Source organism: Sulfitobacter albidus (assembly GCF_018200035.1).
In the GTDB taxonomy this organism is placed as follows: domain Bacteria; phylum Pseudomonadota; class Alphaproteobacteria; order Rhodobacterales; family Rhodobacteraceae; genus Sulfitobacter; species Sulfitobacter albidus.
Genome location: NZ_CP073581.1, coordinates 2,275,186 through 2,329,211, shown reverse-complemented (window position 1 = coordinate 2,329,211; position 54,026 = coordinate 2,275,186). Strand labels below are relative to the sequence as shown.

At 64.5% G+C, this 54,026-nt stretch carries 60 protein-coding genes and 3 pseudogenes (2 of these 63 only partly in view); 31 read left to right on the top strand and 32 right to left on the bottom strand.

The window, feature by feature from the left end:
- Positions 1–645 carry the 5' portion of a DUF2125 domain-containing protein gene (locus KDD17_RS11315; protein WP_212703754.1) on the bottom strand. It extends 306 nt beyond the left edge of the window, so the window shows 645 of its 951 coding nt (coding positions 1–645); the start codon lies at positions 643–645; its stop codon lies off the left edge, out of view.
- A 65-nt stretch (positions 646–710) separates the two neighbouring features.
- On the opposite strand from KDD17_RS11315, the gene KDD17_RS11310 reads away from it, so the two are divergent.
- The 3 genes from KDD17_RS11310 to KDD17_RS11300 all read left to right on the top strand — a co-directional run bounded on the left by KDD17_RS11310 (position 711) and on the right by KDD17_RS11300 (position 4,694).
- Positions 711–1,241, top strand: a complete 531-nt coding sequence (locus KDD17_RS11310) for a gamma-glutamylcyclotransferase (RefSeq protein ID WP_212703753.1) — start codon at positions 711–713, stop codon at positions 1,239–1,241.
- A gap of 67 nt (positions 1,242–1,308) precedes the next feature.
- A complete protein-coding gene (locus KDD17_RS11305; protein WP_212703752.1) occupies positions 1,309–2,520 on the top strand; it encodes a biopolymer transporter ExbB in 1,212 nt (403 codons plus the stop codon).
- 2 nt (positions 2,521–2,522) lie between these two features.
- Positions 2,523–4,694 carry a peptidoglycan -binding protein gene (locus KDD17_RS11300; RefSeq protein WP_212703751.1) on the top strand — a complete coding sequence of 724 codons (2,172 nt, stop codon included), beginning with the start codon at positions 2,523–2,525 and terminating at the stop codon, positions 4,692–4,694.
- Here KDD17_RS11300 and KDD17_RS11295 read toward each other — a convergent pair whose 3' ends face one another.
- The 3 genes from KDD17_RS11295 to gloB all read right to left on the bottom strand — a co-directional run bounded on the left by KDD17_RS11295 (position 4,695) and on the right by gloB (position 9,024).
- On the bottom strand, positions 4,695–5,663 hold the full coding sequence (locus KDD17_RS11295) for a M23 family metallopeptidase (RefSeq protein WP_212703750.1): 969 nt from the start codon (positions 5,661–5,663) through the stop codon (positions 4,695–4,697).
- Between the two features lie 19 nt (positions 5,664–5,682).
- Positions 5,683–8,004 (bottom strand): ATP-dependent Clp protease ATP-binding subunit ClpA, encoded by a 2,322-nt coding sequence (gene clpA, locus KDD17_RS11290; protein WP_212703749.1) that lies wholly within the window; start codon positions 8,002–8,004, stop codon positions 5,683–5,685.
- 228 nt (positions 8,005–8,232) lie between these two features.
- Positions 8,233–9,024 carry a hydroxyacylglutathione hydrolase gene (gene gloB, locus KDD17_RS11285; RefSeq protein WP_212703748.1) on the bottom strand — a complete coding sequence of 264 codons (792 nt, stop codon included), beginning with the start codon at positions 9,022–9,024 and terminating at the stop codon, positions 8,233–8,235.
- Positions 9,025–9,083: 59 nt separating this feature from the next.
- Here gloB and KDD17_RS18875 point away from each other — a divergent pair.
- Positions 9,084–9,817 (top strand): annotated as a pseudogene (locus KDD17_RS18875) (methyltransferase domain-containing protein).
- Positions 9,818–9,824: 7 nt separating this feature from the next.
- On the opposite strand, the gene KDD17_RS11280 reads toward KDD17_RS18875, so the two are convergent.
- Positions 9,825–10,754, bottom strand: a complete 930-nt coding sequence (locus tag KDD17_RS11280; RefSeq protein WP_212703747.1) for a calcium-binding protein — start codon at positions 10,752–10,754, stop codon at positions 9,825–9,827.
- Positions 10,755–11,177: 423 nt separating this feature from the next.
- Between KDD17_RS11280 and KDD17_RS11275 the strand changes: the two genes are divergently transcribed.
- The 5 genes from KDD17_RS11275 to KDD17_RS11255 are packed head-to-tail and all read left to right on the top strand — an operon-like array spanning position 11,178 to position 16,066.
- Positions 11,178–11,738, top strand: coding sequence for a F0F1 ATP synthase subunit delta (locus KDD17_RS11275; RefSeq protein ID WP_212706221.1), 561 nt, complete (start codon positions 11,178–11,180; stop codon positions 11,736–11,738).
- Positions 11,739–13,277, top strand: a complete 1,539-nt coding sequence (gene atpA, locus KDD17_RS11270; protein WP_212703746.1) for a F0F1 ATP synthase subunit alpha — start codon at positions 11,739–11,741, stop codon at positions 13,275–13,277.
- Between the two features lie 14 nt (positions 13,278–13,291).
- Positions 13,292–14,170 carry a F0F1 ATP synthase subunit gamma gene (locus KDD17_RS11265; RefSeq protein WP_212703745.1) on the top strand — a complete coding sequence of 293 codons (879 nt, stop codon included), beginning with the start codon at positions 13,292–13,294 and terminating at the stop codon, positions 14,168–14,170.
- Between the two features lie 19 nt (positions 14,171–14,189).
- Positions 14,190–15,614 (top strand): F0F1 ATP synthase subunit beta, encoded by a 1,425-nt coding sequence (atpD, locus tag KDD17_RS11260; protein WP_212703744.1) that lies wholly within the window; start codon positions 14,190–14,192, stop codon positions 15,612–15,614.
- A gap of 14 nt (positions 15,615–15,628) precedes the next feature.
- Positions 15,629–16,066: a F0F1 ATP synthase subunit epsilon gene (locus KDD17_RS11255; RefSeq protein WP_212703743.1), complete on the top strand. Its 438-nt coding sequence runs from the start codon at positions 15,629–15,631 to the stop codon at positions 16,064–16,066.
- A 230-nt stretch (positions 16,067–16,296) separates the two neighbouring features.
- Here KDD17_RS11255 and KDD17_RS11250 read toward each other — a convergent pair whose 3' ends face one another.
- Positions 16,297–17,160: a tellurite resistance TerB family protein gene (locus KDD17_RS11250; protein WP_212703742.1), complete on the bottom strand. Its 864-nt coding sequence runs from the start codon at positions 17,158–17,160 to the stop codon at positions 16,297–16,299.
- 1 nt (position 17,161) lies between these two features.
- Positions 17,162–17,641 (bottom strand): hypothetical protein, encoded by a 480-nt coding sequence (locus KDD17_RS11245; RefSeq protein WP_212703741.1) that lies wholly within the window; start codon positions 17,639–17,641, stop codon positions 17,162–17,164.
- Between the two features lie 298 nt (positions 17,642–17,939).
- On the opposite strand from KDD17_RS11245, the gene KDD17_RS11240 reads away from it, so the two are divergent.
- Positions 17,940–18,290, top strand: a complete 351-nt coding sequence (locus tag KDD17_RS11240) for an H-type lectin domain-containing protein (RefSeq protein WP_212703740.1) — start codon at positions 17,940–17,942, stop codon at positions 18,288–18,290.
- Between the two features lie 103 nt (positions 18,291–18,393).
- On the opposite strand, the gene KDD17_RS11235 is transcribed toward KDD17_RS11240, so the two are convergent.
- Positions 18,394–19,413: a ribose-phosphate pyrophosphokinase gene (locus KDD17_RS11235; protein ID WP_212703739.1), complete on the bottom strand. Its 1,020-nt coding sequence runs from the start codon at positions 19,411–19,413 to the stop codon at positions 18,394–18,396.
- Between the two features lie 107 nt (positions 19,414–19,520).
- Here KDD17_RS11235 and KDD17_RS11230 point away from each other — a divergent pair, with 107 nt between their 5' ends.
- Both KDD17_RS11230 and KDD17_RS11225 read left to right on the top strand, forming a co-directional pair.
- Positions 19,521–20,117: a 2-hydroxychromene-2-carboxylate isomerase gene (locus KDD17_RS11230; protein ID WP_212703738.1), complete on the top strand. Its 597-nt coding sequence runs from the start codon at positions 19,521–19,523 to the stop codon at positions 20,115–20,117.
- Positions 20,114–20,902 carry an alpha/beta fold hydrolase gene (locus KDD17_RS11225; protein ID WP_212703737.1) on the top strand — a complete coding sequence of 263 codons (789 nt, stop codon included), beginning with the start codon at positions 20,114–20,116 and terminating at the stop codon, positions 20,900–20,902. Before KDD17_RS11230 ends, KDD17_RS11225 begins: the two co-directional genes overlap by 4 nt.
- An 84-nt stretch (positions 20,903–20,986) precedes the next feature.
- On the opposite strand, the gene KDD17_RS11220 is transcribed toward KDD17_RS11225, so the two are convergent.
- The 8 genes from KDD17_RS11220 to KDD17_RS19150 all read right to left on the bottom strand — a co-directional run bounded on the left by KDD17_RS11220 (position 20,987) and on the right by KDD17_RS19150 (position 26,447).
- Complete coding sequence (locus tag KDD17_RS11220) at positions 20,987–22,021, bottom strand: threonine aldolase family protein (RefSeq protein ID WP_212703736.1); 1,035 nt, start codon at positions 22,019–22,021, stop codon at positions 20,987–20,989.
- Entirely contained in the window at positions 22,022–22,495 is a 474-nt protein-coding gene (locus KDD17_RS11215; protein ID WP_212703735.1) for a YcgN family cysteine cluster protein, read from the bottom strand.
- On the bottom strand, positions 22,492–23,424 hold the full coding sequence (locus KDD17_RS11210; RefSeq protein WP_212703734.1) for a bifunctional riboflavin kinase/FAD synthetase: 933 nt from the start codon (positions 23,422–23,424) through the stop codon (positions 22,492–22,494). Before KDD17_RS11210 ends, KDD17_RS11215 begins: the two co-directional genes overlap by 4 nt.
- A 38-nt stretch (positions 23,425–23,462) precedes the next feature.
- Positions 23,463–23,906 (bottom strand): MaoC family dehydratase, encoded by a 444-nt coding sequence (locus KDD17_RS11205; RefSeq protein WP_212703733.1) that lies wholly within the window; start codon positions 23,904–23,906, stop codon positions 23,463–23,465.
- A 90-nt stretch (positions 23,907–23,996) separates the two neighbouring features.
- Positions 23,997–24,869, bottom strand: coding sequence for a TIGR01459 family HAD-type hydrolase (locus tag KDD17_RS11200; RefSeq protein ID WP_212703732.1), 873 nt, complete (start codon positions 24,867–24,869; stop codon positions 23,997–23,999).
- Between the two features lie 166 nt (positions 24,870–25,035).
- Positions 25,036–25,956 (bottom strand): manganese-dependent inorganic pyrophosphatase, encoded by a 921-nt coding sequence (locus KDD17_RS11195; protein WP_212703731.1) that lies wholly within the window; start codon positions 25,954–25,956, stop codon positions 25,036–25,038.
- Positions 25,957–26,094: 138 nt separating this feature from the next.
- Complete coding sequence (locus tag KDD17_RS19155; RefSeq protein ID WP_348541453.1) at positions 26,095–26,310, bottom strand: MmcQ/YjbR family DNA-binding protein; 216 nt, start codon at positions 26,308–26,310, stop codon at positions 26,095–26,097.
- Positions 26,307–26,447, bottom strand: a complete 141-nt coding sequence (locus KDD17_RS19150; RefSeq protein WP_348541452.1) for an MmcQ/YjbR family DNA-binding protein — start codon at positions 26,445–26,447, stop codon at positions 26,307–26,309. The genes KDD17_RS19155 and KDD17_RS19150 overlap by 4 nt, the downstream gene beginning before the upstream one ends.
- 54 nt (positions 26,448–26,501) lie before the next feature.
- On the opposite strand from KDD17_RS19150, the pseudogene KDD17_RS11185 reads away from it, so the two are divergent.
- A pseudogene (locus tag KDD17_RS11185) lies at positions 26,502–27,178 on the top strand (DUF2161 domain-containing phosphodiesterase).
- Here KDD17_RS11185 and KDD17_RS11180 read toward each other — a convergent pair.
- Entirely contained in the window at positions 27,175–28,155 is a 981-nt protein-coding gene (locus KDD17_RS11180; RefSeq protein ID WP_212703730.1) for a TraB/GumN family protein, read from the bottom strand. The pseudogene KDD17_RS11185 and the gene KDD17_RS11180 sit on opposite strands and share 4 nt — an antisense overlap.
- A 208-nt stretch (positions 28,156–28,363) precedes the next feature.
- On the opposite strand from KDD17_RS11180, the gene groES reads away from it, so the two are divergent.
- The 5 genes from groES to KDD17_RS11155 all read left to right on the top strand — a co-directional run bounded on the left by groES (position 28,364) and on the right by KDD17_RS11155 (position 33,260).
- Entirely contained in the window at positions 28,364–28,651 is a 288-nt protein-coding gene (groES, locus tag KDD17_RS11175) for a co-chaperone GroES (RefSeq protein WP_212703729.1), read from the top strand.
- A 90-nt stretch (positions 28,652–28,741) separates the two neighbouring features.
- The gene (groL, locus tag KDD17_RS11170) at positions 28,742–30,379 is read left to right on the top strand and encodes a chaperonin GroEL (protein ID WP_212703728.1); all 1,638 of its coding nucleotides are present in this window, start codon (positions 28,742–28,744) and stop codon (positions 30,377–30,379) included.
- A gap of 460 nt (positions 30,380–30,839) precedes the next feature.
- Complete coding sequence (locus KDD17_RS11165; protein WP_212703727.1) at positions 30,840–31,586, top strand: sensor histidine kinase; 747 nt, start codon at positions 30,840–30,842, stop codon at positions 31,584–31,586.
- 126 nt (positions 31,587–31,712) lie between these two features.
- Entirely contained in the window at positions 31,713–32,384 is a 672-nt protein-coding gene (locus KDD17_RS11160) for a response regulator (RefSeq protein ID WP_212703726.1), read from the top strand.
- A gap of 45 nt (positions 32,385–32,429) precedes the next feature.
- Positions 32,430–33,260, top strand: coding sequence for a DMT family transporter (locus tag KDD17_RS11155; RefSeq protein ID WP_212703725.1), 831 nt, complete (start codon positions 32,430–32,432; stop codon positions 33,258–33,260).
- Here KDD17_RS11155 and KDD17_RS11150 read toward each other — a convergent pair.
- Positions 33,257–33,715: an NUDIX domain-containing protein gene (locus KDD17_RS11150; RefSeq protein ID WP_212703724.1), complete on the bottom strand. Its 459-nt coding sequence runs from the start codon at positions 33,713–33,715 to the stop codon at positions 33,257–33,259. The genes KDD17_RS11155 and KDD17_RS11150 overlap by 4 nt on opposite strands.
- Positions 33,716–33,827: 112 nt before the next feature.
- Here KDD17_RS11150 and KDD17_RS11145 point away from each other — a divergent pair, with 112 nt between their 5' ends.
- Both KDD17_RS11145 and KDD17_RS11140 read left to right on the top strand, forming a co-directional pair.
- Positions 33,828–34,565 carry an alpha/beta fold hydrolase gene (locus tag KDD17_RS11145; protein ID WP_254796964.1) on the top strand — a complete coding sequence of 246 codons (738 nt, stop codon included), beginning with the start codon at positions 33,828–33,830 and terminating at the stop codon, positions 34,563–34,565.
- Positions 34,562–35,704 carry an alpha-D-ribose 1-methylphosphonate 5-triphosphate diphosphatase gene (locus KDD17_RS11140; protein ID WP_212703722.1) on the top strand — a complete coding sequence of 381 codons (1,143 nt, stop codon included), beginning with the start codon at positions 34,562–34,564 and terminating at the stop codon, positions 35,702–35,704. Before KDD17_RS11145 ends, KDD17_RS11140 begins: the two co-directional genes overlap by 4 nt.
- Positions 35,705–35,785: 81 nt before the next feature.
- Here KDD17_RS11140 and KDD17_RS11135 read toward each other — a convergent pair whose 3' ends face one another.
- The 3 genes from KDD17_RS11135 to KDD17_RS11125 form a co-directional block, all read right to left on the bottom strand.
- Positions 35,786–36,853 carry a 5-(carboxyamino)imidazole ribonucleotide synthase gene (locus KDD17_RS11135; protein WP_212703721.1) on the bottom strand — a complete coding sequence of 356 codons (1,068 nt, stop codon included), beginning with the start codon at positions 36,851–36,853 and terminating at the stop codon, positions 35,786–35,788.
- Positions 36,846–37,334 carry a 5-(carboxyamino)imidazole ribonucleotide mutase gene (gene purE, locus KDD17_RS11130; RefSeq protein ID WP_212703720.1) on the bottom strand — a complete coding sequence of 163 codons (489 nt, stop codon included), beginning with the start codon at positions 37,332–37,334 and terminating at the stop codon, positions 36,846–36,848. The genes KDD17_RS11135 and purE overlap by 8 nt, the downstream gene beginning before the upstream one ends.
- Before the next feature lie 142 nt (positions 37,335–37,476).
- Positions 37,477–37,701 carry a YdcH family protein gene (locus KDD17_RS11125; RefSeq protein ID WP_212703719.1) on the bottom strand — a complete coding sequence of 75 codons (225 nt, stop codon included), beginning with the start codon at positions 37,699–37,701 and terminating at the stop codon, positions 37,477–37,479.
- 162 nt (positions 37,702–37,863) lie between these two features.
- On the opposite strand from KDD17_RS11125, the gene KDD17_RS11120 reads away from it, so the two are divergent.
- The 3 genes from KDD17_RS11120 (at position 37,864) to KDD17_RS11110 (ending at position 39,449) form a co-directional block, all read left to right on the top strand.
- Entirely contained in the window at positions 37,864–38,277 is a 414-nt protein-coding gene (locus tag KDD17_RS11120) for an Hsp20 family protein (protein ID WP_212703718.1), read from the top strand.
- A gap of 3 nt (positions 38,278–38,280) precedes the next feature.
- Entirely contained in the window at positions 38,281–38,502 is a 222-nt protein-coding gene (locus tag KDD17_RS11115; protein WP_212703717.1) for a DUF1150 family protein, read from the top strand.
- A gap of 80 nt (positions 38,503–38,582) precedes the next feature.
- Positions 38,583–39,449, top strand: a complete 867-nt coding sequence (locus KDD17_RS11110) for a PhzF family phenazine biosynthesis protein (RefSeq protein WP_212703716.1) — start codon at positions 38,583–38,585, stop codon at positions 39,447–39,449.
- A 216-nt stretch (positions 39,450–39,665) separates the two neighbouring features.
- On the opposite strand, the gene KDD17_RS11105 is transcribed toward KDD17_RS11110, so the two are convergent.
- From KDD17_RS11105 to trxB, 4 genes are all read right to left on the bottom strand, one after another.
- Positions 39,666–41,726, bottom strand: coding sequence for a bifunctional sulfate adenylyltransferase/adenylylsulfate kinase (locus KDD17_RS11105; protein WP_212703715.1), 2,061 nt, complete (start codon positions 41,724–41,726; stop codon positions 39,666–39,668).
- Between the two features lie 137 nt (positions 41,727–41,863).
- A complete protein-coding gene (locus KDD17_RS11100) occupies positions 41,864–42,409 on the bottom strand; it encodes a YdeI/OmpD-associated family protein (RefSeq protein WP_212703714.1) in 546 nt (181 codons plus the stop codon).
- Positions 42,410–42,439: 30 nt separating this feature from the next.
- Positions 42,440–42,703, bottom strand: coding sequence for a hypothetical protein (locus tag KDD17_RS11095; protein WP_348541451.1), 264 nt, complete (start codon positions 42,701–42,703; stop codon positions 42,440–42,442).
- Positions 42,704–42,738: 35 nt separating this feature from the next.
- A complete protein-coding gene (gene trxB, locus KDD17_RS11090) occupies positions 42,739–43,749 on the bottom strand; it encodes a thioredoxin-disulfide reductase (RefSeq protein ID WP_212703713.1) in 1,011 nt (336 codons plus the stop codon).
- A 253-nt stretch (positions 43,750–44,002) separates the two neighbouring features.
- On the opposite strand from trxB, the gene KDD17_RS11085 reads away from it, so the two are divergent.
- Positions 44,003–44,503: an Lrp/AsnC family transcriptional regulator gene (locus KDD17_RS11085; protein WP_212703712.1), complete on the top strand. Its 501-nt coding sequence runs from the start codon at positions 44,003–44,005 to the stop codon at positions 44,501–44,503.
- Positions 44,504–44,581: 78 nt separating this feature from the next.
- Here the strand turns inward: KDD17_RS11085 and KDD17_RS11080 are convergent, their stop codons facing one another.
- The 5 genes and pseudogenes from KDD17_RS11080 to lgt form a co-directional block, all read right to left on the bottom strand.
- Positions 44,582–45,340, bottom strand: a complete 759-nt coding sequence (locus KDD17_RS11080) for a Hint domain-containing protein (RefSeq protein WP_254796781.1) — start codon at positions 45,338–45,340, stop codon at positions 44,582–44,584.
- A gap of 288 nt (positions 45,341–45,628) precedes the next feature.
- A complete protein-coding gene (locus tag KDD17_RS11075) occupies positions 45,629–45,775 on the bottom strand; it encodes a hypothetical protein (RefSeq protein WP_212703711.1) in 147 nt (48 codons plus the stop codon).
- Positions 45,776–46,034: 259 nt separating this feature from the next.
- A complete protein-coding gene (pgeF, locus tag KDD17_RS11070; RefSeq protein WP_212703710.1) occupies positions 46,035–46,805 on the bottom strand; it encodes a peptidoglycan editing factor PgeF in 771 nt (256 codons plus the stop codon).
- A complete protein-coding gene (locus KDD17_RS11065; RefSeq protein ID WP_254796780.1) occupies positions 46,802–47,866 on the bottom strand; it encodes a class I SAM-dependent methyltransferase in 1,065 nt (354 codons plus the stop codon). Before KDD17_RS11065 ends, pgeF begins: the two co-directional genes overlap by 4 nt.
- Positions 47,863–48,743 (bottom strand): annotated as a pseudogene (gene lgt / locus KDD17_RS11060) (prolipoprotein diacylglyceryl transferase). The gene KDD17_RS11065 and the pseudogene lgt overlap by 4 nt, the downstream one beginning before the upstream one ends.
- 92 nt (positions 48,744–48,835) lie before the next feature.
- Here lgt and KDD17_RS11055 point away from each other — a divergent pair.
- From KDD17_RS11055 to KDD17_RS11035, 5 genes are all read left to right on the top strand, one after another.
- Positions 48,836–49,075, top strand: coding sequence for an accessory factor UbiK family protein (locus KDD17_RS11055; protein WP_212703709.1), 240 nt, complete (start codon positions 48,836–48,838; stop codon positions 49,073–49,075).
- 275 nt (positions 49,076–49,350) lie between these two features.
- On the top strand, positions 49,351–49,851 hold the full coding sequence (locus KDD17_RS11050; RefSeq protein WP_212703708.1) for a type III secretion system chaperone family protein: 501 nt from the start codon (positions 49,351–49,353) through the stop codon (positions 49,849–49,851).
- 28 nt (positions 49,852–49,879) lie between these two features.
- Entirely contained in the window at positions 49,880–50,695 is an 816-nt protein-coding gene (proC, locus tag KDD17_RS11045; RefSeq protein WP_212703707.1) for a pyrroline-5-carboxylate reductase, read from the top strand.
- On the top strand, positions 50,688–51,026 hold the full coding sequence (locus tag KDD17_RS11040; RefSeq protein WP_212703706.1) for a tRNA-binding protein: 339 nt from the start codon (positions 50,688–50,690) through the stop codon (positions 51,024–51,026). Before proC ends, KDD17_RS11040 begins: the two co-directional genes overlap by 8 nt.
- Positions 51,023–51,973, top strand: a complete 951-nt coding sequence (locus tag KDD17_RS11035) for a 2-hydroxyacid dehydrogenase (RefSeq protein WP_212703705.1) — start codon at positions 51,023–51,025, stop codon at positions 51,971–51,973. Before KDD17_RS11040 ends, KDD17_RS11035 begins: the two co-directional genes overlap by 4 nt.
- Here KDD17_RS11035 and KDD17_RS11030 read toward each other — a convergent pair.
- A complete protein-coding gene (locus KDD17_RS11030; RefSeq protein WP_212703704.1) occupies positions 51,970–52,548 on the bottom strand; it encodes a thymidine kinase in 579 nt (192 codons plus the stop codon). The two genes, KDD17_RS11035 and KDD17_RS11030, sit on opposite strands and share 4 nt — an antisense overlap.
- A 136-nt stretch (positions 52,549–52,684) precedes the next feature.
- Between KDD17_RS11030 and KDD17_RS11025 the strand changes: the two genes are divergently transcribed.
- On the top strand, positions 52,685–53,143 hold the full coding sequence (locus KDD17_RS11025) for a hypothetical protein (protein ID WP_212703703.1): 459 nt from the start codon (positions 52,685–52,687) through the stop codon (positions 53,141–53,143).
- The gene (gene arsH, locus KDD17_RS11020; protein WP_284438378.1) at positions 53,136–53,852 is read left to right on the top strand and encodes an arsenical resistance protein ArsH; all 717 of its coding nucleotides are present in this window, start codon (positions 53,136–53,138) and stop codon (positions 53,850–53,852) included. Before KDD17_RS11025 ends, arsH begins: the two co-directional genes overlap by 8 nt.
- On the opposite strand, the gene KDD17_RS11015 is transcribed toward arsH, so the two are convergent.
- A protein-coding gene (locus tag KDD17_RS11015) for a beta-ketoacyl-ACP synthase III (RefSeq protein WP_212703702.1) crosses the window boundary here: on the bottom strand, positions 53,849–54,026 show its end. 947 nt of this gene lie beyond the right edge of the window; 178 of the gene's 1,125 nt are visible here — the last part of the coding sequence; its start codon lies beyond the right edge, outside the window; it ends in the stop codon at positions 53,849–53,851. The genes arsH and KDD17_RS11015 overlap by 4 nt on opposite strands.

Genomic DNA, 54,026 nt, shown 5'->3' with positions numbered 1-54,026 from the left:
GATACGCACCGGCTGCGATGGCACCGCCAGCGCGCCGCGATCGAGCGCGCGGTCAAACGTCACCTCGCCATTGGCGTCAAACCGCTCGAAGGTCTGCGCAAACCCGTCGGGCAATCGCAGCGCCTGCCGCAGGATGCTCCCCGGGGTCAGCTTTTCCGCACGCAGCGCAAAGCCATAGCGCGTCTCGCCCAGCTGCACCACATCGCCCGTCACGCGCTGCGCCTGCGCCAGCCGCCCCTCCACCAGATCAAGCGTAACCGCGTCCAGAACCCCCTCGGCCCGCTCCAGAGTGAGCGCGGCGCCAAGCGCCACGTCGGTGCGCGCGCGCGCCAGATCAAAGCTGACCGTCAGCGGCCCCTGCGGCAGCGGCACCGTGACCGGCGAGGTGATCCGCGCGCGCACCGATTGTGGCTGCCACGCGGGCGCGCCCACGCGCACCACCGGGATCGCTGTGCCATCCTCCAGCGTCACATCCCGCGCCACCGCAGCCAGCCGCAGCGGAAAGCCCTCGCGCGCGATCTCGCCCGCGTCCCCGCGCGCCGCGATGCCCGTGCTCAGTCCGCGCAGCACCATGCCGCTGCCCAGATACCACCACCCGGCCCACAGGCCCGCCAGCACCACAATCACGCCGATCAGCTTGCGCATCCCATATCCCTTTCCAATCTGCCTCAGATGCGCTTTACCGCCCGCATGAACAAAGGACCAGTCACATGAGCATGTGGGTATTCGGCTACGGCAGCCTGTTGTGGAACCCCGGTTTCGAGATCGCCGAGAGCGTTGTCGGCACCCTGCCGGGCTACGCGCGCTCGTTCTGCATGCATTCGATCCACCACCGCGGCACCGAGGAAGATCCGGGCCTCGTGCTCGCCCTCGACCGGCAAACGGGCCGCGCCTGTGAGGGGCTTGCCCTGCGCGTGGCCGACGGCGCCGAGGAGGCGACGCTGGCCTACCTGCGCGAGCGGGAGCTGATCTCATCGGCCTACGTCGAAAAACACCTCGATGTCGATCTTGTCGACGGGCGCCGCGTCACCACGCTGGTCTACGTCATCAACGAGGATCACTGGCAATACTGCCGCGACATGCCGCTCGAAGAGCAGGCCCAGATCATCGCCCGCGCGGTTGGCGGGCGGGGGCCGAACACTGAATACCTCTACAACACCGCCGATCATCTTGCGCAGGTCGGCCTGCACGACCCCGCGCTGGAATGGCTGGCCAAGCGGGTGCGCGAGATCACGGCATAAACGCTTGGGATTGCGCCGCTTAACGGTTAACATCCCGCAAACAGGCAGGTCAGGAGCATCGACGCGCATGGCGCAACCGGACCACGAGGCAACACCGCAGTTTTCCCAACCCGTGCGGCAGATCACGCTCATGCTGCTGGCACTGGCGCTGTGCGTTTTTGGCGGCTTTCTGGCCCTGCCGCGCGTGCTGCCGGTGTTTCAGGCCAACCCTTACCTCAACGGCTTCATCGTCTTTGTCTTTGTCATCGGCGTGGTCGCCTGTTTCTATCAGGTGATCCAGCTGATCGGCTCCGTGCGCTGGATCGAAAGCTTTGCCGCCGATCGTGGCGTGCCGGACGACCGCCCACCACAGCTGCTGGCCCCTCTGGCGGCGCTGCTACGCACGCGGGGCGCGCGCATGCAGGTCAGCGCCTCCTCGACCCGCTCGATCCTCGATTCCGTCTCCACCCGCATCGACGAGGCGCGCGAGATCACGCGATACATCGTCAACATGCTGATTTTCCTGGGCCTTCTGGGCACGTTCTACGGCCTTGCCACCACCGTGCCCGCCATCGTCGACACCATCCGCAGCCTCTCCCCACAAGAGGGCGAGGGCGGCACGGATGTGTTCAACCGCCTGATGACAGGGCTCGAATCCCAGCTTGCCGGCATGGGCGTCGCCTTTGCCTCCTCGCTTCTGGGCCTCGCCGGATCGCTGATCGTGGGCCTGCTGGAGCTTTTCGCGGGCCACGGCCAGAACCGCTTTTATCAGGAGCTTGAGGACTGGCTCAGTTCGATCACCCGCGTCGGCTTCACGGCCGGGGAGGACAGCAGCCCCGAGCAGGCGGTCATGGCCGCGATGGTCGATCACATGTCCCAGCAGATGGAAGAGCTGCAAACCATGCACCTGCGCTCCGAAGAAGGGCGCGGCGAGGTCGAGGCGCGGCTGGCCGCGCTCGCCGCCTCGCTGGACCGGATGACCGTGCAAATGGGCGATCAGGCGCAGGGCACCGACGCGCTCGACCGGATTGCCGAGGGGCAGGAACGCATGATTGCCGCCATTGAGGCGCAGGGCACCATGCCCGCCGAGGGCAGCGGCAATGGTCCCGACGCCGAAAGCCGCATGCGCCTGCGCTCCATCGACGTGCAAATGCTGCGCGTGCTCGAGGAAATCAGCGCCGGCCGTCAGGAAACCATGGCCGAGCTGCGCCACGAGCTGTCGATCCTGGCCAAGGCGCTGTCCCCCCCGCGTGAGCCGCGGCGCCTGCGCGTGCCCCCCAAAGACGAACGCGAGGGCTGAGCATGGCGCTGTCGCGACGCACCGGCGCGCGGTTTCAGGCCTCGATCTGGCCGGGGTTCGTGGACGCGATGACCGGCCTCTTGCTGGTGCTGATGTTCGTGCTGACGATCTTTATGGTGGTGCAATTCGTGCTGACCGAACGGATCTCGGGGCAGGAAACCGAGTTGGACGCGCTCAGCGATGAGGTTGCGACGCTGGCACAGGCGCTGGGGCTGGAGCGGCGCACCAACAGCGATCTTGAAAGCCAGCTGGGCGATCTGCGCGGCGCGCTCGCCGACGCGGAGGCGCAGGCCGAGACGCAAGCGAGCCTGATCACGCAGCTGCGCGCCGAGCGTGACGCCCGTGCGGCGGAACTCGCCGACAGCAACACCCGCATCACCGCGTTCGAGGCGCAGGTCGCCAGCCTCATCGCCGCGCGCGACGACGCGCTGGGGCGCATTGCGACCCTGACGGATGAGGCTGAGGCGGACGCCGACCAGATCGCCGCCCTGCAATCGCGCGAGAGCGCATTACTCAGCCAGCAGGAAGCCCTGAACGCGGCCCTCGCCGCCAGCCGCGCCGAAACCGACGCGGAGGCCGAAGCCGCCCGCCTTGCCGCCGCGCGCCGCGAGGCGTTGCAGGCGCTGGTGGCCGATCTGCGCGCCCGCAACGCCGATGCCGCCGCCGATATCATTGATCTGCGCGCCGACGTGACCGCCGCGCAAGAGGCGCTCAGCGAAGAGGAAGCCGCCCGCCTTGCCGAGGCCGAAGCCGCCGCCGCCCTGCGCGCGCGGCTGGAGGCGGCCGATACCGAACTCACCGCCATGACGCTTTCGCTGGAAGCGCAGCGCCGCGAGGCCGAGGAAACGCTGACCCTGCTCGCCGCCGCCCGCGCGGCGGAGGCAGACCTTGACGCCGCACTCGCCGCCGCACTCCTCACGCAGGAGACCCTCACCACCCAACTCGACGCCGCGCGCGAGGATGAGGCGTCGGAGCTGGCCAGCCTGCGCGCGCTGCTCGCCGACGCAGAGGCACGCGGCGACACCCTTGCCCAACAGCTCGCGACCAGCGGCGCGCGCGTCGATACGCTGACCGCCCAGCTTGACGCCAGCACCGACCGCGCCGCGACGCTGGAACGCCAACTGGCCGAGAGCACCGAACGCGCCGCAGCACTAGCAGGTGAGGCGACCGATAGCGAAGAACGCCTTGCCGCCCTCGCGGGCCGCGCGGCAGAGGCAGAGGCCCGCGCCACGACGCTCGCCGCGCAGCTTGACGAGGCGCGCGCAAACGCTGACGCGCTGTCGCAGCGGCTGACGGAAGGGCAGGCGGGCGTGACGCGCCAGATGGACGATCTGCGCGCCCAACTGCGCGCGGCGCTGGCCGCCAAACTCGCCGCCGAGAACGCGGCTAACACCCAACTAAGTGAGGCCGAACAGCGCGCCACCCTGCTGGCCGAGGCCCGCCGCCAACTGGCCGAGGAAGAGGCCGCCGCCACCCGCGCGCAACGTCAGACCGAACTGCTCAACCAGCAGGTCGCGGATCTACGCGCCCAGCTTGACCAGTTGCAAGGTTCGCTGGATCTTGCCGTGGCCGAGGACGCCGCGCGCGAGGTCGAACTGCAATCGCTGGGCGCACGGCTCAACACCGCGCTCGCGCGCGTCGCGGCCGAACAGCGCGCCCGCGCCGAGCTTGAGGCCGCCGAGCGCGCCCGGCTGGAGGCGCAGACCAGGGATCTTGAACAATATCGCTCCGAATTCTTCGGCCAGCTGCGCAATCTGCTGGGCGCGCAGGAAGGCGTGCGGATCGAGGGGGACCGTTTCGTGTTCTCCTCCGAGGTACTGTTCCCCCCCGGCGAGGTTGCGCTGTCCCGCGAGGGCCAGCGCGAGATTGCCAAGGTGGCAGGCATCCTGCGCAACGTCGCCGAAGACATCCCCGCGGGCATTGATTGGGTGATCCGCGTGGACGGTCACACCGACGACGTGCCGCTCTCTGGCGAGGGTGAATTCGCCGACAATTGGGAGCTGAGCCAGGCCCGCGCCCTGTCGGTTGTGCGCTACATGGCCGATTTTCTGGGGATCCCACCCGACCGTCTGGCCGCGAACGGCTTTGGCCAGTATCAGCCCATAGATACCGCCGACACCGATGAGGCGCGCGCGCGCAACCGCCGGATCGAGTTGAAATTTACCGAGAAATGATCAGGGCAGGGTGCGTGTGATCTCCCGCCGCTCGATCACGTCGCCGCCGCGCCGCAGTTCCGCCACGCCGACGTAGTCGCCCGCAGGCCAGCGGTCCGCGCGCAGCCGCTTGCCGATGGCGCGAAAGGATTGCGCCTGCGTGCGGTCAAGCAGGATCCGGCGGTCTGCCTTGAACCCCTCCGGCCCGGTGAGCGACAGATACAGCACATCGCCCTCGCGTGTGCCGAACAGATAGCTCCAGATCACCATCGCCGCGCTGCCGGGCTGGGCTGGCGGCACGACGCCCCGCTTGATATCCGCAAACTCCGGCACGCCCGCCGCCGTGCCCATCGCGATAATCCCGCCGGGCCGCGTCGCGGGGGGATCGGCCCAAAGTGTCTGCGTCGAGGGCGCGCCGCAGGTGATGACACCGTCGGGGTCATAGGGATCCACGACGGCACCGTCGCGCCGCACCGACAGATGCAGATGTGCGAATTCGGCACTCCCCGACATGCCGACCTCGCCCAGGACCTCGCCCGCCGCGACGCGCTGGCCGCGCGTGACGGTGATCGAGCCCGCGCGCAGGTGGCAATACTGCGTCTCCCAGCCGCCCGGATGGGTCAGCACAACGCCGTTGCCGCATTCCCGCCCGGCGATCTCTGCCTCGGTTGCAGTCGAAAGCCCGCTATCGGGCATTCCGTCACGCAGGCCCCGAACGGTGCCCCCGGCAGCGGCCAGCACGTCGATGCCATCGTCGATCATCGCGGTGGTCGGCAGGGCAAAGTCCGTCCCCTTGTGCCCGTCGTATGTCTGCGCGTTGCAACGGAAATCCGACGCGCCGGCACCGGCATCGTGATCGACGTATTGCTGAATGTGGCAGGGGCCGTTCAGATCACAATCGATCGGCGTGACCAGCGTCAGCTCCTGCGCCTGCGCCGCGCCGCCCACCAAAACGCAAAAGACCCATCCAGCCGGACGGGTCAATCGCATTGTTTTCAATCGCACGGGTCTACTCGGCGGTCAGCAACGGCGGTTTGTTTCCCGTGATCTTGGGGCTTTCCGGCCCTTCGATCACCAGATCCAATTCGCCCTTCTTGACGCCGACCTTGACGATACCGCCCTTTGCGAGCTTGCCAAACAGCAACTCCTCGGAAAGCGGCTTCTTGATGTGCTCCTGGATCACACGGCCCAGCGGGCGCGCGCCCATCTTGCTGTCATAGCCCTTGTCGGCGAGCCATTCGGCAGCCTTCTTGCTCAGCTCAATGGTGACGTTGCGATCCATCAGCTGCGCCTCAAGCTGCAACACGAATTTTTCGACCACGCGCAGGATCGTCTCTTTCGGAAGCGCCCCGAAGGAGATCACGGCATCCAGACGGTTGCGGAATTCCGGCGTGAACGTGCGCTCGATCGCAGCCGTATCCTCGCCCTCGCGCTTGTCGCGGCCAAAGCCGATGGCCTCTTTCGCCATCTCCGACGCGCCCGCGTTCGAGGTCATGATCAGCACCACGTTGCGGAAATCCACCGTGCGGCCGTTGTGATCGGTCAGGCGCCCGTGATCCATCACCTGCAACAGGATGTTGTAGACATCCGGGTGCGCCTTTTCCATCTCGTCGAGCAGCAGCACGCAATGCGGATCCTGATCCACACCGTCGGTCAGCATCCCGCCTTGGTCAAAGCCGACATAGCCCGGAGGCGCGCCAATCAGGCGGCTTACCGCGTGCTTCTCCATGTACTCCGACATGTCGAACCGTAGCAGTTTCACGCCCAGCGTATCGGCAAGCTGTTTCGCGACCTCGGTTTTGCCGACGCCGGTTGGCCCTGCAAAGAGGTAGTTGCCGATGGGCTTCTCAGGCTCGCGCAGGCCGGCACGCGCCAGCTTGATCGCGCTCGACAGCGCCTCGATCGCCTTGTCCTGCCCGAACACCACGCGCTTGAGCGAGGCTTCGAGATCCTTGAGCACGACAACATCGTCCTTGCTGACGTTCTTGGGTGGGATGCGCGCGATCTTGGCCACGACGGCCTCGACTTCCTTGGTGCCGATGGTCTTGCGCCGCTTGCTTGCGGCGACCAGATGCTGCGCGGCACCCGCCTCGTCGATCACGTCGATCGCTGAATCCGGCAGCTTGCGGTCGTTGATATAGCGGTGTGCCAGCTCAACGGAGGTCTTGATCGCGTCGGCGGTGTATTTCACGCCGTGGTGATCCTCGAAATAGGGCTTGATGCCCTTGAGGATCTTCTGCGCGTCCTCCACCGACGGCTCGTTCACGTCGATTTTCTGGAAACGGCGGCTCAGCGCGCGGTCCTTCTCGAAATGCTGGCGGAACTCCTTGTAGGTGGTCGAGCCCATTGTGCGCAGCTTGCCACCCGCCAACGCGGGTTTGAGCAGGTTGGACGCGTCCATCGCCCCGCCGGAAGTAGCACCCGCGCCAATCACCGTGTGGATTTCGTCGATGAACAGCACGGCATCGTCGTGTTCTTCCAACTCGGTGACGACCGCCTTGAGCCGTTCCTCGAAATCCCCGCGATAGCGGGTGCCCGCCAGAAGGGCGCCCATGTCGAGCGAGTAGATCGTGGTTTCCGACAGCACTTCGGGCGTCTCGCCCGCGACGATCTTGCGCGCCAGCCCTTCGGCAATCGCCGTCTTGCCCACACCGGGGTCGCCCACCAGCAGCGGGTTGTTCTTGCGGCGGCGGCACAGCACCTGAATGCAGCGCTCAACCTCTGAATCGCGCCCGATCAACGGGTCGACATCGCCATCGCGGGATTTGGCGTTCAGATCCACGCAGTATTTGGCCAGCGCGGATTCCTTTTTCTCGCCCTCGGTGACGCCCTGCGCCTCTTCCTCATGCTCGGGCGCGCCCGACACAGGGCGGCTTTCGCCATAGGCGGGGTCCTTGGCGACGCCGTGCGCGATGAAGTTCACCGCGTCATAGCGCGTCATGTCCTGCTCTTGCAGGAAATAGGCGGCGTTGCTTTCGCGCTCGGCAAAGATCGCGACCAGCACGTTGGCGCCCGTCACCTCGGTGCGGCCCGAGGATTGCACATGGATCGCCGCGCGCTGGATCACGCGCTGGAAGGCCGCCGTCGGCACCGCTTCGGAGCCCTCGACGTCGGTGACCAGATTGCTCAGATCCTCATCGATGAATTCCACCAGCGTATCGCGCAGCTCACCCACATCGACGGAACAGGCCTTCATCACCTGCAAGGCGTCGGGTTCGTCCACCAGCGACAGCAAAAGATGCTCCAGCGTGGCGAACTCGTGACGGCGGGCATTGGCAAGCGCCAGTGCCGCGTGAATGGACTGCTCAAGAGTGTTCGAGAATGAAGGCACGTGCGTGCTCCTTTTCGATGGGGGCGGTGCAGGGGGCGAGGGATGTCGTCACCGGCGGTCCGGCCTGCTGTTATGTATTAGAGTTTGGTTGATCGCCGCCAACCTTCAAGTCTTTTCTGCAAGAAACCTGCCACAATTCCCGCACGGACACGTGAACGACGCCGATTTGACCGCCCCCGGCGCGGGTGCCGGATAGGCTATCTGAGCGTAAAAACCGCTAAGAAGCCGTTAAAATCGGTCCTTTCGGCCCCGAATTTCCGCAAAGACCTCCGCATCGGTGGCCTCCGCCATGCCAAGGGCCGCGCGGATCCCCGCGTCGCCCGGTCGCAGGAAAGGATTGGTCGCGCGCTCCTCTGCCAGCGTCGAGGGCACGGTAAACCGCCCGTCGGCCCGCGCTGCATCCACCGCGGCGGCGCGGTCGCGCAACGCCGCATTGTCGGGATCGACCGTCAGCGCAAAGCGTGCGTTCGACTGCGTGTATTCATGCCCCGAACAGATCAGCGTGTCGTCGGGCCAATCGGCCATCTTGCTCAGGCTCTCCCACATCTGCGCGGGCGTGCCTTCGAACAGGCGCCCGCATCCCAGCGCCATCAGGCTGTCGGCGGTAAACGCCATGCCCGCCCCCGGCGCGTGAAAAGCGATATGCCCGATGGTGTGGCCCGACACGTCGATCACCTCAACCGCGGTGCTGCCCAGCGTAAATGTATCGCCTTCGGCCAGAGGGTGATCCAGATCGGGCAGGCGGGCCGCGTCCGCGCGCGCGCCATAGACGGGGGCGGCGTGGCTCTGCGCCAGCTCCGCCAGCCCCTGCACGTGATCGGGGTGGTGATGGGTGATCCAGATCTGGCTCAACGCCCAGCCGCGCGCGTCCAGTTCGGCGCGAATGGGCGCGGCCTCCGGCACGTCAATGAGCGCCACCGCGCCGCTGGCGTTTTCGCGTAGCAGGAACGCATAGTTGTCCGACAAACAAGGGATCGTCACCAGCGTGTGGCTGTCCGTTTCAATCACGTCTGAGGGCATGGGCAAGGCTCCTGTGCTGCGCTAGAGTGTCAGCATGGCGCAACCAAAGGCGGCCCGCAATGCATCTTGATGTGCAGGATCTGCGCACGTTCTACTACCGCAGCGCGTTGGGACGCGCGGCGCAGAAATCCCTGCGCGACCGGCTGGTGCAGCTGTGGCCCGAGGCAAAGGGCCAGACCGTCGTCGGCTTCGGCTTTGCCGCACCCCTCTTGCGTCCCTACCTCAAGGAGGCGCGCCGGGTCATGACACTGATGCCGGGTCCGCAGGGCGTGATGCCCTGGCCGCAGGGGCTGCCCAACACTTCCGTTCTGGTCGAGGAAACCCGCTGGCCGATCGAAACAGGCCATGTCGACAAACTGGTGCTGCTGCACGGGCTTGAGACGTCCGAGCGCGCCTCGGATTTGCTGGAGGAATGTTGGCGTGTGCTGGGGCCGGGGGGCCATGCGATCTTTATCGTGCCAAATCGCGCGGGGCTCTGGGCGCGGCGCGACCGCACGCCGTTTGGCTACGGTCGCCCCTATTCGCCGGGACAGCTGGACGCGCAGCTGCGCCGCCACCAGTTCCTGCCAGAGCGTCACATCGGCGCGCTGCACCAATTCCCCAGCGGCCAGCGGGTGTGGATGAAATCCGCGCCGCTTTTCGAACGCGTTGGGCGCCACATGCCCACCGTACTTGCCGGCGGCGCCTTCATGGTCGAGGCGAGCAAACTGGTCTATCCCCCAAGGGCCGCACCCGCACCAGCCGCGCCCGCGCGCCCGTCGGCGCGTTGGAAGGGGCGGCAAAGCCGGTGTGAGCCGTGCTTACGTCGTCCGCACGTCGGTTCCACCCGGCGTCCCGATGATGATATCGTCCAGCGTGATGGCGGGTGCCCCTTCGAGACGGATGATGGTGGGGGCCGCGTCAATGAGCGTATCGCGGTCAAAGGTGAGCACGACGTCGGTCGACCCTTCGTCGGTATTCTGCACCAGCGTGATCTGCGGCTCAGGATCATCCTCGCGCGGGTCATCGCGGATCAGAAACAAGACGTCCTCTCCGGGCTCGAAATCGGTGATCGTGCCGATCACGCCGAAGCCTTCAGGGGCCGGAAGCTCAAAGACATCGTCGCCGGTGCCGCCCGTCAGCGTGTCAAATGTGCCATCCCCGAAGAAAAAGAGATCGACACGGATCGTATCGTCGCCGGCGCCACCATCCGCAACGGCCCCAATCTTGAACGCAGGGGAGTTCGTCAGGATCAGGAAATCGTCCCCCGCATCGCCAAATATCGGGGTGCCGCCCCCGTCGTCCGCACTGTCACCGGTGATGGTGTCGTTGCCGTCCCCGCCTTCGACCCGCACGAACGAGCGCTGGGCATAGATTTCGTCGTCGCCCGCGCCGCCTGAAATAGTGCCAACCGCCAAACCGCGGGTGAATTCGCTGGCGACGTTGATCGTGTCGTCGCCCGCGCCGCCATCAATCCGCTCGCCCTCGCCAACGTCGCCGGAGAGGAAATCGTCGCCCGCCGTACGGACCGCAAGCGGCCTTTCCGGATCGGGATCAGGCGTCTCTTCGAGGACAACCGGCTCTTCGGTCTCCTCGGGTTCCGCTGGCGTGCCCGGCATTTCCTCGCCCTCCGGCTCTTCGGTCTCCTCCGCCTCATCAGAGACATCCTGCGCCTCATCCTCCGTCGATCCGGTAAAGACCGGGATAAACAGGGTAAGCCCCAACAGGGCGAGAAGGGCGAGTGGCGTCATACTCTTGGCCCTCGGATCGAGGTTGCGTCTTGGTTAATCTTGAAAGCACAGACGACCCCGCGCAAGTTGTCTTTTCCTCCGCGCACCCGCTAACTGGTTCGCAAATCAAAACAATCACCGTGCCCGACACGAAATTGTCTACCGCGCGGGAACATCCACCGCGCCCCGCGCAGAATCGACCGGTCTTGCGTCAAATCCGCGCTGCGCCCAAAATTTAGGCGATCGGCAAACGCCGCGGCCGCGCGAAACCCTTGTAAACAGGGGCGACAGCGCAAACAGCGCCGCGCCTATACCGTGTTGCGGCACCGCAAACGGTCTGCTACATCGCCGGTGATTTAACCGTTTGGTTCTGTATTGGGCCAGATGCATCACCACACCGGCGCAGCACAGCGCGCGCCGGTGCAGCCGTATGAGAGGATGGACGTGTCCGAACCAGCTTCGATTTCAACCGGTATCGCGCAACGCTATGCGACAGCCGTGTATGATCTGGCCCGCGAGGCCAACAAGGTCAAAGCCATCGAGGGCGACCTGACCGCCCTGAACGAGGCGATGTCGGCCAGCGACGATTTCCGCAACCTGATCCATTCGCCCGTCTACACGCGCGATGAGCAGGGCGCCGCGATCAGCGCCATCGCCAAGAAGATGAAACTTTCGCCGATCATGGCCAATACGCTGGCCCTGATGGCAACCAAACGGCGGCTGTTCGTGCTGCCGCAACTGGTGCAGACCCTGCGCGCGATCATCGCCGAGGCGAACGGGGAGGTCACCGCTGATGTCACCTCCGCCAAGGCCCTGACCAAGACGCAGGCCGACAAGCTCGCCAAATCGCTCAAGGCCAGCACCGGCAAGACCGTGACACTCAACCAGTCCGTCGATGAAAGCCTCATCGGTGGTCTGATCGTCAAAGTGGGCTCCAAGATGATCGACACCTCGATCCGCTCGAAGCTCAATTCCCTCCAGAATGCAATGAAAGAGGTCGGATAAATGGGTATCCAAGCGGCGGAGATTTCCGCAATCCTGAAGGACCAGATCAAGAACTTTGGTCAAGAGGCCGAAGTGGCCGAGGTCGGTCACGTGCTCAGCGTCGGCGACGGTATCGCCCGTGTGTACGGTCTGGACAACGTTCAGGCCGGTGAGATGGTCGAATTCCCCGGCGGCATTCAGGGCATGGCCCTGAACCTCGAAGCCGACAACGTCGGCGTCGTGATCTTCGGCTCCGACCGCGACATCAAGGAAGGCGACACCGTCAAGCGCACGAACTCCATCGTGGACGTGCCAATCGGTGACGAACTGCTGGGCCGCGTTGTCGACGGTCTGGGCAACCCCATCGACGGCAAAGGCCCCATCGGCGCGTCCAAGCGTGGTCTGGCCGAGGTCAAGGCGCCGGGCATCATCCCGCGTAAATCCGTGCACGAGCCCATGGCGACCGGTCTGAAATCCGTCGACGCGATGATCCCGATCGGCCGGGGCCAGCGCGAGCTGATCATCGGTGACCGTCAGACTGGTAAAACCGCCGTTGCGCTCGACGCGATGCTCAACCAGGCGCAGGTCAACAAGGCCGCAGGCGACGACGAGAGCAAGAAGATGTACTGCGTCTACGTCGCGATCGGCCAGAAGCGCTCCACCGTGGCGCAGCTGGTGAAAAAGCTCGAAGAGACGGGTGCTATCGAATACTCCATCGTCGTGGCCGCCACCGCGTCCGAGCCTGCACCGATGCAGTTCCTCGCACCGTACTCCGCCACCGCGATGGCAGAGCATTTCCGCGACAACGGCCGTCACGCCCTGATCGTCTACGATGATCTGTCCAAACAGGCCGTGTCCTACCGCCAGATGTCCCTGCTGCTGCGTCGTCCGCCCGGGCGCGAAGCCTACCCCGGTGACGTTTTCTACCTGCACTCCCGCCTGCTGGAGCGGTCGGCCAAGCTGGGCGACGATGCCGGCAACGGCTCGCTGACGGCGCTGCCGATCATCGAAACACAGGGTGGCGACGTTTCCGCGTTTATCCCGACCAACGTGATCTCGATCACCGACGGCCAGATCTTCCTTGAAACCGACCTGTTCTATCAGGGCATCCGCCCCGCCGTGAACACCGGTCTGTCGGTGAGCCGCGTTGGCTCCTCCGCCCAGACCAAGGCGATGTCGTCGGTTGCCGGTCCCGTGAAACTGTCGCTTGCCCAGTACCGCGAGATGGCGGCCTTCGCGCAGTTCGGCTCCGATCTGGATGCCGCGACCCAGCAGCTGCTCAACCGTGGCGCGCGTCTGACCGAGCTGATGAAACAGCCGCAGTACAACCCGCTGACCAACGCCGAAATCGTCTGCATCATCTACGCGGGCACCAACGGCTACCTCGACAAGATCGCTGTCAGCGACGTTGGCCGTTTCGAACAGGGCCTGCTCAAGCAGCTGCGCTCGAAGAATGCCGACCTGCTCGAAGACATCACCAACAACGACCGCAAGGTGAAAGACGAGCTGGAAGACAAGATCAAGGCGGCTCTCGACGCGTTCGCTGCTGACTTCGCTTAAGGGGAGATAAGCCAATGGCAAATCTCAAAGACCTTAAAAACCGGATCGCGAGTGTGAAAAGCACCCGTAAGATCACCAAAGCCATGCAAATGGTTGCCGCGGCGAAACTTCGCCGCGCGCAGGAGGCTGCCGAAGCGTCCCGCCCCTACACGGAGCGGTTCAACGCGGTGATGGCCTCGCTCGCCGCCTCCGTCGGTGGGTCTGACAGCGCGCCCAAGCTGCTGTCGGGCACCGGCAGCGACGATGTGCACCTGCTTGTCGTCATGACGGCGGAACGTGGCCTGTGCGGTGGCTTCAACGCCAACATCGCCAAGAAAGCCCGCGCGCATGCCGCCGAGCTTTTGAAGGCTGGCAAGACCGTCAAGATCCTGACCGTGGGCAAAAAAGGCCGCGATCAGATGAAACGGGATTACGCCGACCACTTCGTCGGCCACGTCGATCTGACGGATGTCAAACGGGTCGGTTACGCCGACGCGCAGGGCATCGCCAAGGACGTGCTGACCCGCTTCGATGAGGGCGAATTCGACGTCGCCACGATCTTCTTCGCGGAGTTCGTCAACGTGGTCAGCCAGATCCCCACGGCCAAACAGATCATCCCCGCGTCCTTCGACGCGCCGGAAGAGACGGATGGCCCGGACACGCTGTTCGACTACGAGCCCAGCGAAGAGGCGATCCTCGCCGATCTGCTGCCGCGCGGCGTCGCCACGGCGATCTTCTCGGCGCTGCTCGAGAACGGGGCGTCCGAACAGGGCGCACGCATGTCCGCGATGGACAACGCCACACGCAACGCGGGCGAGATGATCGAGGATCTGACCATCGAGTACAACCGCTCGCGTCAGGCCGTCATCACGAACGAGCTGATCGAAATCATTTCCGGCGCGGAAGCGCTGTAAGTTACTGGAGAGACACGACATGGCAAATGCAGTCGGCAAAATCACCCAAGTCATCGGCGCCGTCGTTGACGTGCAGTTCGAGGATCACCTGCCAGAGATCCTCAACGCGCTGCACACCGAAAACCAGGGCAAGACGCTCGTGCTCGAAGTGGCACAGCACCTTGGCGAAAACACCGTGCGGACCATCGCGATGGACGCCACCGAGGGCCTCGTGCGCGGCCAAAAGGTCACCGACCAGGGCGCGCCCATCTCGATCCCCGTGGGCAACGCCACACTGGGCCGCATCATGAACGTCGTGGGTGAGCCCATCGACGAAAAAGGCCCCGTCAACGCGACCGAGAAACGCTCGATCCACAACGACGCGCCCGAATTCGCCGAACAGTCCACCACTTCCGAAGTGCTTGAGACAGGCATCAAGGTGATCGACCTGCTGGCCCCCTACGCCAAGGGCGGTAAAATCGGCCTCTTCGGCGGTGCCGGCGTGGGCAAGACGGTTCTCATCATGGAACTGATCAACAACATCGCCAAGGTGCACTCGGGCTATTCCGTGTTCGCGGGCGTGGGCGAGCGGACCCGTGAGGGCAACGACCTCTACCACGAGATGATCGAATCCAACGTCATCAACCCCGACAACCTTGAGGAAAGCCAAGTGGCCCTGGTCTACGGCCAGATGAACGAGCCTCCCGGAGCGCGTATGCGCGTGGCCCTGACCGGCCTGACGTTGGCCGAGCAGTTCCGCGACCAGTCCGGGACCGACGTTCTGTTCTTCGTCGACAACATCTTCCGCTTCACGCAGGCCGGCTCCGAAGTGTCCGCTCTGCTGGGTCGTATCCCCTCCGCCGTGGGCTACCAGCCAACGCTGGCCACCGACATGGGTGCGATGCAGGAACGCATCACCTCGACCAAGGGTGGCTCGATCACCTCGGTGCAGGCCGTCTACGTGCCCGCGGACGACCTTACCGACCCCGCGCCCGCGACATCCTTTGCGCACCTCGACGCGACAACGGTTCTCGACCGCTCGATCTCGGAAAAGGGGATCTACCCCGCCGTGGATCCGCTCGGCTCCACCTCGCGTCTGCTCGATCCGCTCGTGATCGGGGAAGAGCACTACAAGGTCGCGACAGACGTGCAGCAGATCCTCCAGCGCTACAAATCGCTTCAGGACATCATCGCGATCCTCGGCATGGACGAACTCTCCGAAGAGGACAAAATGACCGTGGCGCGCGCCCGCAAGATCGAGCGTTTCCTGAGCCAGCCGTTTGACGTCGCCAAGGTCTTTACCGGCGCGGACGGCAAGCAGGTGCCACTGGTCGAAACGATCCAGTCGTTCAAGGAAGTCGTCGCCGGTGAATACGATCACCTGCCCGAAGGCGCCTTCTACATGGTCGGCGGCATCGAGGAAGTGAAAGCGAAAGCCGAGAAAATGAAGGCTGACGCGGCCTAAGGAGGGCCTGAGCAATGGCAGACACGATGCAATTCGATCTGGTGTCGCCTGAGCGGCGCCTTGCCTCCGGTCAGGTCGCCTCGGTGCAGATCCCTGGTGCGGATGGTGATATGACGGCCATGCCCGAGCATGCGCCCACCATCACCACCCTGCGCCCCGGTCTGCTGACCGTGGACGGCCCCGATGGCCAGTCGCAATACGTGGTCACCGGCGGCTTCGCCGAGATCACCGCGTCGGGCGTGTCGGTGCTGGCTGAGCGCGCCCTTGCGCGCGAGGACATGACCCAGGAAACCATGGACGAGATCATGGAAGAGGCGAAAAACACCTACACCAAGGTGAAAGAAGCCTTCGACAACCAGCCCGGCCCGGTGGACGACGCCGCCAAGCTGCTGTCGGACATGGTCGCCATGGGCGAGGAAATCGGCCTCAGCGCCAAACAGCCGAACCTCTGATCGGAACCCAGCAAAATTCAAAAGGCCCCGCAGATCTGCGGGGCCTTTTTCGTTTGGGAGAGGGGGTTAGTGGCCAACAAAGCGTGGGAAAGATCGACGCATCGAAGGGCTGTTTTGAGGCCATAGTAATGGATGCTGCGCTACGTATGAATGTGCGTTAAGGCAAGAGAGGCAAAAACTTCAACAACCAGATAGGCTTTGAACGGGGTTTGTGGAAAGCGTGCGGTAACTTAAGAGTCTCCTTCCCTACGCCTCCAAGGCCTCTGGATCACTGACGAAATACCCGAACCTACTCCCCCAGCGATTTGCGCCGCAGCGTTACCGACAGGTGCAATAGTCCTAGACATAGAAAAACGCATCTCCTCAGAAAATACCTTTTCAACGCGTTCGATAGCCATTTCCTCACGCTCGTCTATGCGGCCATCGGCTTCCATTACTTCACGAAGGAACGACTTGATGTCTGCAAGCATCACGTTGGCCTTACAGTCGGGATTCTCACGAGCAAAGGCCCCAAGTGTAGCCGCAGCTGTCTTGATGTCGTAATCGTCGAGTCTCTGGCTGACAAATTCTATCCCACTGTCAACGAATTGGCTTGAGTATCCCCAACGCCGAACAAAATAATACCTGATCGTGTCGAGTTCACTCTCATGGACATGCCCATCGACGGCTGCAACCTTCATGGCCAGCGGCGCCATTAAGTCGAACAGCCCCAAGCCCAACACATCCATTGGGGTATTGATGAAGTCGGGTATTACAGTCGCCTTGCCGCTGTCATCTTTCAGGTAACGGGTGATCCCAAGCCAAGCGCCGCCAGATAGCACGCTGGCTGCGATGACCCAACCAATCGGGGTAGCTGCCGTTCCTATACCAATCGCTGCGAGCAGACTTGGTGCGGCGAAGAATTTTTGCGCAACAAACGCCGAGCTAGCCACCTGCGCACCGGTGGCGGCCACACCAGCCACATCCCAAGCCTCAAATGCCGATTTCTTGATCCGCGTGGATGTGTAAGCGTCCTCTCCGATGCCGAGCTTGGCTTTGAACCTGAGTTCATCGTCAACAACGTCTTCGACGCCCTCAAACCACGTACTATTCATATTAAGCTCTTGGTTTTAAAGGATCAAACGATGCGACCGAGGATCTTATCCGACGTTCGAGCGCCTTGTTACCCAAATCCTGAATAGCACCTGCCGCGAAGCCAAAGGCAGTGGCAAGTGCCGCGACAAACGGCCCGAAAACTAATCCAATGACAGGCACAGACGTCACTAGGAAGCCAAATACTGCTCCAAATATCATGCCGGTGCTGGCCATGGGGAACTCGGCAAGAGTATTGGTGACAATGTCCAAAACCTTCCGACCAATCTTGAGAACCATTGATCCCACCCGGATCGTGGTCTTCGCTATTGTGAAAAGAACAGATTTTGCATCAGCCGAAATCGTCAGCGCGTCTATCCGTTTTTTCAAAGACTCCTCGGATAAGTCAAAGGATAGAAGGTCGCGAATTTCGTCTTCAGATTCAGCAGCGCATTCCATTTGTATGGTCTTGCCAGTTTCTGGGTCTACTGCTTCGACAATCATAATTTTTCTTCTTCTTGTGCTATAGAGAAGCATTTACAATAAACGCTGCAAACACAACCCCAAGGACTGCTTTCCCTAAGATTTCCAGTACCGACAAAGACATCGTTTACGGAACAATTAGTCAAACCAGACCCTGGCGTAGCCGCAGCGAAGGGACGCATTGTCCGCTGGCCCGACACATAGCACCTACACTCTGCCGCCAGATCCCCGCCCTCCGATTCACACCCCCCGTCAGGCTTTCGCATTGCACGCCCCGGTTCGGAGCGCCATATTCAGCGCGCAGGAGGACGGCCCCGAGATGAAGAAACTACGCGCATCCATCGTCGGCATCGACAGCGGTGACGAGGTGCTTTTCGAGGATTTCGAGGACGGCGGTGAGATGTGGACCGGGCGCGGTCAGCGCGAGCGCCGCCGCCGGATCAAATTCTCCGAAAGCTACCTCTTTCCCCCTACCGTGCATCTGACGATCTCACTGTGGGACATGGACGCAGGCGCGATCCTGCGCGCCGATGTCACAGCCGAATCCGTCACGGAAAAGAGTTTCGACATGGTATTCCGCACCTGGGGCGACACCCGCATCGCGCGCACCCGCATTGCCTGGATGTCCGTGGGCGAGCTTGAGGATCCTGACGCCTGGGACGTAGGTTAGAGGCGGCCCGCGTCCGGCGGCGTTTCCTGCACCACACACCGCCACCCGCGCCAAATCCTGGGACAGGATTTGTGCCCAAACTTTCGCACGAAAGTTTGCCCGCTCAATCGCCGGTGTACATCCCGTCGTAGATCGGGCCAAGCGTATCTGCCTCGAAGAGCGAGGACACCGAATGACCGTTCCAGATGTTCAGGATCGCCTGGGCAAAGATCGGGGCGGTGGGGACGATGCGGATGTTCTCGGCGGTCTTGATCGCGTCGGTGGGCGCGATGCTGTCGGTGATGACGAGGCTTTTCATCACCGAATTGGTCACCCGCTCCACCGCCGGGCCGCTCATCACACCGTGGCTGATGTAGGCGTGCACCTCCTTGGCGCCGTTTTCCAGCAGCACCTCGGCGGCCTTGCACAGCGTGCCCGCCGTGTCACAGATGTCATCCACGATGATACAGGTCTTGCCCGTCACATCCCCGATCACCGTCATCTCGGCGACTTCGCCGGCTTTCTCGCGGCGCTTGTCCACGATCGACAGGGGCGCACCGATCCGTTTGGCCAGCTCGCGCGCGCGCGCCACACCGCCCACATCCGGGGACACGATCATCAGCTCGTCGATCCGGCCTTTGAATTCATGCTTGATATCCAGCGCGAACACCGGCGAGGCATAAAGATTGTCCACCGGGATGTCGAAAAAGCCCTGGATCTGTGCGGCGTGCAGATCCATCGTCAGGATCCGCTCTATCCCGGTGCCGACCATCATGTTCGCCACCATCTTGGCGGTGATGGGCGTGCGCGCCTTGGTGCGCCGATCCTGCCGGGCGTAGCCGAAATAGGGCAGCACCGCCGTGACCCGCTTGGCCGAGGAGCGGCGCAGCGCGTCCGCCATGATCAAGAGCTCCATCAGGTTGTCGTTGGCGGGATTGCTGGTGGGCTGGATGATGAACATATCCTCCCCGCGCACGTTCTCGAACACCTCGACAAAGATCTCGCCGTCGTTGAACCGCTCCACGCGCGCGTCGACCAGCCCGACATTCACACCGCGGTGCAGCGACATGCGCCGCGCGATGGCCTTGGCAAGCGGCATGTTGGCATTGCCGGAAATCAGCTTTGGTTCGGGCGTGGCAGGCATGGGGGAGGGCTCCGTGAGCGGCAGGAATAACAGAATCGTTACGTTGCACCCCGATTAACATGCGCCTACCGTCCCGCAAACCCGCCACACCCCCGAAAGGACACCCCATGCCCACCATCGACTATTATTTCGCAACCCTGTCGCCCTATTGCTACCTCGCGGGCACCCGCCTCGAAGAGGTCGCGGCCAAGCACGGGGCGACGATCAATTACAAACCCTTCGACATCATCGCGGCCTTCGGGCGCACGGGCGGCACCGCCCCCGCCGATCGCCACCCCGCGCGCATCGAATACCGCGCGCAGGAGCTGCCGCGTCAGGCGAAAAAGCTGGGCATGCCGTTCAACCTCAAACCGGCCCATTGGCCCACCAATGGCGCGCCCGCCGCCTACGCCTTCATCGCCGCGCAAGAGGCCGGCGGCGGCGATCTGGGCGCGCTTGCCCACGCCATCACCCGCGCCTGCTGGGCCGAGCAAAAAGACATCGCCGAGGACGCGGTCATCAAGGCCTGCCTTCGGGAGGCAGGCTTCGATCCCGCACTGGCCGACAGCGGCCTGCTGGTGGGTGCCGAAACCTACGCCCGCAACCTCGAAGAGGCGGTCGAGGCTGGCGCCTTTGGCGCGCCGTTCTACGTGGTGGGATCGGAACGGTTCTGGGGTCAGGACCGGATCGAGGACGTGGATCTGCACCTGCAAGGAAAACTGTGACGCTTCATACCCACACCCATCTCTACGAGGGCGCCGCGCGCCGGGCCCTCGCCATCCACTGCACTCTGGGTCACTCCGGCGCGTGGCGCGGGCTGGCGGGGGAGCTGAGCGAGACCGTGAGCCTCTTGGCCTTTGATCTGCCGAGCCACGGCAAATCCGGGGTCTGGGACCGCACGGGCAACGTGCATGACGTGGCCACGAATATGGCGCGCGGGCTGATCGAGGCGCCGATGGATCTGATCGGCCACTCCTTTGGCGCCACCATCGCCCTGCGCATCGCGGTGGAAAGCCCCGAGCTGGTGCGCTCGCTCACGATGATCGAGCCGGTCTATTTCGCTGCCGCCATCGCCGATGACCCGGCGCTGCTCGACGACTACCGGCGCGAGAACGCAGCACTCGACGCGGCCTTTGCAAGCGGAGACGAGCGCGAAGCCGCGCGGGTGTTCAACCGCGACTGGGGCGACGGCACCCCGTGGGACACATTGCCCGAACGGATGCGCGAACACATGACGCGGCTGGTGCATTACGTACCCGCAAGCTCGGCATTCTTGCACCACGACAGCGCGGGACTGCTGCAAGGCGATCGATTTGCGGGTGCAGCGATGCCCGCGCTGCTGATCGAGGGCGATCAATCGCCGCCGATGAGCGCCAAGGTGGCCACCTCGCTGGAGCGGCGGTTGCCGAATGTGACGCGGGTGGTGATCGAGGGTGCGGGGCATATGGTGCCCGTCACGCATCCGTCAGCCGTGGCAGGGCCGGTGCGGGCGTTGCTGGGCCGCAGCTGACAGCGTGGGTGCGGCGGGCGTCGGGTTTCAGGTATTTTTGAAAGGGTGCAGGGGAGGGGTGGCGCCCCATCCCGCACGGTGCCTCTAGAAGTGGCTGAGGAATTGGTCGATCCCGGCGTCCGTCATCGACCAGTCGCAGACGAGGCGCGCGGGGAGGGGGCCTTCTGCCGGGCCGGTCTGCACATCGCCCATCGCGTAGTATCTGGCGCCCGCCGCGTGCAGCCGTTGGTGTGTGGCGCGCGGAAAGCTGGCAAAGATCATGTTTGCGTCTGGTTTGTGCAGCAGCGTGGCGCCTTTGTGGCGCAGCCCACCCGCAAGGCGCGCCGCATTTGCGTTTGCGCGGTGGGCCATGTCGAGCCAGAGATCGTTTTCAAGATAGCCCGCCATTTGCGCCGACAGGTAGCGGTGCTTGGAAAAGAGATGCGCGGCGCGTTTGCGTCTGAGCTCGAACTCCCACGCTTTTTCGGGGTCAAAGAAGACCACCGCCTCGACCCCCATGCAGCCGTTTTTCGTGCCGCCGAAGCTGACCACATCAACGCCGGATTTCCACGTCATCTCCGCTGCGCTGCAGCCGAGGGCCGCCTGCGCATTGGCGAAGCGCGCACCGTCCAGATGAACGGGTAGGGCGCGGGATTTGGCCACCGCGGTGAGCGCGCGCAGCTCGTCCAGCGTATGCACCGAGCCGCGTTCGGTGACTTGCGTGATCGACACCGGGCCCGCCTGTGCGGCGTGCACGTTGCCATCCAGACGCGCGTCGAGGGCGGCTTGGAGCGCCTCTGGCGTCATCTTGTTGTCGGTGTCGATGAGGGTGAGCTTTGCCCCGCCGGAATAGAACTCCGGCGCGTTGCACTCGTCCTGTTCGATATGGCTGACGGCCGCGCAAAAGACGGTCTGCCAGGGCTGCGTATAGCAGGCGAGCGCCAGCGCATTGGCCGCCGTGCCGGTGGCCACCAGATAGACCGCCGCCTCCGGCGCCTCGAACACCGCGCGCAGGCGGTCGCGGACCTCGTCCATAACCGCATCCTTGCCGTAGGGCATGGCGTGGCCCTCGTTGGCGCGGCTGAGGCGTTCCATGATCTGCGGATGCACCGGGCCCGCGTTGTCCGAGGCGAAAAACATCTATGTGGGCTCCTCGATGATGTGGTCTTCCCAGTCCTCGAAGGCGGTTTCCCACTCGCTGACCGTCCGCCCCCGCATCGACACACCGGCGGCGGCGACCGAGGCGGGATCGCCGGTCAGCAGCGGGTGCCAGTCGGGCAGCGCCTCCCCTTTCCATAGCCGTCGATAGGCGCAGGTTTCGGGCATCCAATAGGCGTGATCGTCGATATTTTCCGGCGTCATCTTGATGCAATCGGGCACGAATTGGTGGCGGATCTCGTATTGCGCGCAGCGGCAGGTGGCATCGTCGAGCAGGCGGCAGGCGACATTGGTGAGCGCCACCGCCCCCGTCTCCTCATCCTCCAGCTTGTTCAGGCAGCATTTGCCGCAGCCGTCGCACAGCGCCTCCCACTCCCGCGCGTTCAGTTTCTTGAGCGGTTTGCGCTCCCAGAACCGGGCGCTGAGCCCCGCGCGATCAATCGGATCGTCGCTCATAGCGCGCTCAGGATCGCACGCGCCCGCGCGCTGTCGGCGTCCATCTGGGTGATGAGCGCGTCGAGGCTGTCGAATTTCTCCTCCCCGCGCAGATGCTCGACCAGACCGACCGACAGCGGCGTACCGTACAGATCCCCTTTGAAATCAAAGACAAAGGTTTCGAGGTTCGGCTTGTTCTCGCCAAACATCGGGCGCACGCCCATCGAGGCGACGCCGTGATAGCTGCCCTGATGCGGCCCCCCCAGCACGTCAACCAGCACCGCGTAGACGCCGAAGGCCGGGGGGTGCAGCCCGTCGATGCTCATGTTGGCGGTGGGATAGCCCAGCTCGCGGCCGCGTTGCTCTCCGCCGATCACGGGGCCCTCGATCCGGTGCCAATGGCCCAGCATGGCCGCCGCGTCGCGCGGGCGCGCCTCGCTCAGCGCGCGGCGGATCGCGGTCGATGACACCGTCGCCTCGGAGCGTTCCAGCAGCGGGGCGATGGTCACGCCAAATCCCAGCTGCGCGCCGAATTCCACCAGATCGGCGGCGGTGCCCAGCCGCCCCTTGCCGAAACAGAAATCCGCCCCCACGACCACGTGGCGCAGGCCCAGCCCCTCATGCAGCACGGCCTGCGCAAAATCGAACGGCACCAATGAGGCCAGCGCGCCGTTGAACGGCAGCTGGTACAGCCGCTCGACCCCCACCTTGGCCAGACGCGACGCGCGCGCGCTCGCGCTCATCAGGCGGAACGGCGGGGCGTCGGGAGCGAAATAGCTGCGCGGATGCGGCTCGAACGTGACCACGCCCAGCGGCGCGTCGGGCGCGGCCTCCTGCGCGAGGGCGATCACCGACCGGTGGCCCAGATGCACACCGTCGAAATTGCCGATCGCGGCCGTGGCGCCGCGATCCTCGTCGTTCACAAATTGATAGTCGCTGATGATCCGCATGGCGCCCTAGGTAGACGCAGGCGCATCGCCGTGCAAGATCAGTCGAACTTGCGCGAGGGTGCCAGAACCGTGGCCTCGCCCACCAGCACCTTTTTGCCCTCGACCGAGCAATGGCAGTCCATCTTGACGATGCGCTTGGCCGCGTCGATGTCCGTCACCTTCACCTCGGCATAGACGACATCGCCGGGGCGCACCGGGCGCAGGAATTTCAGCGATTGGCCAAGGTACACGGTGCCGTGGCCCGGCAACTGCTCCCCGATCACGGCAGAGATCAGGCCCGCCGTCAGCATTCCGTGCGCGATGCGCCCCTGAAAGATCGTGTCGCGGGCATAGTCGTCATCCAGATGCACCGGATTGCGGTCGGTCGAGACGGTCGCGAACATCTCGATATCGGCATCCGTCACTTCCTTGCGGATATAGCGGAACATGCCGATTTCGATGTCTTCGATGACGATGGTGCCACGGGGAAGATTATCCAACATTTGCGACCTCTCGGTAATAAAATGACGAACCGCAGTCGCGGTTTGTAACTTAATTACTTCGCGCGCGCAGAAAAGCAAGCGCTAATTGCGCTACCGCAGGTGTCCGATGGTATAGGTCGGTGCGGAATTCTCGGCCTTGAGATAGGTGGCGAGCGCCTCCGGGTCGGGCTGATCGACCGTGCGCGTCTCTGCCGCCGCCAGCCCGCCCGAGATGAACAGCGTGTCGATGCCCTCGTCGATCCCGCCTTTGACGTCCGTCAGGATACCGTCGCCGATGGCGAGGATGCGGTCATCGGTAATCTCATTGCCCAGCGCGTGCAGGCGACGCCGCGCCAGATCGTAGATCGGCGCGTGGGGTTTGCCGAAATACAGGCTTTCACCGCCCATCTCCGTATACATCTTGGCCACCGCACCCGCGCACCATTCGCGGATATCGCCCCGGTCCACCACGATGTCAGGATTGGCGCACAGCAGCTTGAGGTTGCGCGCCAGCGCGCGCTCCAGATCCGAGCGCCACGTCTCGGGGTCGGCGCCTGCGTCAAACGGGCCTGTGCACACGATGCCGGAGGCCTCGTCGAGCGGCACGCGGGTGATCTCAACCGGGTTGTCGAGGATCGACAGTGGATCGAAAAACCGGCTGTCCGTCACGGGGCCATAATGCCAGACCCGCGTGCCCACCACGCCGCGATACATCGCCGCCCGCGCCGAATCGCCCGAGGTGGCGATATCGTCGTAGGCGTCCTTGGGCACGCCAAAATGCACCAGCTGCTTTTCCACGCCCTTGCGCGGGCGCGGCGAGTTGGTGACGAGGATCACGATGCCGCCCGCGCGCCGGTAGGCCTGCAACGCCGCCACCGCCGAGGGGATCGCCGTGACCCCGTTGTGCACGCAGCCCCACAGATCGACAAAGAGCGCGGCGTAGGGGGCGGAAATCTCGGCGAGGGCGGGAATGATGCGGCTCATGGCGGGCGCTCCTGTTGGGGTGTACGGGCGGCTTAGGCGATTGTCGGGCGATATGCAAAACGGTGCACGTGCGGTGCACAGTGTGTGTACGCGCGGTGTACCTGTGTTTTGACGCAAAAAGCCCCTCACGGGCGGAGGGGCTTTTTCATCCATCGGGCGCAGGCCGTCAGACCTTGAGGTTGGGAATGATCTGCTTTTTACGGCTCATGATGCCGGGCAGAACGACCTGATCGCCGCTCACCGACGCGCCAAAGGACTTCTCCGCCACGGTCTTGGTCAGATCGTTGGGGATCAGCATCGTGGCCTCTTCGTTCAGGATATCGACGACGAACAAAAGCACCTGATCGGCGCCGTCTTCCTCGGCCACGCCGGGCATCGCGGCCATCAACTGCGCCTTGCGCGCCAGCACCTGCTCGGGGGAGGTCGTCTCAAGCACGGAGACGCGGAATTGCTTGCCGTCGACCGCGTATTCCTTGCTGTCCATGCGCAGCAGCTCTGCCTCGGAAAAGGCGGAAACATCTGATTTTGCGGCAAACATTTGCGCGGCATAGGTCGGGATGTCGATGCCCAGATCCTCTGCCAGCGACCAGGCAATCGCCTTGTCTTCCTGCGTGGTGGTGGGGGAGCGGAACTCAAGCGTGTCCGACAGGATGCAGGTCAGCATCGCGCCTTTCACTTCCGTGGGCATCTGCGCCATGTCCTTGCCGATCATCTTCCACATGATGGTGGCGGTGCAGGCCACGGGCTCGATCCGGATCTCGATGGGGCCCGCGGTTTCCAGCCCGCCGACCAGCTTGTGGTGGTCGATGATGCCGGTGATGTTGGCGGCATTGATGTCGTCGGGCAACTCCGCGGGGTTGTTGGTGTCCACGATCACCACGTCCTGGCCCGCGCTGACCCCCTCGATGATCTGCGGCTTGTCGAGCTTCCAGTGATCCAGCATGAAAGCCGCTTCGGTATTGGGCTCGCCCAGCAGCGCGGGGGCGGCGTCGATCCCCTTGATTTGATTGAGATACCATGCCCAGATGATCGGGCTGCCGGTGCTGTCGGTGTCGGGGGATTTGTGGCCGAATACGAGCGTGCTCATGGTGCGGGTCCTTTGCGCTGATCTGATTTGCGCGCGTTATATCAGGAAAGCACCCGGTGTCACGGGGCGCGCGGAGCAAATCCTGCCTGCAGGATTTGGGCCCAAACTTTCGCACGAAAGTTTGTGGCGACCGTCGTGCTAGAGGCCAAGCGCCGCGCGCGTCTTCCGGGTCAGTTTCGCCGCGACCATATCGTAGGACGCGCGGATGTGATCGCGCAGGCTGTCGTCGCTCAATCCCGGTTCGGCGTAGTGCTGGATCCATTTCAGCCCGCGCGACGCCATGTAGGGGGCAGGCCGCAGGCCGGGGCTGTCGGACAGGATCTCGAACGCCATGTCGGAGGCTTTGAACGTCACGCTGGCCTCACCCCCGCCATGCCCACAACGGCAAAAAGCTTGCCGCCCACCTTGTAGACATCCGCACCGCCCCACTGCACCACATGGGTCGCGTGGGGCAGGCTGGCGCAAAACTGGCAAAGCTCGTCGCGGGTCATGCCGCCACGCTAGAGGGATTCCCGGCCTGTGGAAATGGTGTTAGCCTCGCGCCCATGAGCACGCCGCGCGAGACCGACCTTTACCCGCCGATCAAGGCCTACCTCGAAGATCAGGGATATACCGTGAAATCCGAGGTGGGCGCGGCGGATGTGGTGGCTGTGCGCGGCGGCGAGGGGCCGCTGGTGGTGGAACTGAAGCTCGGGTTCTCGCTGGCCCTGTTTCACCAGTGCATTGACCGGCTCAAGGTATCCGAGGACGTCTATATGGCCGTCGCACGCGGCCCCGGCAAACGCTTTGCCAAGGCGCTGAAATCCAATGTGGCGATGGCCCGGCGGCTGGGTCTGGGGCTGATTACCGTGCGGCTCAGCGACGGGTTGGTCGAGGTGCACTGCGATCCCGGCCCTTACGCCCCACGCAAACAACCGCGCAAGCGTGCGCAGCTTTTGCGGGAGTTCGCGCGCCGTCAGGGCGATCCGAACGACGGTGGCCAGACGCGCGCGGGGCTTGTCACCGCCTACCGGCAGGACGCGTTGAAGCTGGCCGTCTATCTCTACGAAGTCGGCGCCAGCAAGGGCGCCGATGCCAAGCGCGAGACCGGGGTCGCGCGCGCCACGACGATGATGCGCGACAATCACTACGGCTGGTTCGAAAAGGTCGATAAGGGCGTCTACGGGCTTACCCCGCGGGCGCAGAGGCCGTCGCCACCGCGTCGCGGGTGCTGGGCGCCTAGAGGGGCAACCGTTCGAGGGTATAGCCCTCTTGCACCAGCAGGTTCAGCAGACCGCGCTCTCCGATCAGATGCAGGGCGCCAACGGCGATCACGATGCGCGTGGCATCGGCCTGGGCGATCGGCGCCATCCACGCGACATTGCGCTGGTCGAGTATCCGCGTCATCGTTTCATCGAAAAGGGCGTCGTAGTCTGACGGCGGCAGATCGACGTGGCGCCGCCCGACCACACGCGAGGTCGCGAGCGCCTCGGCCAGCGCGCCGTCAAGATATTGCGCAACGAGCGTGACATGGGCGTCGTTTGCCGCATCCACGGGGATGCCGCCCAGACGCAGCATATCGAGCTGTTCGTCCATCGGATCCTCGTTGAAAAGTCTGAAGACGGTGTCGTAGGGTTCAAGCGCGCGCACGGGGGTGCCGGCGGCCACGGCCGCATCCTCCAATGCGGCGTCCAGCCCCTCCGCGCCGGTCTGCATGGATTGCAGCACACAGGGCGCCATCGACAGGATGAGACTGAGATACCAGGGCTGGAATTTGGCCGCCATGAACGCAGGAATGCCCCGCGCGTTTGCGGCGCTGGCGATGTCGCGCCATTCGCGATCGCTCATCCGGTCCAGCAGGGTCGGCCCGCTGAGAAAAACCAGCGTCGGATCGTTCGCTATCGCGCTTTCCAGCTGCGCCTGGGCCTGCGCGTCGGCCTCGACCAGCAGCAGATCGGCCTCGCCCACCACGGGGGCGAGCCGCGCGGCGATTGCGTCAAGCCGGGCGTCGGCGATGTGCAGGGTGCCGATCAGATGCAGGGTTTGATCGCCGCGCGTGGCGCGCCAGATATTACCTGTGGGGTAGGGCGTTGCCGCCACCGTGGCCGCAACCTCGGCCCGCTCCGCGTCTGACAGCCCTGCGCGCAGGTCGGTGCCGGTGCAGGCAGCACTCACCACACCGGGCATGAGCGCCACCAGAATTCCGAAAATCCACCGCATATCGCACCTCTTGTAAAACCTGATCCACCCTAGCGCAGTTCAACCCCCGGAATGGGGCAAATTTTTGCGCTCGGCTTGTTGACTCATTGTCGCGCCCTGCCTAGCTATGCGCCGTTAGCACTCGACACCCCTGAGTGATAACGGTCGGATCGCCGAGCGCGGCGCCGACCTCTGGGAGAGAAACTTTGAGCGTTAAGGAGCTACAAAGATGGCATTGAAACCGCTTCACGACCGCGTGCTGGTAAAGCGCACTGAAAGCGAAGAGAAAACCGCAGGCGGGCTGATTATCCCCGACACTGCAAAAGAGAAACCCTCCGAAGGCGAAGTGGTCGCCGTTGGCGACGGCGCGCGCAAGGACAGCGGCGAGCTGATCGCACCGGCCGTCAAGGCAGGCGACAAGATCCTGTTCGGCAAATGGTCGGGCACCGAGGTCACCGTCGACGGTGTGGAAATGCTGATGATGAAAGAAAGCGACATCATGGGGATCCTCTCCTGAGAGGGGACCGGTGCGCCGTGACGGTGCACCCTGCGGGCAAAAGCCCGACCGTGAAATCGCAGACTTTTTCGCAAATACTGGAGAATTAGAATGGCAAAAGACGTCAAATTCGCAACCGACGCGCGTAACAAGATGCTTAAGGGCGTGAACGTCCTGGCAGACGCCGTCAAAGTCACGCTGGGCCCCAAAGGCCGCAACGTGGTGCTCGACAAATCCTTTGGCGCCCCGCGCATCACCAAGGACGGTGTATCCGTGGCCAAGGAAATCGAACTGGAAGACAAGTTCGAAAACATGGGCGCGCAGATGGTCAAGGAAGTGGCCAGCCGCACCAATGACGAAGCGGGCGACGGCACAACAACCGCCACCGTGCTGGCGCAAGCCATCGTCAAGGAAGGCATGAAATCGGTTGCCGCCGGCATGAACCCGATGGACCTCAAGCGCGGGATCGACCTGGCAACGGCCAAGGTCGTCGAAGCGATCAAAGCCGCCGCACGCCCCGTGAACGACAGCGACGAAGTGGCCCAGGTCGGCACGATCTCTGCCAACGGCGAGCGTGAAATTGGCCAGCAGATCGCGGACGCGATGCAGAAGGTCGGCAACGAGGGTGTCATCACCGTCGAAGAGAACAAGGGTCTGGAAACAGAAACCGTTGTCGTCGAAGGCATGCAGTTCGACCGCGGCTACCTGAGCCCCTATTTCGTGACCAACTCCGACAAGATGACCGTCGAGCTGGAGGATGCGATCATCCTGCTGCACGAGAAGAAACTGTCGTCGCTGCAGCCCATGGTGCCCCTGCTCGAGCAGGTGATCCAGTCGCAGAAACCCCTGCTGATCATCGCAGAGGACGTCGAAGGCGAAGCGCTGGCGACCCTCGTGGTCAACAAGCTGCGCGGCGGTCTGAAGATCGCGGCCGTCAAGGCGCCCGGATTTGGTGATCGTCGCAAGGCGATGCTGCAGGATCTCGCGATCCTCACCGGTGGTCAGGTCATCTCCGACGATCTGGGTATGAAGCTGGAATCCGTGACCATGGACATGCTGGGCTCGGCCAAGAAAGTGTCGATCACCAAGGACGAGACAACCGTTGTCGACGGTGCCGGCGAAAAGGCCGAGATCGAAGCGCGTGTCGCCCAGATCCGCAACCAGATCGAAGAGACCACTTCCGACTACGACCGCGAAAAACTGCAAGAGCGTGTGGCCAAGCTGGCCGGCGGTGTTGCCGTGATCCGCGTCGGTGGCATGACCGAAACCGAAGTGAAAGAGCGCAAGGACCGCGTCGACGACGCGCTGAACGCAACCCGCGCGGCGGTACAGGAAGGCATCATCGTTGGCGGTGGTGTGGCGCTTGTACAGGCGGCCAAATCGCTCGAAGGTCTGACCGGTGAGAACAACGATCAGAACGTCGGCATCAACATCGTGCGCAAGGCGCTCGAAGCGCCGCTGCGTCAGATTGCTGAGAACGCAGGCGTCGACGGCTCCGTCGTGGCGGGCAAGATCCGCGAAAGCGACGATCTGAAGTTCGGCTTCAACGCGCAGACCGAAGAATATGGCGACATGTTCAAATTCGGCGTCATCGACCCGGCCAAAGTGTCGCGCACGGCGCTTCAGGACGCGGCCTCGATCGCGGGTCTGCTGATCACGACCGAAGCCATGGTCGCCGATCTGCCCGCCAAAGAAGGCGGCGGCGGTGGCGGCATGCCGGACATGGGCGGCATGGGAGGGATGATGTAGGTCGACTTCGCTTAGCGAAGTCTGGCCACCCCGGCAGGGTCGTTTCCGCAGGAAACGATCCCGAGAGGGGGAAGCGTCACTTCCGATCCGCACGGATTGCGCAAAGGGGCCCTCGTGGCCCCTTTGTCACGCGGGCAAAGCTGAAACGCGCCACCCCGGCAGGGTCGTTTCCGCAGGAAACGGTCCCGAGAGGGGGAAGCGTCACTTCCGATCTGCACGGATCGTGCAAAGGGGCCCTCGTGGCCCCTTTGTCACGTCAGCAAAGCTGAAACGCGTGACCCCGGCAGGGTCGTTTCCGCAGGAAACGGTCCCGAGAGGGGGAAGCGTCACTTCCGATCCGCAGGGATCGCGCAAAGGGGCCCTCGTGGTCCCTTTGTCACGTTTGACACCCGGTGCTTAACCTTCCCGCAAGTCCCGGCGTGATACGTCCTGCGCAACTGGACATTATTGAGGTGCCCCAATGCAGCAATCCCCCTTGGTCGATGGGCCTGTGGCTGACGCCGCCCCAATCGCGGCGCCGACGCAGGACATCGACGACTTCATCTATCTGATGAGCCATGACGTGCGGGCTTCGGTACGGGCGCTTTTGGAACTGCCGCAGTGGATCGCCGAAGATCTCAGCGATGCGGGGATTTCTGTTACGGGATCGGTGGCGCAATCCATCGATCTGATGAACCGCCACACCGCCCGGCTTGACCGGATGCTGGCCGATCTGCTGGCCTATTCGCGCGTGGGCCGGATGCAGGAGACGCGCGAGGTCGATTTCTCCGCCGCGCTCGACGAGGTGCTCGGCGCGGTCAAACTGCCCGAGGGCTTTCGCCTGATCCGCCATTTCGGCTGCGCGCGGGGCGTCATGGGGGAGCAGGACATCCTGACCCTGTGGAGCGCGCTGATCAGCAACGCGGTCAAGCATCACGACCGCGATACCGGCAAGATCGCGGTGCAGACCATGCAGGAAGGTGAGATGATCCGTTTCACGGTCATGGACGATGGCCCCGGCATCGAAGAGCCCATGCGCGCCCGCGCGCTTGAGGCAATGACAACCCTGCGCCCGCGCGACGAGGTCGAAGGCACGGGTATGGGGCTGGCAAACGTACGCAAAATGGCCAGCCATTACGGTGGGTCGATCACGTTGAGCGCCGCGCGTCCCGACGGGCGCGGCCTGCGGGTGGATCTGTTATTGCCCGCCAACATCGTGCCGGACTGATCCGCCCGGCAAAATCGACACGAATGCAAGCTAATCGACGCGCTCCCCATGGGGGCGCGTTAACGCTTTGACAGGCCCGCCCGCGCTACCCTTCTCCGTGGTGAGTAAAATGTGGGAGATGATGCAATGGCTTTGCCCGTCGCAGTATCCGGTGCCGACTATGGCAGCGGTCCGAAAGTGATCCAGACCCTGTTGCTGGACGACAGCGCGTTCGATCGCGCACGTATCAAACGGTTTTGTCAGCGGACCAACCTGTCGATCAGCCTCGATGAGGCCGGCACCATTGCTGAGCTGCAAGAGGCGGTCAGTGCCAAGGCCTATGATCTGATCCTGATCGACTACCGTCTGCCGCAGGGCGACGGATTGCAGGTGCTGAACTTCATCCAGAACACCGAGCTGAACAAGGATGTGGCCACGATCATGGTCACCGGTGACGGCGACATGGATACGGCCGTCACGGCGATGCGCAACGGCTGCCATGACTTTCTGACCAAGGACACGATGGACGGCGATCAGCTGCGCACGGCCATGACGACCGCGCTGCAGACCGCACAGATCAACCGCGAACAGCTTGCCCAGATGGAGCACCAGCGCGAGGTGATCCGACAGGGACTGACCGCCGCGCTGATGGACGATAAGGTGCGCGGCTCGGTCGTGTCGCTCTTCAAGGATCAGGTGGACGAGGCGCTGGCCGCACAAGAGGCACGCAGCCGGATTTTTGTGCCCGTGCAGGATCACTCGGATCTTGAGGCGCTGCTGGTCTCGCTCAGCGATGACGATGAGTTTATCTTTGATTGACCGCTAGGGCTTGGCGCAGGGCGGGGCGCGGGGTACGGCTGGGGCATGCGCCTGATCCTGATGACCGCCCTGACCATGCTGGCTTTTGCCGCCAACTCCCTTCTGACCCGCGCGGCAATCGACGCGGGCGGGATCACGCCGCAGGCCTTTGCGCTTATCCGCGTGCTGGCGGGGGCCGCAACGCTGGCGGGCCTTGTGGCGCTGCGGGGCGGGGCGCTCCCACTGATGCGGCGCGCGCGTTTGCCGGGTGCGATCAGCCTGACGGTCTACATGATCGGCTTCTCGCTCGCCTACCTCACGCTTGATGCGGGGCTGGGCGCGCTGATCCTCTTTGGTGTGACGCAGATCACCATGTTCGGCTATGGCGCCGTAACGGGGGCCGCACCCACGGTGCGCCAGTTGACCGGCGCGGCCGTGGCCTTTGCCGGTCTGGTGCTGGTTCTATGGCCCGGTGCGCAGGCCACGACCGATCCGCTGGGGGCCGCGCTGATGGTGCTGGCGGGCGTCGGGTGGGGCGCCTACAGCCTTGTGGGGCGCGGCGCGGCGGAGCCTTTGGCCGCGACGGCGGCGAATTTCATCCTGTGCTTTCCGATGCTTCTGCTGCTGTTCGTCGCGTTTGATTTGCGCGCGGATGCAGCGGGCACCTTGCTGGCCGTGGTCTGCGGGGCAGTGACATCGGGCCTTGGCTACGCGCTGTGGTATTCGGTGCTGCCGCGCATGCAGGGGGCGACGGCGGCGGTGGTGCAGCTGAGCGTGCCGGTGCTCGCAATCCTCGCGGGCGCGCTGCTGCTGGGGGAGGCGATCACGCCGGTGATCGCGCTCTCGGCGGCGTTGGTGGTGGGCGGGATCGGCTGGGCGGTGACGGCGAGACGCTAACGTACCAACGGCTCCAGCGGGTCATAGGTGATCGCACCCGTATCTTCCCACGCGACGGCGGCCACGCTGTCGGGTTTGACCCGGATGCCGCCCATTTCCGCGCGGCTGACCCAGCGACGGTCGGTCACGATGGCGTCCACGTCCTGCCAATCGGGATCCAGCGTCGCCGCCCCCGAAAGCGTGCAGCGAAAGTAGACATCCACCTGATGGAACGTGCCGCCGGGGTCGTGGAATTCATTGACCAGACAGGGCGCGCCGACGGTGATCGCCAGCCCGGTTTCCTCGAACACCTCGCGGATCAGAGTGTCGGGCAGGCTTTGGCCACGTTGCACCCCGCCGCCGGGCGCGCACATCAGATCGCTCTTGGCCGCGGGCCAGGCGTTGACCAACAGCAGCCGGTCGCGGTGCAGGATCAGCGCGCGCACGGCGAGGCGGGGAAAGGGGGCGTCATCCATCGGCAGATCCGGTCCTATCGCAGCGTCAGGGCGGCGGGGGGGATTACATCGGCGCGCGTGACGCTCTATATCGCGCTCCATGAGAGTGATTGCGATCATAGGTGCGCTGTTGATGGGCGCAACCGTGGCTGCGGCAGAGGCCGAGCCGCGCTGCGTGGTGCTGCTGCACGGGTTGGCGCGCACCGAATCCTCCTTCGCGTTGATGGAGGTCGCGCTGGAGGCCGAGGGTTGGCGCGTCGTGCGCCCCGGCTACCCCTCGACCGAAGCGCCCATCGAAGAGCTGACCGCCCGCACGCTGCCCGACGCGGTCGCCGCCTGCGGCACGCCAAAGGTCGATTTCGTCACCCACTCGATGGGCGGCATCCTGTTGCGCTATTGGGCGCAGCAGGTCGGTGCAAATCGGATCGGTCGCGTCGTCATGCTCGGCCCCCCCAATCAGGGCAGCGAGATCGTCGATACCCTACGCGACGTGGTCGTGTTTGACTGGATCAACGGGCCTGCCGGCATGCAGATGGGGACCGAGGGCGCCTCCCTGCCGCGCAGCCTGCCGCCCGTGCCGTTCGAGACGGGGGTGATTGCCGGGGCGCAATCGCTCAACCCCTATTTCTCGTCGCTGCTGCCGGGCAAGGATGACGGCAAGGTGGCGGTCTACTCCACCCGTGTGAAAGGCATGCGGGATCACATCGTGCTGCCGGTGACCCATACGTTCATGATGAACAACCCGCGCGTGATCGCGCAATCGGTCGAATTCCTGCGCACCGGCACGTTTGATCGCTCGCTGACGCTGATCGACGCGGTGCTCGAACAGCTGGGCTGCCCCGAGGGGGGCTGCTTGCCGGGGGTCGAGTGATCGCGCTTGATCTGACCGGGGCCGAGGTGCTGGGCCCCGAGGGGCTGCACCGCGATGGGCTGTCGTTTGCCGATGGGGTGATCGTGGATGCGCCCGTGGGCCGGGCGGTGGATCTGCGCGGATACCTCGTGCTGCCGGGCATCGTGGACGTGCACGGCGACGGGTTCGAGCGGCATCTGGCACCCCGTCGCGGCGCGATGAAGCAGATGGCCGAGGGACTGCGCGCCGTTGAGGCAGAGCTGGCCGCCAATGGCATCACCACTGCCGTTCTGGCGCAATTCGTCAGCTGGGAAGGCGGCGTGCGCGCGCCCGCCTTTGCGGCAGAGGTCTTTGGCTGTCTGCGCGATGAGGCGCCGGGCATGATCACCGATCTGCGCGGGCAGATGCGGTTCGAGACCGGGATGCTAAACCTCTACGACGATCTGCCGGGGCAGATTGATGATTGGGGCCTGCGCTACGTGGTGTTCAACGATCATTTGCCGCACGACCGGCTGGCGGACGGGCGCACGCCGCGCAGGCTGACGGCGATGGCGCTGCGCTCGGGGCGCAGCCCGGAAAAGCAGCTGGCGATGATGCAGGAGATGCACGACCGGCGTGGTGAGGTCGGCCCGGCGCTGGACCGGCTGTGCGCGAAGCTCGCCGCGCGCGGTGTCGCCATGGGTAGCCACGACGACCGCACCCGCGACGACCGCGCCACCTGGGCCGCGCGCTGCGTCAATGTGGCCGAATTCCCCGAAACGCTGGAGGCCGCCGAAGCCACCGCGCAGGACGGCGGCACGGTGGTCATGGGCGCGCCAAACGTGGTGCGCGGCGGGTCGCACAACAAGAATGTCTCGGCCATCGATCTGGTGGCGATGGGGTACTGCGACGCGCTGGCGTCTGACTACCACTACCCCAGCCCGCGCCGCGCGGCGCTGATGCTGTGGAAGGCCGGGCTGCGGGATCTGGTGGGCGCGTGGGGGCTGGTTTCTTCGGGTCCGGCACGGGCGCTGGGCTTGGCCGACCGAGGGGAGCTGCGCCCCGGCCTGCGGGCGGATTTTGTTGTGCTGGAGCGTGAGAGCCTGCGCGTCGCGGCAAGCTTTGCCGGGGGGCGGGTGAGCTATATGGCGGGCGATGTGGTGGCGCGGTTTTTGGGCTGAGGCCCCGAGACGCGACCGGCGCGCCCGGTGGGGGCCGCCGTGCTTTAGGTATTTGGAAAAGGGTGCAGAGGGGGGTGGCGCTTAGCCGGTAACGCGGTTTACGTGGCCCATCTTGCGCCCCGGTTTGGTGTCGGCTTTGCCGTAGAGGTGCAGCGCGCATTTGGGGTCTTTGGCGAGGTCGGGGACGCGGTCCATATCGTCGCCGATGAGGTTTTCCATCGTGATATCCGTGTGGCGGCTGCCGTCGCCCAGCGGCCAACCCGCGATGGCGCGGATGTGTTGTTCGAACTGATCCACGGTGCAGCCGTTCTGGGTCCAATGCCCTGAGTTGTGCACGCGCGGGGCGATTTCGTTCACGATAAGCCCCTGCGGCGTGACAAAAAGCTCGACCCCCATGACACCGACGTAGTCCAGCGCGTTGAGGATCCGGGCGGCCAGCAGCACCGCGTCGGTGCGCAGGCGGGCGGGGATGTTCGCGGGCACGGTTGTGGTGTGCAGGATGCCGTCGCGGTGCACGTTCTCGCCCGGATCATAGCAGGCGATGTCGCCTTGCGGATTGCGCGCGGCGATGACGGAGATCTCGGCGGTGAAACTCACGAAGCCTTCGAGCACGGCGGGGGCGCCTGCGAGGCTGTCCAGAGCGGATGCGGCGTCGTCGGGGGAGGTAAGCCGCGCCTGACCTTTGCCGTCGTAGCCGAAGCGGCGGGTTTTCAGGATGGCGGGCGTGCCGATCTGCGCGATGGCGGCCTCAAGCGCGGCGGCATCGGTGACATCGGCGAAGGGCGCGACGGTGAGACCAAGCTCTTGCAGAAAGGTCTTTTCGGTCAGCCGGTCCTGCGAGGTGCCAAGGGCGCGGCGGTTGGGGTGGATCGGCACGATGGCTTCGACCGTGTCGAGTGCGGCGGTGGGGATGTTTTCGAACTCGTAGGTGACCAGATCGACGCTCTGCGCGAAGGCGCGCAGGGCGTCGGTGTCCGTGTAGTCGGCTGTGGTGACGGCGTGGGCCACATCGGCGGCGGGCGGGTTGGCGCCGGGCTCATAGATATGGGTGCGCAGGCCAAGCCGCGCTGCGGCAACGCTGAGCATGCGGCCGAGCTGGCCCCCGCCCAGGATCCCGATGGTGGCGCCGGTGGGCAGGGGATCAGTCATCGCTGGGGACCTCCGGGATCGAGGCTGAGAGCGCATCGCGCCAGGCGTCGAGGCGCCGGGCAAGCGCCGCGTCCTGCAGCGCGAGGATGCCCGCGGCCATCAGCGCGGCATTGGCAGCACCGGCGGCCCCGATCGCCATGGTCGCGACGGGAAAGCCGCGCGGCATCTGCACGATTGAATATAGGCTGTCGACACCCGAGAGCGCCTTGGTCTGGACGGGCACGCCGATCACGGGGATGCGGGTTTTGGACGCCATCATGCCCGGCAGATGGGCCGCGCCGCCGGCGCCGGCGATGATGACCTGCAGGCCCCGTGTGGCCGCTTCCTTGCCGTAGGACCACAGCCGATCCGGTGTGCGGTGGGCGGAGACGATGCGCGCCTCATAGGCGATGCCAAGCTCGTCGAGCAGCGTCGCGGCTTCGCGCATGGTGCTCCAGTCGGATTGCGAACCCATGATGATGCCGACGGGCGGGGTGCTCATGTCTGGAAACCTTTGCGCGAGGGGCGGTTGAGGCGCGCACTATACCCGCCGCCGCGCGCAGGGCAATGGGCCGGGTGCCGCAAAATTTCGTCCGAAATTTTGGGCCCAAAGTCTGTCACCAGACTTTGGGGTGGCGCAGGTATCAGGCGATGATGTCCGGGGTCAGCCGGTCTTCGATCGCGGCGATGCGGTCTTTGAGGCGCAGTTTGCGCTTCTTCAGCCGTTGCAGGGTCAGCTGATCGGCGGTCGCACGTTCGCCCAGGGCGCGGATCGCCTCGTCAAGATCGCGATGTTCGGCGCGGAAAACCTCCAGCTCTACGCGCAGGACGTCGTCGGTTTTCATGGAAAGATCGCTCTGCGCGGTCATGGAGCACCTGCTTTGCCTAATAGCTACGCTTGTCATCATATGGCCTGCGATGTCCTGCGCCTAGCCCTTGTGCGCTTTGCATCCGACCCCCATATTCATTCTACGCGGTTGCCGATACGGGGCCGCACAGGACTGTCGCTTGAGCTTTATAGGACGTGCCCGATGACAAAAATGACACTTGCCTCCTACCCCCACATGCTGGGGTTTGAGCAGCTGGAGAGGGTGCTGGAGCGCAGCGCCAAGTCTGGCAACGAGGGCTATCCGCCCTTCAATATCGAACAGACCTCGGATCTGAGCTACCGCATTACGCTTGCCGTGGCGGGGTTTTCCGAGGCGGATCTGTCGATCACCGTGGAGGACCGGCAACTGGTCATCCGGGGTCGCCAGACCGACGACAGCGCGGGCCGCGTGTTTCTGCACCGGGGCATCGCGGGGCGCCAGTTCCAGCGCAGCTTCGTGCTGGCCGATGGTGTCGAAGTGGGTGAGGCGCTGATGGAGAATGGTCTGCTGCATGTGGATCTGACCCGCGCCGAGCCCGAGAAGATCGTGCAGACAATCAACATCCGAAAGGGGTAGACCATGGAAAATCACGAGATGACAAGCGGCACGGATCGGACCGTCTACGTCAAGACGATTGCCGTGACGGATCTGCCCCGTGAGGTCCGCGATCAAGCAGAGGGGCTCGACCAGCTTTATGCCGTGCACGATGCGCAGGGTCAGCAACTGGCGCTGGTCGGTGACCGTCGATTGGCGTTCGAACTCGCGCGTGAGCATAACTACGCGCCTGTATTGGTACATTAAATCGCTTGACCCCCGCCGGGGGATCGCAACGCTGGAGGGGCCGCAGACATGCGGCCCCTTTGTCGTTTCGGAGCCTCACCATGCCTTTTGAATTTGACTGGATCGACGCCTTCGCCGATCGCGCCTTCGGCGGAAACGGATGCGCGGTGGTGCACGGCGGCGCGGTTTTGAGCGCCGAGACCTGCATGGCCTTCGTGCGCGAGACGTCGCTGGTGGAGTGCACCTTTACCGGCCCATCGCAGGTGGCCGACGTCCGCGTGCGCTATTTCCTGGCCAGTCGGGAAATCCCCTTTGCCGGGCATCCAACGGTCGCTACCGTGGCGGCGATGCGGGCGCGGGGGCAGGTGGGGGATGGCGCGCTGACGCTGGAGACCGGGGCGGGCATTGTGCCCGTCGACGTTGCGGGCGACCGGATCACCATGACCCAGATCGCGCCGCAGTTCGGTCCGCAGGTTGATCCCGCCTTGGTTGCCGCCGTGGGCGGGATCGATGCGGGCGACATTGTGCATCCGCCGCGCGTCGTCTCTACCGGCTTGCCATTTTGCATCACGGTGCTGCGCGACCGCGCCACGCTCGACCGGCTGCGTCTCGATGCGGATGCGCTTGCCAGCTACGCTGCGGCTGTCGGGAGCGACACTGATTTGATGGAGCCTTTCTGGGTTACGCTGGAGGGCGCCACAGAGGCGGGCGACACCTTTTCGCGCCTGTTGATGGCCCCTCCCAGCCCACCCGAGGATCCGTTCACCGGCTCCGCCACCGGAGCCATGGCGGCCTATCTGTGGTCCGAAGGGCTGATCGACAGCCCGGAATTCGTGGCAGAGCAGGGGCACGGCCTTGGCCGTCCCGGTCAGGCGCAGGTGGCGGTGCAAGGCCCGCGTGACGCGATTACGGGCGTGCGGGTGTCGGGGCAGGGCGCGCGGGTGATGTCGGGCACGCTGCATCTTTGAGCGTTTGTCGCGTTTCTGCCCGTCAATGACCGGCACTCAGGCGCAAAAGACCGGGACAGCCCGACCCGCGCTGATCCCCAGAGCGGCAAGTCGTCTTGGTCCGCGTCCGCTGAGGCACGGGAGAGGCATCACAGCAGAGCCAACGCCGCACGGGCGCACGCCCAAACGCAAAAGGCCGAGCGTGCGCCCGGCCTTTCGGATCGTCTGGAACAGGATTTAACCCTTGATCAGACCCATGCTTTCGAGCTTCAGAAGCACCTGATGCGCGCAGTTGTCGACGTCGACATTCTCGGTCTCGACCGACAGTTCGGGGTTTTCGGGCACGTCGTAAGGGTCAGAAATGCCGGTGAATTCCTTGATCTTGCCCTCGCGTGCCAGCTTATAAAGCCCCTTGCGGTCGCGGCGCTCGCATTCCTCGATCGAGGTGGCGACGTGCACTTCGACGAAGGCGCCAAAGGCTTCGACGTCCTCACGTACGGCCCGGCGGGTGGTCGCGTAGGGCGCGATGGGCGCGCAGATCGCGATGCCGCCGTTCTTGGTGATCTCGGAGGCGACATAGCCGATGCGCCGGATGTTAAGATCGCGGTGCTCTTTGCTAAAGCCCAGCTCGGAGCTGAGGTTTTTGCGCACGATGTCGCCGTCCAGCAGCGTCACCGGGCGCCCGCCCTGTTCCATCAGCTTGACCATCAGCGCATTGGCGATGGTGGATTTGCCCGAGCCGGAAAAGCCAGTGAAGAACACGGTAAAGCCCTGCTTGGCCCGTGGCGGCCGGGTGCGGCGCAGCTCGGTGACCACTTCGGGGAAGGAGAACCACTCGGGGATCTCAAGACCCTCGGCCAGACGGCGGCGCAGTTCGGTGCCCGAAATATTGAGGATGGTGACGTTGTCGCGATCCGCGATTTCGTCGTTGGGCTCGTATTGGGCGCGTTCCTGCACATAGACCATGTGTTTGAAGTCGACCATTTCGATCCCCATCTCTTCCTGATGCGTGCGGAAGAGTTCCTGCGCGTCGTAGGGTCCGTAGAAATCCTCACCGGCGGAGTTTGCGCCGGGGCCCGCGTGATCACGGCCCACGATGAAATGGGTGCAGCCGTGGTTCTTGCGGATCAGACCGTGCCAGACCGCCTCGCGTGGGCCGGCCATGCGCATGGCGAGGTTCAAAAGGCTCATCGAGGTGGTCGCCTGCGGGTACTGGTCCAGTACCGCCTCATAGCAGCGCACACGGGTAAAGTGATCGACATCGCCGGGTTTGGTCAGTCCCACGACGGGATGGATCAGCAGGTTGGCCTGCGCCTCGCGCGCGGCGCGGAAGGTCAGTTCCTGATGGGCGCGGTGCAGCGGGTTGCGGGTCTGGAAGGCCACGACCTTGCGCCAGCCCATCTTGCGGAAATAGGCGCGCAATTCGTTGGGCGTGTCGCGGCGCGATTTGAAATCATAGTGCACAGGCTGCTGGATGCCGGTGACGGGGCCGCCCAGATAGATTTTGCCCGCCTGGTTGTGCAGGTAGTTCACGGCCGGATGCGCGCTGTCGTCGGCGCCGAACACCTTTTCGGCCTCGCGCGCCTTGTTGGGCGTCCAGCGGTCGGTGACGGTCATGGTGGCGAGGATCACGCCTTCCTGATCGCGCAGCGCAATGTCCTGCCCGATCTCAAGGCTCTCGGCAAACCCCTCGCTGACGTCCAGCGTGATTGGCATGGGCCACAGCGTGCCATCGGCCAGCCGCATGTTGTCGACCACGCCGTCGTAATCGGCCTCCGACAGGAACCCTTTGAGCGGGTTGAAACCGCCGTTCATCAGCAGCTCAAGATCGCAGATCTGGCGCGGCGTCAGATCGTGGCTGACCAGATCGGCGGCTTCCACCTTCAGCTTTTGCGCTGAATCGTAGGAGACATAGAGCTCGGGGATGGGGGAAAGGTTGTTCATCAAATTGGTCCTGTTGTTCATGGGGACGAAGCCACTGGTGGAACCGGTCAACTCGGCGTGCAGCGCGTCGTATTCGGCAAATTTGCGGGCGAGGAAACGGTCGGTCAGCCGAGCCTTCTCCGATGCGCCCTTGAGGGTGAGCGTATAGGCGAACCGCTGGCGCCGGTCGGTGCTGTCGCGGTCACTGATCTGAATGAAGCCCCGTGCAATCGCCGATTTCAGCAGCGCATTGAGGCGCCCCAGCGAAACGCCCGTCGCCGCCGCCATCGCCCGCTGCGACGCCGCCGGAGCGATGTCGACCTGACGCAGGAGACGAAAGAGGTTGTCCTCTTCTTCCGGCGTTGGATGGGTCATGGGGGCGTTCACGTCGGCGGGCTCGCGGTTTGTTCATTCGTGAACGCAGTTAGGTGGAAAAGTTTGTTCACGCAAGAACAAACCTTCCTGCGGCTCATCTACCGTTGCAAATGTGCAAGGATCCGCCGACGCAGCGGCTACATCTGCGGCAGTTTTTCACCGCGCTGTGTGGCTCGGGCAGCGGCGCGGATGCGTTTTGCGCGGGTCGGCGCGGTCTTGGCCAGTTTGATCCAGCGCAGTACGTTGCGGCGATAGGAAGGCGCCAGCGCCTCCCACCGGGCCAGATCAAGATCCGCCGCCAGATCATCCGGCACGATCAGCGCATCCACATCGGCAAAGAAATACCACAGCCCCGACGCCTTGCCCTGCGCGATGGCGTCCTCTCCCGCCGGGCGCATGCGGCCCTTGGCGCGCAATCGCTCCGCGCGATCTTTGTAGGATTGTGACCACGCCTGTTGCTGGCGCGGCGCGATCAGCTGCGCGGTGCGGTCGTCGTCCACGACAAAGCGGCGCCCGTCGATCCAGCCGTAGGCGATGAGCGCGTCCAGCACGTCCTCGCGGCTTACGTATTTATCCGGGTGCGCGGCTTTCCACGTAATCAGCCGCACGCTGTCGGGGCGGGTGTGATGAGCCTCAAGCCAGTCCCACAGGGCGGCGGGAGTCGTGATTTCAACGTCGGTCATTCCCGTCAGATAGGCCGCACCGGGGCCGCGTCACGTCGCGCGCGCCTTGCCGCGCCAAACAAGCGATTGATGGTTGAGCGCGTGCAGATCGACGTCGCCGCTGAGGATGCGTTCGGCAAGGCCCACGGCGGCGCGCGCCTGATCCGCCGTGAGGTTCTTATAGGCAGGGCGGGCGATGTGATCGTACCACACCCCGCCCGACACGTGATCGAGCACGATGCGCTGAAAGCAGTGATCGTTGTGCACCGGCCAGCGTGCCCCGCGCGCGGCCTGTGGCAACGTCTCGCGCGTCAACGTCAGATAGCGCGCAATATCGGCGCCGCGGTCGCTCAGACCTCGGCCCCGTAGCCCATCGGCAGGGCGGTATCCTTTTTGGCGTCGCCGGGGGTGTCGCCATCCTCGCCGTGCTCGGCCAGAAACCGTTCTGCCTCAAGGGCGGCCATGCAGCCCATGCCGGCACTCGTGACCGCTTGGCGGTATTTGTGATCCGTCAGGTCTCCGGCGGCAAAGACACCGGGGATCGAGGTTTCGGTACTGTCGGGCTTGGTGACCACGTAGCCGCCCATGTGCGTCTCAAGCGTATCCTTGACCAGCTCATTGGCAGGCGCGTGGCCGATGGCAACAAAAACGCCCTTGGCCGGGATCTCGGTGATTTCACCCGTTTTGGTGTGCTTCACCTTCACTCCCTCGACGCCCAACGGGTCGGAGGTGCCGGTGACCTCGGCCAGCTCGTGAAACCACAGCGGCTCGATCTTGGGGTTCTTCATCAGGCGGTCAATCAGGATCTTCTCGGCCCGCAGCTCATCGCGGCGGTGGATCAGCGTGACCTTGGAGGCGAAATTGGTCAGGAACAGCGCCTCTTCGACGGCGGTGTTACCGCCCCCGATCACGACGATTTCCTGCCCGCGATAGAAAAACCCGTCGCAGGTGGCACAGGCCGAGACGCCGAAGCCCTTGAATTTCTCTTCGCTCTCGAGCCCCAGCCACTTGGCGCGCGCGCCAGTCGCCAGGATCACCGCATCGGCCACATAGGTGGTGCCGCTGTCGGATTGCGCGACGAACGGCCGCTTGGACCAATCAACGGAGGTGATGATGTCGCCCACGATCTCGCATCCCATCGCCTTTGCGTGCGCTTCCATGCGGACCATCAGGTCAGGGCCCTGGACTTCGGTGTCGCCGGGCCAGTTCTCGACCTCGGTGGTGGTGGTCAGCTGACCGCCCGGTTCGATCCCCTGAACAAGGATCGGGTTCAACATGGCGCGGCTGGCGTAGACGCCGGCGGTATAGCCCGCGGGGCCGGAGCCGATGATCAGAACCTTGGTGTGACGTGTCTCGGCCATGCGGTTGCCTCCGGCGCAGAATCTTGGTTGGAGTGCAGATATAGACGCCCCATGGGCAGACCAAAAGCCCGCGCCGTGCGGGCCGACCGCCACGGGAGCGGAATTTTCGAAAAATTCCGGCCGAAATTTTTGAAAAATTTCGATCCCCGCCCGAAAGATTGGCACAGCCGGAAAAGAATGTTGCGCTTGTGTGAAACATTGTTGCGCACATCGGCGTTGTCGCTATAACAATCGAAAAGCTGTAGGGGGACATATGGCAGGATCACGGCTCGACCCGATCGACCGCAAAATACTTGCGGAATTGCAAGCTGACGGGCGGATGACGAATGTTGAATTGGCCAAACGGGTCGGCATCTCGGCGCCGCCCTGCCTGCGGCGGGTGCGCACCCTCGAAGAGCAGGGGTTCATTCGCGGCTATCACGCGGAGGTCGACGCCCGTGCGCTGGGATTTGAGGTCCAGGTGTTTGCCATGGTCGGGCTCAACAGCCAGGCCGAGGCGGATCTGAGCGCGTTCGAGGACCGTTGCCGCGCCTGGCCGCTGGTGCGCGAATGCCATATGCTCAACGGCGAGGTGGATTTCATGCTCAAATGCGTGGCCCCCGATCTGTCGAGCTTCCAAAGCTTTCTGACCGGGGCGCTGTTGACGGCGCCGAATGTGGCCAGCGTCAAGACCAGCCTTGTCATCCGCGATGCCAAGGACGACCCCGGTGTCCCCTTCGACGTGCTCGAAGAACGCCTGAGCGTGGAGGCCTGAACGCGCGGCGCCCCGCCTGGAGGGGGGCGGGGCGCGCTTCGTGATCCTGAGAGCGTGAGAGCGGAGGAGGGTAGCGGATCAGTCGTCGGTATCTGGCGCGCGTGGATGCGCCAGCGGGCCAAAATCCGACAGATGCGCGATGCGCGGAAACAGCGAGATGAAGCGGTCGCGCAAGCTGTGGCTCAACCCGCGCGGCGCGGTAAACCCGGGGTGGAACGTCTCCGCCTCGATCCCGTCGACGAGGATGACGGCGTGGCGTGTCAGGCACAGGTGAAACATCCGTGTGGGTGTGGGTGGCGCGACTTCGATCACATTCACCCCGTCAATGAACCGCGCGGCGGGTGTCAGCAGCGGCTTGCCGTCCGCAATGCCGCGCAGGGCGGCTGGCGTGTGCAGGATGCGCGCGCCGGGGCCAAAGGTCAGCGCGCGTTCGGGGCGCGACTGGCCAAAGCTGTCGGCCATGACCCGCGTAAGCTTGGTCCGCTTGCCCGCATCGGCCGGCGAGAATGTCGATGTGCCGATCCAGACCAATTCAGCGGAATCGCCCTCGATGGTCTCGACCCTGTCGCCGGGTTGCAGATCCTCAACCGCGACGGGGCCATAGCTGGTCTGCACGAGGCTGCCGTGGGTAAAGGCGGAAAAGGCGCTTTCAAAAAGCGGCAGGGCGGGCGCGCTGCTTTGCCCGATGAACAGCGATCCATCCTCGCGCAGGGCCGCAACCTCATAGCTGCGCTGGGGCAGCTGCTTTGGCGCGGGTTCGGACGCTCTTGTCATCGTGGCGAGCCCTTTGGCGCGTGCCGACGTGCGGGCGGCGGCGGGATTGGCAGTCAGTGTCATGCGAACACCCTCTCAGGTTGGTCACATCCCTCATCGGCCCCCACCGACGACGACGGAAATAACGATGGTCATTTCATGTCTTTGGTACGACCCAATTCGCCACGAAAGGCAGTGATTGTCAAAGTGTGAACGACATTCGGGGGCGATCCGACACCAATACCGCCCCGTGGCGGCGGTTTGTTTCCCGCAGATTGGCGCGCGCCGCCACAATTTCCCCAAAACGCAAAAGCCCCGCCGCACGAATCAACCGTGGGGCGGGGCTTTTGGCGTTCGGTTGCGCCTTTGGGATCAGGCGGTCTTGCGCAGGGGTGTGTCGGTTGCGCTGCGCTTGGCGATGAAGGCGGCGCGCCGTTTTCCACGGGCCCAGGGCATCACGGTGTCGTTCTCGGCGGCGGTCTTTGTGATCGACTTGATAAAGCGTGCGTTGGTTTTCATGGTCCGTGTCTCCTGTCGGCGTTGGTGCGGGGCGATGCCCTTGATTACGACTGACTATGGCGGGGCAATCGGGCCGCTTTGGGGCGGGGTGCGGGCTTTTGCGGAAAATTGCGACCAGCGTCTGAGACGGAATGGGGCGGGGTTGCCCCATTCGGTTAACCAATTTTGCGCCTTGAAAAACAGGGGTTGTCGCGCATCGCGCAACAATTGATGCGATTGTTTCCGGGACGCGCACGGCCAGAACGCGGCAAAGGTTGCCTTATTCGCGCCCATTTCCAAGGGTGATCGCCGCGATCAGGCGGCCATAGTCGGCTTCCTTTGCGTGGGTGGTGCGTCGGTAGGAGTAGAATCGGTCCGGATCCGAAAAGGTGCAATGGCGCGTCCATTCCGCATGGCCCACGCCCGTGGCGCGCAGGGCCGCGAGGCCAAAGGCAGGCAGGTCGAACAGCAACCGGTCGCCGTCACCCGCGATAAAGAACCGCCCGTTGTCTGGATCGTCGTCCAGAAATTCTTCCAGAAATTCCGGCCCGACCTCATAGGCCCGCTGACTGATCGAGGGGCCGATGACTGCGGTGATGTCTGCGCGCCGGGCACCCAACGCCTCCATTGCTTCGACGGTCGCCTCCAGCACACCGTTGCGCGCCCCGCGCCAGCCCGCGTGGGCCGCCCCGATCACGCCTGCCTCGACATCGGCAAACAGCACCGGCTGGCAATCCGCCGTCAGTACCGAAAGTGCCAGCCCCGGCGTGGCCGTCACCAGCGCATCGGCACGCGGCTTGTCGGGCGTGGGTCCGTCGACCGTGACGGCAGTGGCGGAGTGGATCTGGTGCACGCCGAGCAGATGATCGGCCGCGACGCCCATGGCATCGGCCACCCGTGCGCGGTTGATCGCCACGATCTCTGCCTGATCGGACGAGCCATAGCCGCAGTTGAGCCCCGAAAACACGCCCGACGACGCGCCGCCGCGCCGGGTAAAGAACCCGTGACGCACCCCGGTCAGGGCGTCGGAGGTGAGGATCTCTAGCGTCATTCCTGTACTCCCGGCAGCATCGGAGCCCCGTCCGGCACAAAGGCCAGCACCTTGAACAGGTTTCCCATTTCTGACGGGTGCGTCAACCGGCGATGCGCGGCGATATGGGCATCAAGGGCCTGACCGCTCAGCGATTGCGCAAGGCTTTGCGCGCGTGCGGTGATGCCGAGGCGTTCCAGAAACACGCCCTGCGGGGTGACGCGCCCCGCCTTGCACGGCGCGCCCGCGTGGCTGAGCGCTTCGAAATCCACATGCGCGGTCAGGTCCGCGTGGCCGGGGGTTGCCAGCGGATCGACGCTTTCGTGCGCCTGTACCGCCTGCAACGTATCGCCGAGGCTGCGCCAGTCACCGTAATCCACGATCAGCGCGGCGCCGCCATGCTGCGCGATGCGGTCGGCGACAGGCGCGAGGATCGGGGCCGCGCCGGGGCAGTCCTCGACCAGATCGCCGTCGCGCGTATCCTCCAGCCGGTGTGTCAGCGCCGGTTGCGGCTGCGCGGGGCCAAGCCCAAAGGCCAGCGCACCGTCGCGCATCCCCACGTGCCGTTCGCGCCACAGATCCCCGTCGCGCTGAAACTGGCGGATCGGCAGCGCGTCAAAGAATTCATTGGCCGCAAGCAGCAGCGGCTGATCGGGCAGCGCGTCAAGGGTGTCTATCCACGTGGGTTCATGCCCGCTGAGCGTTTCGGCCTGAACGGCCCTGAGCCGCGGCGACCCCTCGAACAGATGCACCTGCACCGCGTCGCTAAAGCCCGGCACGCGGGCCGTCGCGCGCAGCACGTCCGCCATCAGCGTGCCGCGTCCGGGGCCAAGCTCGGCCAGTGTCACGGGCGACGGCGCGCCTTGATCCAGCCAGGCCTGCGCGAGCGCGAGGCCGATCAGCTCCCCGAACATCTGCGAGATTTCGGGCGCGGTGATGAAATCGCCCTCGGCGCCAAAGGGCGCGCGGGTGGTATAGTAGCCGTGTTCGGGGTGCATCAGGCAGGTCGCCATGTAGTCCGACAGGCGCAGCGGCCCGGTGGCGGCGATCTGCGCCACAAGGATATCGCGCAATGCCGTCACGCGCGGCGGGCGCGCAGGATGGAGAATGCGCCAACGGCGATCATCGGCAGGCACAGGATCTGGCCCATGGTCAGCCCGGTGCCGCCGATCTGCAAAGCAAGCCCCAGCGGATTGCCTTCCGTGACGAATTGCGCATCCGGCTGACGCACGAATTCAACGGCAAAGCGCGCCAGCCCGTAGCCCGCCAGAAAGGTGCCCATCAGCAGGCCGGGGCGTTTGAAGGCATCGCGCCGCCACGCCAGATAGATCAGCAGCCCGCCCAGAACGATCCCCTCGAGGAACGCTTCATACAGCTGCGAGGGGTGGCGGGCGCAGAGGCCGATCACATCGGGGCAATATTGCGCGGCTTGGGTGGGAAAGGCGACGCCCCAGGGCAGGTCGGTCGGGCGGCCCCAAAGCTCTGCGTTGATAAAATTGGCGATGCGGCCCAGCAGCAGGCCGGGGCGATGCCCAGCGCCACCAGATCGCCCGCGCTGATCCGCGCGGTGCCGTGCCGCCCGGTATAGATCCACGCCGCCAGGATCACGCCCAGCGCACCGCCGTGGAACGACATGCCGCCCTCCCAGATGCGCAGGATCTGCAGCGGGTTCGCCAGATAAATCTGTGGCTGGTAGAAAAGTGCGTAGCCGATCCGCCCGCCCAGAATGACGCCAAGGATCACCCAGGTCAGCAGATCCTCGATCTGCTGGGCGTTCATCACCGGCGTCTCATCGCGCCACAGCCGGGGCGTGCGGGCCGCGCGCAGCACCAGCCGCCAGCCCAGCAGGATGCCCACGATGTAGGCCAGCGCGTACCAGCGCAGGGCGAAGTCGAGACCAAAGAGCGAGATCGTGAAGATCTCGGGCGAGATGTCGGGAAAGGGGATCAGCGCGGCCATGCGCCGATTGAGCGCGGCTGGCGGGGGAAGTCAACCTTGCGCCGCGCGGGGTGCGGCTCCATATAGATCCCAAGCGATAGATGGAGAGCCCCATGCAGACCCGCAACAAGATGTTCGACGACCTCAGCCAGATCATGACAAACGCAATGGGCGTGGCCCAGGGCGCCAAGGAAGAGGCCGAGAACGCGATGAAGGGCCTGATGGACCGCTGGCTGGCGGATCGCGATTTTGTGACCCGCGAGGAATTCGACGCCGTGCGCGCGATGGCCCAGAAGGCACGCGAGGAGAACGATGCGCTCAAGGCGCGGCTCGACGCGCTCGACGGCAAGTGATCTGATCGCCGCGCGTCGGGCGACGGCTTTTTCCACATGACCTTGTGCGAATGATCCCCCGGATCGGCCCCCGCCGGTCCGGTTTTGGGCGTTTGTTCCCGAAATAGTCCCGTTTGTGCGGGTTATCCCCAGAAAAAACTTGCCACGGGGTTTCGCAGCCTCCACCATATCTTGTAGGACGCGCAGGCAAACTTGCGTTCTTTAGCAGGAGCACCCAATCGTTGGGGGCAAAAAGGGGCCTCCATCGCTAGGGCGATAATAAAAAGGTGACCCAAATGGCACTGTCCGAGCAGTATCTGGAAGACGACATCCATCCCATCGACATCGTGGAGACGCTGGCCGCGCATCACGATTGGGAATTCGACCGCATCTCTGACGAGCAGATCGCGATGGCCGTCGAAGGCCAGTGGCGGACCTATTCGCTGACGCTCGCGTGGTCGGCGATGGATGAGACGCTGCGGCTGATCTGCACCTTCGAGATGGAGCCGCCCGAGGACCGCGTGCCCGCGCTCTACGGTCTGCTCAACGAGGTCAACGACCGCTGCTGGGCCGGGGCGTTCACCTACTGGGCCGAACAGCAGCTGATGGTCTACCGCTATGGTCTGGTACTGTCGGGGGGCCACGTCGCCTCACCCGAGCAGATCGACACGATGATCGGCGCCGCCATCACCAGCGCCGAGCGGTATTACCCCGCCGTGCAGCTGGTCGTCTGGGGCGAGCGCAGCGCGCAGGACGCGATGCAGGTCGCCATTGCAGAGGCCTACGGGCGCGCGTAACCTCTCCCCCGAACCAGAGGGGGATGTGATGAAAGACACGCGGATTGCGGGCGACGGCCTTGTTTTGCTTGGTTGTGGCAAAATGGGATCGGCCATGTTGGCGGGCTGGCTGGGGCGCGGATTGCCGCCCACCTCCGTTTGGGTCCGCGATCCGAATCCGTCCGACTGGCTGCAGGCGCAGGGCGTGAACCTCAACACCGATCTGCCCGCCTCACCCGCCATCGTGCTGGTCGCGGTCAAGCCGCAAATGATGGCCGACGCACTGCCCGAACTGGCCGCCATGGGCAACGGCGAGACCCTGTTCGTGAGCGTCGCCGCCGGCACGCCGATCTCGTTCTTTGAGCAGACCTTGGGTGCGCAGACCCCGGTGGTGCGCGCCATGCCCAACACCCCCGCCGCGATCTCGCAGGGGATCACCGCCATTGTCGGCAACGCTGTCGCGGGCGACCGCAGCCTTGATGAGGCCGAGGCCTTGCTGAGCGCCGTGGGTCAGGTCGTGCGGCTGAGCGAGGAGGCGCAGATCGACGCGGTCACCGGCGTCAGCGGCTCCGGCCCGGCGTATGTGTTTCACATGATGGAGACGATGGCCGACGCGGGCGAGGCCGAGGGGCTGCCGCGCGATCTGGCCCTGCAGCTGGCCATCGCCACCGTGGCGGGTGCCGGCGCGCTGGCCCTGCAAAGCGATGACGACCCCGCCCAGCTGCGCGTCAATGTCACCAGCCCCAACGGTACCACGCAGGCCGCGCTTGAGGTGCTGATGGATCAGACCGACGGTTTCCCCGCGCTCATGCGCCGCGCGGTGGCGGCGGCGGCAAATCGCGGGCGGGAGCTGGCCAATGGGTGATCTCGACTTCGACGATTTCCTCAAGGTTGATATCCGCTGCGGCACGGTCGTCGACGCGCAACCCTTCCCCGAGGCGCGCAAACCCGCGATCAAGGTTTGGGTGGATTTTGGCGAAGGGATCGGCGTGCGCAAAACCTCTGCCCAGATCACCGTGCACTACACGCCCGAAACGTTGCCGGGGCGGCAGGTGATGGGGGTGGTGAACTTCCCCCCGCGCCAGATCGGGCCGTTCATGTCGGAGTTTCTGTTGCTGGGCGTGCCCGACGCGGATGGTGCGATTGTCCTGCTGACGCCGGGACAGGACGTGCCAAACGGGGGGCGGATGCATTGAAACGGGTGTTTGTCTCCCGCCCCCTGCCGGAAGAGATTTTTGATGCGCTGGAAGGCTTTGAGGTAACCCGTCGCGCGGAGACCACGCCGCTGAGCGGGGATGAGCTGTGTACCTGTCTGCGCGATTACGATGGCGCGCTGGTAACACTGGGCGACGCATTCAGCGCCGAGGTGTTTGCGGATGTGCCCGACCCGCGCTGCGCGGCGCTTGCGAACTTTGGCGTGGGGTTCAACCATATCGACGTGGAGGCCGCGCGGGCGGCGGGTGTCACAGTCACCAACACCCCCGGCGCCGTCACGGACGCCACCGCCGACATCGCCATGACGCTGATGCTGATGAGCGCGCGGCGCGCGGCGGAAGGCGAGCGGCTGGTGCGCGCAGGCGCGTGGGAGGGCTGGCACCCGACGCAGATGCTGGGCCTGCACCTGAGCGGCAAGACCGTCGGTATCGTGGGGCTGGGGCGCATCGGGCAGGCGGTTGCGCGGCGCTGCCACTTCGGCTTTGGCATGGCGGTGAAATACTTTGGCCGCAGCGCCAAGGACGTGGATTTTCCGGCGGTGTTTGTCGATGACCTCAAGGCATTGGCGGGGCAGGTCGACGTGATGGTGATCGCCGTGCCGGGCGGGGCGCAGACGCATCACCTGATCGACGCGTCCGTTCTGGCCGCGATGCAGCCCCACGCCCATTTGGTCAACATCGCCCGCGGGGATGTCATTGACGAGGCCGCGCTTATCGCGGCGCTGCAAGAGCGTCGGATCGGCGGCGCGGGCCTCGATGTCTATGAGTTTGAGCCTGCGGTGCCCGCGGCGCTCACCGCGCTCGACAACGCGACTTTGCTGCCGCATCTGGGCACCGCCGCGCGCGAGGTGCGGGTGGATATGGGGCAGATGGCGGTACGCAACCTGCGCGCCATGCTGGATGGGCAGACGCCGCCGAACCCGGTCTAGGCGTCCATCTTTTCGCGCCAGTGGCGGCGGCACAGCGAGACGTAGGTCTCATTGCCGCCGATCTGCACCTGCGCGCCACCTTTCAGCGCGCGGCCCTCGGCGTCCTGCCGGATGACCATCGTCGCCTTCTTGCCGCAATGGCAGATCGTGCGGATCTCGCGCATCTCGTCCGACAGCGCCAGAAGTGCTGCCGAGCCGGGAAAGAGCGCGCCCAGAAAATCCACGCGCAGCCCGTAACACATCACCGGCAGGCCCAGATCATCGACCGCGCGGGCCAGTTGCCAGACCTGATCCTTGCTCAGAAACTGCGCCTCGTCGATGAACACACAGGCGCACGCGCCCTCCGCAAGCCGCGCCTCGATCCTGGCAAACAGATCATCGTCGGGGCCAAAGGTGTCGGCGTCCTGCCCGATCCCGATACGTGATACGATCCGCCCGGCGCCACCGCGATCGTCCAGCCGTGCGGTCAGCAGATAGGTCGACATCCCCCGCTCCGCGTAGTTATGCGCCGCCTGCAGCAATACCGTCGATTTGCCGGCGTTCATGGTGGAATAGTTGAAGTATAACTTGGCCATATGCGCATTTATCCGGCACCCGCCGGAACCTGCAAGAGCCACGAGAGGTTTTGACTTTGCCGCGGTTTCGTTGCACTAGGCAACGCAGGTGCGGTAACGGTAGTGTACCGTTGACACTGTGGAGTGAGGGTCTCGCATGGAAGCCATTGGCAGCTATCTCAAAAAGCACACCGAAGCGTTGGTGAAAGCGGTCGGTGTCGAAGCGGCCTGCGAGGTCACGGGCAAGTCAAAGGCGACGCTGGGCCGGTATTACTCCGACCACGAGGAGCACGCGGATCGGTTCATGCCCGTGGACGCGGTGGCGCAGCTGGAGATGGCATCGGGCTACCCACATCTGACGCAGGCGCTGGCGGAGCTGTCGGGCGCGCATATCGATTTCGACGAGCGTCGGCCCAATGATACCTCGACGGGCGGGGTAAACGCCGATGTGATCGCGCTGAGCCAGCGGTTTGCCATGTTGATGAGCGAATATCAGCAATCCATCGCGGACGGGAAGATCACCGTGAACGAGGCAAAGCGGCTGCTGAAAGAGACCACGCTGCTGCAGCAGGTGCTTGTGGATATGAAGCTGCACCTGGAAGACGAGAGTGTCTGACGCGCTGCCGGCGCTTGTTGCTCAGGCGCTCCCGACCATTGATGTGGATAACCTGAAAAGTGCCGATGATCCGGGCCATAAGCCGCGGATCCTGATGCTTTACGGCAGCTTGCGGGATGTCAGCTATTCCCGTCGCGCCGCCGAGGAGGCCGCGCGCATCCTTGACTATCTCGGCTGCGAGACGCGGATGTTTGACCCGCGGGGACTACCGCAGCCCGACGGCGCGGAGCCCGATCATCCCAAGGTGGCCGAGCTGCGGGATCTGGCCGTGTGGGCGGAGGGGATGGTGTGGTCCTCCCCTGAACGACACGGCGCCATGACCGGCATCATGAAGAGCCAGATCGACTGGCTGCCCCTGTCGCTCAAGGGCGGGATCCGCCCGACGCAGGGCAAGACGCTGGCCGTGATGCAGGTCTCTGGCGGGTCGCAATCGTTTAACGCGGTCAATCAGATGCGGATACTGGGGCGCTGGATGCGGATGATCACCATTCCAAATCAGTCAAGTATCCCAAAGGCTTGGCTTGAATTTGACAGCGAAGGACGCTTGCCCGAAGGTCCATTCTACAACCGTATCGTGGACGTGATGGAGGAGCTGGTAAAGTTCACCTGGCTTACCCGCGGGCGGTCGGACTATCTGGTGGACCGATACTCGGAGCGCGTCGAGAGCGCCGAGGACGTGCACAAACGGGTATCTTTGAAAGACGTCTAGACGTGCTTTTGCACGATCACCGACCCCACAGAATATCCCGCGCCGAAAGAGCAGATCAGGCCGGTCTCGCCATCCTTCAGATCGTCTGAGTATTTCGAGAAGGCGATGATCGACCCGGCGGAGGAAGTATTGGCGTAATCCTGCAGGATATTGGGTTGCTCCCCCGGCTCTGGC

What these genes read in the sequence shown, in the direction of transcription:
- KDD17_RS11180 (WP_212703730.1), bottom strand. Translation starts at nt 28,155, where the DNA reads ATGCGGTGGATTTTCGGAATTCTGGTGGCGCTCATGCCCGGTGTGGTG.
- KDD17_RS11300 (WP_212703751.1), top strand. Translation starts at nt 2,523, where the DNA reads ATGGCGCTGTCGCGACGCACCGGCGCGCGGTTTCAGGCCTCGATCTGG.
- KDD17_RS11310 (WP_212703753.1), top strand. Translation starts at nt 711, where the DNA reads ATGAGCATGTGGGTATTCGGCTACGGCAGCCTGTTGTGGAACCCCGGT.
- KDD17_RS11085 (WP_212703712.1), top strand. Translation starts at nt 44,003, where the DNA reads ATGGCAGGATCACGGCTCGACCCGATCGACCGCAAAATACTTGCGGAA.
- KDD17_RS11255 (WP_212703743.1), top strand. Translation starts at nt 15,629, where the DNA reads ATGGCAGACACGATGCAATTCGATCTGGTGTCGCCTGAGCGGCGCCTT.
- groL (WP_212703728.1), top strand. Translation starts at nt 28,742, where the DNA reads ATGGCAAAAGACGTCAAATTCGCAACCGACGCGCGTAACAAGATGCTT.
- KDD17_RS11155 (WP_212703725.1), top strand. Translation starts at nt 32,430, where the DNA reads ATGCGCCTGATCCTGATGACCGCCCTGACCATGCTGGCTTTTGCCGCC.
- KDD17_RS11075 (WP_212703711.1), bottom strand. Translation starts at nt 45,775, where the DNA reads ATGAAAACCAACGCACGCTTTATCAAGTCGATCACAAAGACCGCCGCC.
- KDD17_RS11125 (WP_212703719.1), bottom strand. Translation starts at nt 37,701, where the DNA reads ATGACCGCGCAGAGCGATCTTTCCATGAAAACCGACGACGTCCTGCGC.
- trxB (WP_212703713.1), bottom strand. Translation starts at nt 43,749, where the DNA reads ATGGCCGAGACACGTCACACCAAGGTTCTGATCATCGGCTCCGGCCCC.
- atpA (WP_212703746.1), top strand. Translation starts at nt 11,739, where the DNA reads ATGGGTATCCAAGCGGCGGAGATTTCCGCAATCCTGAAGGACCAGATC.
- KDD17_RS11135 (WP_212703721.1), bottom strand. Translation starts at nt 36,853, where the DNA reads ATGACTGATCCCCTGCCCACCGGCGCCACCATCGGGATCCTGGGCGGG.
- KDD17_RS11120 (WP_212703718.1), top strand. Translation starts at nt 37,864, where the DNA reads ATGACAAAAATGACACTTGCCTCCTACCCCCACATGCTGGGGTTTGAG.
- purE (WP_212703720.1), bottom strand. Translation starts at nt 37,334, where the DNA reads ATGAGCACCCCGCCCGTCGGCATCATCATGGGTTCGCAATCCGACTGG.
- KDD17_RS11050 (WP_212703708.1), top strand. Translation starts at nt 49,351, where the DNA reads ATGGCACTGTCCGAGCAGTATCTGGAAGACGACATCCATCCCATCGAC.
- KDD17_RS11200 (WP_212703732.1), bottom strand. Translation starts at nt 24,869, where the DNA reads ATGAGCCGCATCATTCCCGCCCTCGCCGAGATTTCCGCCCCCTACGCC.
- KDD17_RS11100 (WP_212703714.1), bottom strand. Translation starts at nt 42,409, where the DNA reads ATGACCGACGTTGAAATCACGACTCCCGCCGCCCTGTGGGACTGGCTT.
- KDD17_RS11305 (WP_212703752.1), top strand. Translation starts at nt 1,309, where the DNA reads ATGGCGCAACCGGACCACGAGGCAACACCGCAGTTTTCCCAACCCGTG.
- KDD17_RS11055 (WP_212703709.1), top strand. Translation starts at nt 48,836, where the DNA reads ATGCAGACCCGCAACAAGATGTTCGACGACCTCAGCCAGATCATGACA.
- pgeF (WP_212703710.1), bottom strand. Translation starts at nt 46,805, where the DNA reads ATGACGCTAGAGATCCTCACCTCCGACGCCCTGACCGGGGTGCGTCAC.
- KDD17_RS11040 (WP_212703706.1), top strand. Translation starts at nt 50,688, where the DNA reads ATGGGTGATCTCGACTTCGACGATTTCCTCAAGGTTGATATCCGCTGC.
- KDD17_RS11195 (WP_212703731.1), bottom strand. Translation starts at nt 25,956, where the DNA reads ATGAGCACGCTCGTATTCGGCCACAAATCCCCCGACACCGACAGCACC.
- KDD17_RS11210 (WP_212703734.1), bottom strand. Translation starts at nt 23,424, where the DNA reads ATGCGGATCATCAGCGACTATCAATTTGTGAACGACGAGGATCGCGGC.
- gloB (WP_212703748.1), bottom strand. Translation starts at nt 9,024, where the DNA reads ATGCCCTCAGACGTGATTGAAACGGACAGCCACACGCTGGTGACGATC.
- proC (WP_212703707.1), top strand. Translation starts at nt 49,880, where the DNA reads ATGAAAGACACGCGGATTGCGGGCGACGGCCTTGTTTTGCTTGGTTGT.
- KDD17_RS11150 (WP_212703724.1), bottom strand. Translation starts at nt 33,715, where the DNA reads ATGGATGACGCCCCCTTTCCCCGCCTCGCCGTGCGCGCGCTGATCCTG.
- KDD17_RS11220 (WP_212703736.1), bottom strand. Translation starts at nt 22,021, where the DNA reads ATGTTTTTCGCCTCGGACAACGCGGGCCCGGTGCATCCGCAGATCATG.
- KDD17_RS11145 (WP_254796964.1), top strand. Translation starts at nt 33,828, where the DNA reads ATGGGCGCAACCGTGGCTGCGGCAGAGGCCGAGCCGCGCTGCGTGGTG.
- KDD17_RS11250 (WP_212703742.1), bottom strand. Translation starts at nt 17,160, where the DNA reads ATGAATAGTACGTGGTTTGAGGGCGTCGAAGACGTTGTTGACGATGAA.
- KDD17_RS11240 (WP_212703740.1), top strand. Translation starts at nt 17,940, where the DNA reads ATGAAGAAACTACGCGCATCCATCGTCGGCATCGACAGCGGTGACGAG.
- KDD17_RS11215 (WP_212703735.1), bottom strand. Translation starts at nt 22,495, where the DNA reads ATGAGCGACGATCCGATTGATCGCGCGGGGCTCAGCGCCCGGTTCTGG.
- KDD17_RS11280 (WP_212703747.1), bottom strand. Translation starts at nt 10,754, where the DNA reads ATGACGCCACTCGCCCTTCTCGCCCTGTTGGGGCTTACCCTGTTTATC.
- KDD17_RS11110 (WP_212703716.1), top strand. Translation starts at nt 38,583, where the DNA reads ATGCCTTTTGAATTTGACTGGATCGACGCCTTCGCCGATCGCGCCTTC.
- KDD17_RS11030 (WP_212703704.1), bottom strand. Translation starts at nt 52,548, where the DNA reads ATGGCCAAGTTATACTTCAACTATTCCACCATGAACGCCGGCAAATCG.
- KDD17_RS11105 (WP_212703715.1), bottom strand. Translation starts at nt 41,726, where the DNA reads ATGACCCATCCAACGCCGGAAGAAGAGGACAACCTCTTTCGTCTCCTG.
- KDD17_RS11205 (WP_212703733.1), bottom strand. Translation starts at nt 23,906, where the DNA reads ATGTTGGATAATCTTCCCCGTGGCACCATCGTCATCGAAGACATCGAA.
- KDD17_RS11080 (WP_254796781.1), bottom strand. Translation starts at nt 45,340, where the DNA reads ATGACACTGACTGCCAATCCCGCCGCCGCCCGCACGTCGGCACGCGCC.
- KDD17_RS11160 (WP_212703726.1), top strand. Translation starts at nt 31,713, where the DNA reads ATGGCTTTGCCCGTCGCAGTATCCGGTGCCGACTATGGCAGCGGTCCG.
- KDD17_RS11165 (WP_212703727.1), top strand. Translation starts at nt 30,840, where the DNA reads ATGCAGCAATCCCCCTTGGTCGATGGGCCTGTGGCTGACGCCGCCCCA.
- KDD17_RS11230 (WP_212703738.1), top strand. Translation starts at nt 19,521, where the DNA reads ATGCCCACCATCGACTATTATTTCGCAACCCTGTCGCCCTATTGCTAC.
- KDD17_RS11115 (WP_212703717.1), top strand. Translation starts at nt 38,281, where the DNA reads ATGGAAAATCACGAGATGACAAGCGGCACGGATCGGACCGTCTACGTC.
- KDD17_RS19150 (WP_348541452.1), bottom strand. Translation starts at nt 26,447, where the DNA reads ATGACCCGCGACGAGCTTTGCCAGTTTTGCGCCAGCCTGCCCCACGCG.
- groES (WP_212703729.1), top strand. Translation starts at nt 28,364, where the DNA reads ATGGCATTGAAACCGCTTCACGACCGCGTGCTGGTAAAGCGCACTGAA.
- KDD17_RS11025 (WP_212703703.1), top strand. Translation starts at nt 52,685, where the DNA reads ATGGAAGCCATTGGCAGCTATCTCAAAAAGCACACCGAAGCGTTGGTG.
- KDD17_RS11235 (WP_212703739.1), bottom strand. Translation starts at nt 19,413, where the DNA reads ATGCCTGCCACGCCCGAACCAAAGCTGATTTCCGGCAATGCCAACATG.
- KDD17_RS11265 (WP_212703745.1), top strand. Translation starts at nt 13,292, where the DNA reads ATGGCAAATCTCAAAGACCTTAAAAACCGGATCGCGAGTGTGAAAAGC.
- atpD (WP_212703744.1), top strand. Translation starts at nt 14,190, where the DNA reads ATGGCAAATGCAGTCGGCAAAATCACCCAAGTCATCGGCGCCGTCGTT.
- KDD17_RS11245 (WP_212703741.1), bottom strand. Translation starts at nt 17,641, where the DNA reads ATGATTGTCGAAGCAGTAGACCCAGAAACTGGCAAGACCATACAAATG.
- KDD17_RS11295 (WP_212703750.1), bottom strand. Translation starts at nt 5,663, where the DNA reads ATGCGATTGACCCGTCCGGCTGGATGGGTCTTTTGCGTTTTGGTGGGC.